Raw genomic sequence first — 57671 nt, 5'->3', positions numbered from 1 at the left:
CGGCTCCCGGCTGCTGCGGCCGCTGCGCGAGGAGTTCACGTCCTGGTACCACTCCCCGGACAACAACCGCGCCCCCGGCCGCACCTGCCTGGCCGCCTGCGAGCTGCTGGACAACGAACGCCTGCCCTGGACCCAGGCCAGCCAGATCGGCTCCAAGGGCTGCGGCGCCAACATGCGCGTCGCGCCGGTCGGACTCGTACCGGGGCTGAGCGAAGAACAGCGGGCGGGCGCGGCGCAGTTGCAGTCCGCCCTCACCCACGGCCATCCGACCGCCCTGGCGGCGAGCGACCTCACGGCGCGTGCGGTGTACCTGCTGGCGCAGGGGGCCGAGCCGATGGGACTGGTGGGCCGGCTGCGCTCGTACGCCTACGACAACCGCGCCCGTTACCACCACAACTGGCTCGGCAACCTGTGGACCTACTCCCATGACCCGTCGCCCGAGGCATTCATCGCACGCGGCTGGGACGAGTGCCTGCGGATGCTGGAGCGGCTCGCCGCGGCCCTGCGCTCGCCCGAGCCGGAGCTGGACCCGTGCCTGGCCACCGGGGACGGCTGGATCGCCGAGGAGGCTCTCGCCACGGGTCTGCTGTGCTTCCTGATGTTCCCCGAGGAGCCGGTGGCGGCCCTGCGCCGGGCGGCCTGCACCAAGGGCGACTCCGACTCGATCGCCTGCCTCGCGGGCGCGTTCGCGGGGGCACACCTGGGGGCGGGGGCGTGGCCCAAGGAGTGGGCGGAGCGGATCGAGTACCGCAGCGATCTTCTGTCGCTGGGCGCCCTCTGGGACTCTTGATCCATGACTGATCCACTGGACATGGACCTGGGCCCCGTCGTCGCCGGGCAGCCCGATCCTCCCCCTACGTCCTGGGGGGCATGGGGGGACCCCCAGCTGTTCGTCACCGTGTCCGGGGCACATCTGTACGGATTCCCGTCCCGGGACTCGGATGTGGACCTGCGGGGCGTCCATCTGCTGTCCGTCGAGGCACTGTTGGGCCTGAGCGAGCCGGACGAGACCCGGACGCGGATGTGGGACCGGGACGGTGTCGAGATGGACCTCGTCACGCATGACCTGCGCAAGTTCGTACGCCTGATGCTTCGGCGCAACGGCTACGTCCTGGAGCAGCTCCTGTCGCCGCTGGTGGTGCACACGACGGACGCGCACGCCGAGCTCGTGGCGCTCGCACCGTCCGTGGTGACCAGCCACCACGCCCACCACTACCGCGGGTTCGCGAACACGCAGTGGAGGCTGTTCGAGAAGACCGGCGAGCTCAAACCGCTGCTGTACACCTTCCGGGCGCTGCTCACCGGCATCCATCTGATGCGGGCGGGCGAGGTGCAGGCGCATCTGCCGACGCTGCTCGGGCAGGTGGACGCCCCGAAGTACCTGTCCGACCTGATCGTGCACAAGGCGGAGGCCGAGCACGGCCCGGCCGGAGTGGACCCGGAGCGGATACGCCCGGACGTCGACAAGCTGTACGCCGTCCTGGACGACGCACGCACGACGGCCCCGCTGCCGGCCGAGCCCGCTCCCGGGGCGTACGAGGAGCTGAACCGCTTCGTGGTCCGGGCGCGCCTCGGGTGAGGGACGCGGGGAGCATCTGCCGGGCGGCTTCAGTCGGGCCGAACGCCGTCCCACCGCGCCGACGCCCGCCGCGTGCGCACGAGGAAGTCCTCCACCCGTGCCCGGTCCGGTTCGGCCGGAAGCGGGGAGCGGTGTGCCGCGGCATCGGCCTCCTCGGCGAGGCGGGTCATCCACGACTCGACCCGCGGCCACGCCACCTCACCCCGTTTGACCTCGAGAAGCCGCTCCCGGTCCGCGCCGACGTCGATCACCAGCTCGCCGGTGCGCAGCAGATCGCGGCAACTGCCCAGCAGCCGCAGCAGATGCATCGCATGCTTCCAGCGCGGCGCGCCATGCCGGCGCACGTCCGCCTCCAGCTTCCTGCGCCGGCCCTCGGCATAGCGCGTGAACGTCCGGTGCGCCTGGCGCGAGAGGAACGCGCCGCGCAGCGAGAGCAGCTCCTGGCCGGTGTCGTCGATGCGCTCGACGAAGGGGGAGTACAGGCACTCCAGGACGCTCGGGTTGGCGCGCAGCGCGAGTTCGAGAAAGCGCTCCAGTTCCCAGGAGAACTGCTCCTGTGCCGGGCCCTCGACATGTGTGGGAGGCTTGTCGAGGCGCCAGTACAGCGCGGTGGGCACCAGGAACACCCCGCGCCGGTCGGTGTCGCTCCCCTCGGTGGCGAGCCCGAACGCACGCGACCCCATGACGCAGGAATAGATCGTTCGCTCTCGCACCAGGTCGGCATGTGCTTCGGGGGTCATGCGCGAGAGCGTACGGGAGGGGTTCGGGGCTCCCGCGGCTACGTCAGGCTGATCGTCTCCCCGGACACGCTGATCTGCTTCGACGGCAGCGGCTTCGTGGCCGGACCCCTGACGACCGAGCCATCGGTGATGCGGAACTCGCTGTCGTGACAGGGACAGTCGATGGTCCCGTCGGCGATCGTCTTGACCAGGCAGCCCTGGTGGGTGCAGACCGCGGAGAAGGCCTTGAAGTCACCGGCCTTCGGCTGGGTCACCACCACCTTCCGCTCCTTGAAGACCTTGCCGCCGCCCACCGGGATCTCCGACGTCCGGGCGAGCTCCTCACCGGCCGGTCGCGGTGACCCGGCCGCCTCGTCGGACTCGGCGGCCGCGGGGGCGCTCGTCTCCGGTTGCGTCGTGGTGGCGCTGTCACCGCCCCCGCCCCCGCATCCCGCCACCAGCGCGGCGGCGCCCGCCGCGCCCCCCGCCAGGACCGTCCTCCGGCGCGTGTCCATGACAGTCTCCTCAGTTCGTGGCCCCGACCCGCTCGGGGGCACGAGCATCCTGGCTTCGAATGCGCCGCAGGTGAAGCAACCGGGCAGGGCGTGCCCCCAATGCGGGAGAGTTGTCCGTCCGTCGGCCCAGTGTGCTCCTGACTCCTGTCGGCACCAGGGTCAGATCCATGGGGTGAGCTCCCGCGCACGACCGTCCGCGTCACGGCGCACCGCAAGCACCGCGCCGACGGCGTCGCGCTCGATCGGTCCGTACACATGCGGGAAGAGCATGTCCGTGGATCCCTCCCAGCAGACCTCGGCGCCGAGTGCGGACTCGTCGATCTGCAGGACCAGCAGTTCGGGCACATCGCGAAGAGGGCCGTCCGCGATCGCGAGCGCTGCGTGCCGGTCGGCCGAACAGTGCACAAAGCCTTCGACGGCGAGCGAGGCGGGGGCGTACGGGCGCTCGACCTCGGCGGTCCACTCGTCGACGGACACGACGTGAAAGATCATGCGGCAGTTGTAGCGCAGGCGGCGGGGGAGCGGCCTGCCGAGTGGCACTGCGAGGGTGAACGGGTGACATTGACCGTGCTCGCCCGCCTCTGCGCCGGCACCCCGGCCGAAGACCTCATCAGGCATCAGCGCCTTTTGACCGGCCCGTCTCGGGGAGCGGTCACGGCGGCCGCGGGCCCGCGTCCTGACTACGCTGAACGGAGCACTCGCACAGGTGAAGGAGCACGACGTGGCGGTACGAGCGGTCCGAGGAGCCGTCCAGTTGGAACGGGACGAGGCCCGGCACATGGACGAGCAGGTCAGCGAGCTGCTCACCGCCATCCTGGAGCGCAACGGACTCGCCGCCGACGATCTGATCAGCATCTGGTTCACGGCCACGCCCGATCTGCACAGCGACTTCCCCGCAGCCGCTGCGCGAGGGCTCGGCATCATCGACGTACCGCTGATCTGCGCGCAGGAGCTCGACATCGCCGGCGCCATGCCGAGGGTCGTACGGGTACTCGCGCACTGCGAGTCCGACCTGCCCAAGTCGCGCATCGCGCACGTCTACCTCGGCGCCGCCGCCGCACTCCGCAAGGACATCGCCCAGTGAGAACCGCCGTTGTGATCGGGACCGGACTGATCGGCACGTCCGCCGCGCTCGCCCTCGCGGGACGCGGCGTCGCCGTGCATCTCGTCGACCACGACCCGGCCAGGGCCCGTACCGCGGCCGCGCTCGGCGCGGGCACCGACGAGCCGCCCGAGGGCCGCGTCGACCTCGCGGTCGTCGCCGTACCGCCCGCACATGTCGCCACCACGCTCACCGAGGCGATGAACGCCGGTGTCGCCCGCGGCTATCTCGACGTGGCCAGTGTCAAGGGCGGACCGCGCCGTGAGCTGGAGGCGCTCGGCGCGGACCTGACCGGCTACATCGGCACGCACCCCATGGCGGGCAAGGAGCAGTCCGGCCCGCTCGCCGCCACCGCCGACCTCTTCGAAGGCCGCCCCTGGGTGCTCACGCCGACCCGCGACACCGACACCGAGGTGCTCAACCTGGCCCTCGAGCTGGTCGCCCTGTGCCGGGCTGTCCCCGTCGTCATGGACGCCGACGCGCACGACCGGGCGGTCGCACTCGTCTCCCACACCCCGCAGCTGATCTCCTCGATGGTCGCGGCGCGCCTGGAGGAGGCGGACGACACCGCGGTGCGGCTCTGCGGGCAGGGCATCCGGGATGTGACACGCATCGCGGCGTCCGACCCCCGGATGTGGCTCGAGATCCTCTCCGCCAACCCCGGACCGGTGGCCGATGTGCTCGCCGGGGTGGCCGCGGACCTGGACGAGACGGTGCAGGCGCTGCGCGCCCTGCAGTCCGGCGACGAGTCCAAGCGCCGCGGCGGCGCCGACGGCATCGAGGACGTGCTGCGCCGCGGCAACGCCGGCCGCGAGCGCGTCCCGGGCAAGCATGGCGCCGCCCCGGCGACGTACGACGTCGTGGCGGTGCTCATCAGCGACCAGCCCGGCGAACTGGCCCGGATCTTCGCCGACGCCGGCCGGGCGGGCGTGAATGTCGAGGACGTACGCATCGAGCACGCGACGGGCCAGCAGGCCGGCCTGGTGCAACTGATGGTGGAACCGGCGGCGGCACCAGTGCTGTCCGCGGCGCTGCGGGAGCGGGGCTGGGCGCTGCGGCAGTAGCCGGCGGACGGGGTGCGGGCCGGGGGCCCTGCACCGCGTCCGGGACTGCCGTGGCAACGCGAGGAGGGGCCCGCCCCGGAGGGTCCGGCTGCTCGCATCCCACAGGGGTGCACAGGTGGTGTCCGGCACTCGGTAACCTTGTTCGGGGCACCCCGGCATTTCCGCCTGCCCTCTCCCACGAACCAGGAAGGTGTCCGACACCGTGGAATCCGTGATCGTCGCCATTGATGGACCCTCCGGCACGGGCAAGTCGAGCACCTCCAAGGCCGTCGCCACGCAGCTGGGGCTGAGCTACCTCGACACCGGCGCCCAGTACCGGGCGATCACCTGGTGGATGATCACCAACGGCATCGATCTGCAGGACCCCGCCGCGATCGCGACCGCCGCCGAGAAGCCCTCCATCGTCTCCGGGACCGACGCCACCGCCCCGACGATCACCGTCGACGGTCTCGACGCGTCCGGTCCGATCCGTACCCAGGAGGTCACCTCCCAGGTCAGTGCGGTCAGCGCCGTGCCCGAGGTGCGCACCCGGATCACCGAGCTGCAGCGTTCCATCGCCGCGGCCGCCGAGAAGGGCATAGTCGTCGAGGGCCGCGACATCGGGACCACGGTGCTCCCGGACGCCGATCTGAAGATCTTTCTGACCGCCTCGCCCGAGGCCCGTGCGGCCCGTCGCAGCGGTGAGCTGAAGGGCTCGGACGTCGCCGCCACCAGGGAAGCGCTCATCAAGCGGGACGCGGCCGACTCCAGCCGTAAGGCCTCCCCGCTCGCCAAGGCGGACGACGCGGTCGAGGTCGACACCACCGACCTCACCCTCCAGCAGGTCATCGAGTGTGTCGTGACGCTGGTCGAGGAGAAGCGGGCGGGCAAGTGACCGTTGCCTCTCCCAAGGGCGCGGCCGTCGGCCGCGGCATCGGCGTAGGGCTGATGTACGGGCTGTGGAGACCCCGCGTCCTCGGCGCATGGCGGGTGCCCGCGGCCGGCCCGGTGATCCTCGCGGTGAACCACGCACACAACCTCGACGGGCCGATGCTCATGGGCACCGCCCCCCGTCCCGTGCACTTTTTGATCAAGAAGGAGGCGTTCGTCGGCCCCCTCGACCCGTTCCTGACGGCGATCGGTCAGCTGAAGGTGGACCGCGACGCCGCCGACCGCACCGCCATCACCAATGCGCTCGGCGTGCTGGAGAAGGGCGGGGTCCTCGGGATCTTCCCCGAGGGCACCAGGGGCGAGGGCGACTTCGCCTCGCTCCGCTCCGGGCTCGCGTACTTCGCCGTACGCAGCGGGGCGCCGATCGTCCCGGTGGCGGTGCTGGGAAGCACCGAGCGCCGCGGACGGTTGATACATGCGCTGCCGCCGCTGCGCAGCCGCGTCGACGTCGTCTTCGGCGACGCCTTCGAGGCGGGTGACGGCAGCGGACGGCGCACCCGCAAGGCGCTCGACGACGCCACCGTGCGCATCCAGGAACGGCTGGCAGCCCACCTGGAAAACGCCAAGCGCCTCACCGGGCGCTAGGCGAGACTGAACGTGAGTAGTGGGCCGCGGCTGCGGTCCATCGATGATGCAACGTAACGAGGTAAGCACTTCATGAACGACCAGATCCACTCCGGCGACGAGCACGGGGAGCTTGGCGACGCCGAGTACGCGGAGTTCATGGAGCTCGCCGCGGAAGAGGGCTTCGACGCCGACGCGGTGGAGGAGGCCATCGGCGAGGCCGGTCATGGCCCGCTGCCCGTCCTGGCCGTCGTCGGCCGCCCCAATGTCGGCAAGTCGACCTTGGTGAACCGCATCATCGGCCGCCGCGAGGCCGTCGTCGAGGACAAGCCGGGCGTCACCCGCGACCGCGTCACCTACGAGGCCGAGTGGGCGGGCCGCCGCTTCAAGCTCGTCGACACCGGTGGCTGGGAGCAGGACGTGCTCGGCATCGACGCCTCGGTCGCCGCGCAGGCCGAGTACGCGATCGAGGCCGCCGACGCGGTCGTCTTCGTCGTCGACTCCACCGTCGGCGCGACCGACACCGACGAGGCCGTCGTCAAGCTGCTGCGCCGGGCCGGCAAGCCCGTCGTGCTGTGCGCCAACAAGGTCGACGGACCCAGCGGCGAGGCGGACGCGACCGCCCTGTGGTCGCTGGGCCTCGGCGAGCCGCACCCGGTCTCCTCACTGCACGGCCGCGGTACGGGCGACATGCTCGACGCCGTCCTGGAGGCCCTGCCCGACGCCCCGGCCCAGACCTTCGGCACCGCGGTCGGCGGCCCGCGCCGCATCGCCCTGATCGGCCGCCCGAACGTCGGCAAGTCCTCGCTGCTCAACAAGGTGGCGAACGAGGAGCGCGTCGTCGTCAACGAGCTGGCCGGCACCACCCGCGACCCGGTCGACGAGCTGATCGAACTCGGCGGCGTCACCTGGAAGTTCGTGGACACGGCAGGTATCCGCCGCCGGGTCCATCTGCAGGAGGGCGCGGACTACTACGCTTCGCTGCGCACCGCAGCCGCCGTCGAGAAGGCGGAGGTCGCGGTCGTCCTCATCGACGCGAGCGAGTCCATCAGCGTCCAGGACCAGCGGATCATCACCATGGCTGTCGAGGCCGGACGTGCCATGGTCGTCGCCTACAACAAGTGGGACACGCTCGACGAGGAGCGCCGCTACTACCTGGAGCGGGAGATCGAGACCGAGCTCGCCCAGGTCGCCTGGGCGCCGCGGGTCAATGTCTCCGCCACCACCGGCCGCCACATGGAGAAGCTCGTTCCGGCGATCGAGACCGCGCTGGCGGGCTGGGAGACCCGCGTCCCGACCGGCCGGCTCAACGCCTTCCTGGGCGAGATCGTTGCCTCCCACCCGCACCCGATCCGCGGCGGCAAGCAGCCCCGCATCCTCTTCGGTACGCAAGCAGGCACCAAGCCGCCGCGGTTCGTGCTCTTCGCCTCGGGCTTCCTGGAGCACGGCTACCGGCGATTCGTCGAGCGCCGGCTGCGCGAGGAGTTCGGCTTCGCGGGCACGCCGATCCACATCTCGGTGCGCGTGCGCGAGAAGCGCGGCCGCAAGAAGTGACCACCCCCGCACGGCAGCTGCCCCCGTACCGGTCCACTCGGTACGGGGGCAGCTTGCTGTGTACGGGCCCGGGGGCGGTCACAGCTCCCTGCGGGGCGCCGGGGGCAGTGCCGCGGGCTGGTGCGGGCTGTGCGGCCGACCGGCCTGGTAGGGGACCCAGTTGCCCTGGGTCGAATGACCCGTATGGCTGCCGTGGCCGAACGATCCGACCCGGCTGCCGTGCGGCCCCGCCCCGAAGGCCTTGAAGCCGAGATGCTCTTCGCCGCTGCGGTCGCCCGGCAGCGCCCTGAACGCCCTGCGGTACTCGGAGTACAACGCGTCGTAGATCGGCGTGGCCGACTGGCCTGCCGACCCGTCGCGCGCGGGGCGCATCGAGGGGATCTGGCTCTGGTACGGCTGGCGGGAGGGGTCGTATGAGTGCACGTACCTGCAACGACCCCGCGGCCCGGCGGATGCGGGCTCGGCCGAGCTCATTTCCCGCGGGTAAGGCACCGCGGCCGGGGGACACGCGAGAACGCACGCCGGGGTGCGGCGGCACACCCCCGGCGTACGTCGTGCTCAGCACGCCGGTCGGCAGACGTGCGTCGAAGCGGCGTCCTGCATGCGCGGCGAGCGCGGTGCCGGAGCCTAGAGTGCCCGGCGCGGGCAGCCGACTCGGACGCCCGGTCGGGTGCCCGGCCCGGCTGCCCGGCTCAGGTGCCCGCAAGCGGCATCGCGGCGGCCACCAGCCGGCCATTGGCCGCCGCCTTCTCCAAGGCGTCGCGCAGCAGGTCCTCGCGCGGCTGCTGGCCGATGGAGCCGACCGGGGCGGCGAAGACCAGGACCATGTGCGACTTGTTGGCGGCGGTGCGCCAGCCCTCGGTGACCTGAAGCGGCTGATGGGCCTGCCACCAGGCAACGGGGCTGCCGCCGCCGGTGCCGGGCTGCAGCACCGCGTGCAGCTGTCCCATGGCGACGAGGACGGACCAGCCAGGCAGCTGGGCGGGGAGCCGGTTGACGTCGGTGACCGGCAGGAAACCCTGCTCGATCAGCAGCGGGAGGAAGTCGTCGCCGCCGATGCCGGTCGTGCCGGGGCGGGCGATCGGGGCGGTCGGTTCGACGACCAGGGCCGGGTGCACGTCGCCGTTGATCAGCACGAGACCGCTGGTCACGCCGAGCACGGCCTGCTGGGGCGCGGCGCCCGGGATCCGCGGCTCCTCGCCGGTGATGGAACGGACGGCGCCCTGGAGCTGGTCCTCGGCGACCTGGACGACCTGGGACGGGATGCAGGTGGCATGGGCGAAGGCGAGAACGGCGGTCTCCTCGCCCACGAACAGCACGGTGCTCGTGCGTTCCTGCTCGGAGTCGCCGGGAGTGCGGCAGGAGGTGCAGTCGTAGCTGCCCGGGGCGTTCTCCCCGGCGAGCAGCCGGTCGGCTTCTTCGTCGCCGATCTCGGCGCGTACGTCCTCGCTGACGTCGAGCATGCGCGGCACGGGTGGCTCCTCGGACTTGGTGCGGAGTTGATCATGCGAGCCGGGCGGGTCCCGGCTCATAAAGAGCTCAACGGGTGATCTGCGGCGAGGGTCACGCGTGAACGGGGACGGAAATCCGCGGACGCGTCCCGCCGTGAGCCGGGGTTGCGCACCGGTCCCCTGGCGGGGGTGGGCGCGGGCAGCGGCGCGACCCGCGCGGTGGCGCCGCCTGTACGCTTCCCGGCCCTGGCCCGCGTACTGCCGACGGGGCCCTCCGGCCGCGGTGTCCGTCGATCTCCCGGGTGGATATCCACGGTGATACGTCTGCGCAGATATGACACGCGGTACACCTCTGAATGCACTATGCCCCGAACCGTCAGACGCTGGTCCCGACCCCCGGTGGTGAGCGAGATGCGCCGTGCAACGCCTGCCCGGACCGCGGCATGGGCGGCTGCCGCGAGCCTCGTACTCGCCTCCGCTGCCGCGGGATGCTCCGAGAGCGGCGGGGGCGAGTCCTCTTCCCCCGCGCCCAGCGTTACGGCCCCCTCCGTCCCCTCCGGTCCCGCCGACCCGGCCGCCGCCGAGCAGGAGATCAGGACCAACTGGTCCACGTTCTTCGACCCCGGTTCCTCGGCCGACCAGAGGGTCCGGGTGCTGGAGAACGGCGAGTCCTTGCGCCCGGCCCTCGAGTCGTTCGGCAAGGACTCGAACGCCGCCCAGGCCACCGCCGAGGTCAAGACCGTGCAGTTCATCTCGCCCACCGAGGCGAACGTCACCTTCGACGTGCTGGTCAACGGCACACCGGTGCTGCCCGGCACGAAGGGCTCCGCCGTGCTCCAGGAGGACATCTGGAAGGTGTCCCGGAAGACCCTGTGCACCCTCGTCCGGCTCAGCGGAAGTGCGGAGTTGCCGGGCTGCTGAAGCGCGGCACGACACGGAACTGCTACAGGGCGCGCCTATCTCCTATCGGCCTTAGGAGAGCAGATAGAGTCTCTTGTTGTATAGACCATCAACAGGGGGATGCGGCGACGCATGCGTATTTCTTTTCTGCTCCACAATGCCTATGGCATCGGCGGGACCATCCGGACGACGTTCAACCTCGCCCGGACGCTGGCCGAGCAGCACGACATCGAGATCGTCTCGGTTTTCCGTCACCGCGACGAACCCGCCATGGGCGCACCCGCCGGCGTCGCCATGAGACATCTGGTCGACCTGCGCAAGAACAGCGACGGTTACGCCGGCGACGACCCGCTGGCCAGACTCCCGGCCAAGGTGTTCCCGCGCGGCGACGGCCGGCACAAGCAGTACAGCCGCCTCACCGACGCCCGGATCGCCGCCCACCTGGCCTCCGTGGACGCCGACGTCGTCGTCGGCACCCGGCCCGGCCTCAACGTCCATATCGCCCGTCAGACCCGGCGCGGTCCGATCCGGATCGGCCAGGAGCATCTGACACTGGACGGCCACGGCTACCGGCTGCGCCGCGAGATCGGCCACCGCTACCGGCTCCTCGACGCGGTCACCACGGTCACCGAGGCCGACGCCCGGTCCTACCGCGAGCGCCTGAAGCTGCCCGGCGTACGGATCGAGGCCATTCCCAACAGCGTGCCCGCGCCCGGCGTCGCGGCCGCCGACTCCACCGCCAAATGGGTGGTCGCGGCCGGCCGGCTCACCAAGGTCAAGCACTACGACCTGCTGATCGAGGCGTTCTCCAAGGTCGTTGCCGCCCGCCCCGACTGGCGGCTGCGGATCTACGGCAGCGGAGACGCGACCGGCAACGAGAAGAACGCGCTGCGCACGCTCATCGAGGAGCGCGGACTGCACAACCATGTCTTCCTGATGGGCTCCGCGAACCCACTGGAGCCCGAGTGGGTCAAGGGATCGATCGGCGCCGTCACCTCCAGCCTGGAGTCCTTCGGCATGACCATCGTGGAGGCCATGCGCTGCGGCCTCCCGGTCGTGTCCACCGACTGCCCGCACGGCCCGGGCGAGATCATCGAGGACGGTGTGGACGGCAGGCTCGTGCCGGTCGGTGACGTGGACGCGGTCGCGGACGCTCTGCTCGGTCTGATCACCGACGACGATCTGCGCCGCCGCACGGGGGAGGCCGCGCTGGTGGCCTCCGCGCGCTTCGATCCGGCCCGGATCGCCGAACGCCACCAGGCACTTTTCACCGAGCTCGTCGCGGGCGGCAGGAACGGCCGCTCCCGCAGCGCCGTACGTGACGCGCTCCACACGTGCCGAAGCGCACTCTATGACGGGGCCTACTCCCTGCGTTATGTTGCCGCGGATGTGATCCGTAAAGGGAAGAAGAGCTCATGACCACGTCCACCCAGCGGCACACGCCGCGCGCCGACTGCATCGCCGATGCTGCCGGTGGCATCACGTTCGACGTGGTGGGAGCCGACGCACCGCAGGCGGTGCTCGTACTGAAGCGGCGTGGTGGCAAGGCCCCCGCGGACGAGCTGCGCCTGCCCCTGACCCCCTCCGGCGACGGCGTCTCGCGCGCCGTTCTGCCCAGCACCGTCGAACTCGCCGAAGGCCGCTGGGACGCCTACACGGACGGCGGCGTCGCCGTGGAGCCCGGCATCCGGGATCTGCGGGCCATCGTCGACCAGTCTCCCGGGACCGGGACCGGCCGGATCAACGTACGTGTCCCGTACCCGACGGCCGACGGCCGGCTCGCGGTGCGCTGCTGGGTGCGTGCCCCGCACGCCGAGGCCGGTGCGATCGGTCTTGTGCCGGAGCAGGGTGCGATGTCGGTGGAGGGGCTGCTGTACGGGACCGAGCTGGGCGAGGGAGCCGTGGCCGAGGCCCGGCTCCGCTCCGGCGACCGGGTGCACGAGGTACCGGTGACCGGCGAGGGCCGGGTGTTCGGGTTCACGCTGCCGTATGCGCCGATCGCCGACACGCCGCCGGGCAAGGAGCAGCTGTGGGAGCTGTGGCTGCGCCCGGCCAAGGACGCCGCCGGGATACGGATCTCCCGCATCCTCGACGACGTCTGGGACAAGAAGGGCATCTTCGTCTACCCGAAGCAGACGGCGGCCGGCTACCGGGCCGCTCCCTGCTACACCGGGGACAACGATCTGTGCGTACGCCTCACGGCAGTGGGCTGAGGAACGCCCTGACGTCGCCGGCCGGCGCGGCGATGTGCCCGCCCCGGCCGGCTCCGGTCGGGCACACGACGTCATCGGTGTCCCGCCGCGGCGCCGGACGGTGACGTCCTGCGCGATGTTCACCGCGCCCCGGGCACTTCGCGGCGTCGGGCCGACGTTCTGCACTGCGGGCCGGTGTCCGTCGATGTCCCGCTGAGGGCAGCACAACTTGAGGACAGCCTGTGTCCTCAAGTCCTGGCAGACTCGCCCGCATGTTGGAAACCTCGGCACGACTGCTGCGCCTGCTGTCGCTCCTGCAGGCCCACCGCGAATGGTCCGGTGCCGCACTCGCCGACCGGCTCGGCGTCACCCCGCGCACCGTGCGGCGCGACGTCGACCGGCTGCGCGAGCTCGGATACCCCGTCAACGCCAGCCCCGGCACGGGCGGCGGCTATCAGCTCGGCGTGGGGGCCGAGCTGCCGCCGCTGCTGCTCGACGACGAGGAGGCGGTCGCAGTCGCCGTCGGCCTGCGCACCGCCGCCGGACAGGGCATCGAGGGCATCGGCGAGACCTCCGTACGCGCCCTCGCCAAACTGGAGCAGGTCCTGCCGCACCGGCTGCGCCGCAGGGTGAGCGCTCTCAACACCTTCACCGTGCCCATGCTCCGTACGCCCCGGGCGCAGCTCGACGCATCCGTCCTGACCGATCTCGCCAATGCCTGCCGCGACAGCGAGCAGCTGCGCTTCGACTACCAGGACCACGGCGGGGCCACCACCCGCCGGGTCGTCGAACCGCACCGGCTGGTGTGCACCGAACGCCGCTGGTACCTCGTCGCCTGGGACGTGAACCGCCGCGACTGGCGTACGTTCCGGGCGGACCGGATCACCCCGAAGCCCCCGCACGGCCCGCGGTTCACGCCGCGGACCCCGCCCGCCGACGACCTCGCGGCCTATGTCTCCAAGGGAGTGTCCACCCGTACGTACGCGGCCCAGGCCGTGATCCGGCTGCACACGTCCGCCGAGGAGGCCGGGCGGATCATCGGCCCGTCCGACGGAGTCCTGGAGGCCGTCGACGAGACGCACTGCCTGCTGCGCACCGGGGCCGCGAGCCTGGACGTCCTGGTGATCCATGTGATGCTCATGGGCGTCGACTTCGAGGTGATCGAGCCGCAGGAGCTGACCGAGCGCATCAGGACGGCCCGGGACCGGCTGTCCCGGGCTCTGGCTTCCGCCGGCTGATGTCGCCCCGCGGTCCACGTCCCGGATTCTTCGATTCGGGGGGATTGTGTAAGGGGGCCGTGAATTCACTGTGGTGCTTCAATTCGTCCTCCGCCCCGTGTCGGAGACAATTGCATACAAGTAATTCCGGCCGGTGCGCACACCTTGGCGAATTACTGTACGAACAGCACTGAACTGCCCGTTCGGGTGAACAGGTTCAGGTTGAACATGTGTCGAGATCCTGTGACAAAAGCGTGACCGCTGGGGTACTTGAGGCTGCTGGGCCTGCCGAGGCAGTGGCTTCCGTCACCGTCCGCTGCCGCCTACGGTAGGTGTCATGGCACCTACACCCACACCCCCCGCAGAGCCCGAGGACGCCCCCGACTCATATGTCGGCCTCGGGACGCAGGCCGCCGAGATGCTGGCCCGGCAGCGTGGCTGGACGAGCGTCAGATCGGTGCCCAAGGGCGCGATCATCACCATGGAGTACATGGTGGGCCGGCTCAACTTCGAGGTGGAGGACGGCACGGTGATCCGGTGCTGGAAGGGCTGACCGCTCCCCGCCGCGTGAACGGCCCCGGCACATCGTGCCGGGGCCGTTCACGTACAGCGGGGTCGTAGGGCCGGATCAGCCGCCCCCGACCGGCCGCGAATGCGGCGGCCGGCGACTGCCCGAGGGAGTGACGGGTGTGCGCTCCGAGCGCACCGGATGCGGCCGTGGCTGGGTGAGCTGGCTGTTGGGTCTGGTCGTGGACCCGGGCCGGGTGTGGCCGACCGCGGCCACCGGCTCGCGGGACGGATCGCCGCTGCGGGGCCCGCGCTGGGGGAATATCGCGGGCTGCAGATTACCCGCGGCAACGGGCAGGGACGGGGCGAGCCGACGGCGTGCCCGCCACTGCTCGCGCAGCGACAGGATCCAGGCCTCCGCACGGCCGATGACCGGTTCGCACCACGGCAGAGCGAGCAGGATCAGCAGACCGGCGGCCCAGCCGAGCAGCACATCGCTCAGCCAGTGCGTACCGAGGTACACCGTGGTCAGACCGACGCCGAGCGAGACCACGGCCGACAGGGCCGACAGATACCGCCGGGCCCGCGGGGTGGTGGCCAGGTACGCCAGGATTCCCCAGGTCACCACCGCGTTGGCGGTGTGCCCGGACGGAAATATATCGCCGCCGGCGAAGAGCTCGGCAGAGCCGATCTGCGTCGCGTAGTGGGGGCCGAGCCGCCCAAGACCGATCTTGACCGCGCCAACGGTCGCATTCAGCAGCAACAGGGCCGCGCCGAGTGCCAGCAACGGCCGCAGCGTGTGCTGGCGCCAGGAGCGCCAGCCCAGCCAGGCCGCCACCATCACGGCGGTCGGGCCGCGCTGGCCGAGCACCACGAAGTAGTCGAGAAAGGCGTGCAGCTCGGGCCACTGCTGGTACGGCCGGAAGAGCATGACCTTCCAGTCGAGAGCCACCAGCCAGGTCGAGGCCAGTACGGCGACGACGATGGCGAGATAGAACGCCGACGTCCCGCCGAAGAGGGCGAGACGGGTGCGGCTCATCCGCGGGATCTCTATCTTCGGCGGTTCCGGCTCCCGGTCCAGCCGGGCAAAGATGTCGGTACGCACCTAATCGACGTTACAGCGAGTGAGTGACCGGACCGGCCGATCCACATGCTTTGTGATGCCGATGTGATGTGGAGTAGGTCTCAGATCCGGATCTATTCACGGGCCGTCAGGAAAAACTGGTGACCTTGTTCCCTATTTATCGGACGGTCTTCCCGGAGGGATTTTTATCCCCGGATCGAAATGGTTCACCGGTACACTGCGGGGAATTTCCCCGTCGTTCAGGCGCCGCCAAGATCCTCTTCGCCGCGCCGGGAGTGGCGTACGCCACACCCGGGCATCCGCCGAGGTGAGAGATCGACCACGCACCACCGGCCGGAACTCGCGTACGCTGGCGGTTCGCTCGCCCGTCGATGCCGGGCCGCACAGGGGGACGACCAGAAAAACCGTCCCCGGCTGGCCCGCCGAGTGCGAGGGACTCACTGGGAGGTACGTACATGTCCGTGACGACCACGGCCGGAGCACGCCTGCGTGCCGCCGGCGGCGGTGCCAACCGCTGGGTCGTCCTCTTCGTCCTCTGTATCAGCCTGCTGCTGGTCGCCCTCGACGCGACCGTGCTGCACGTCGCCGTCCCCGCGGTCACGGAAGATCTGCGGCCGAACGGTGTCGAGCTGCTGTGGATCGTGGACGCCTATCCGCTGATCTGCGCCTCCCTGCTGATCCTCTTCGGCACGCTCGGTGACCGGGTCGGACGCCGGCGGGTGCTGCTGATCGGCTATGGCCTCTTCGGTCTGGCCTCCGCGGTCGCCGCGTTCGCCCCCACCCCCGAGGTACTGATCGGGGCGCGCGCCCTGCTCGGCATCGGCGGCGCGATGATCATGCCCGCGACACTCTCGATACTGCGCGACGTCTTCCCGGACCGCCGCGAGCGGGCGACGGCCATCGGTATCTGGACCGCGGTCGCCGCGGTCGGCGCCGCCACCGGCCCGGTCCTCGGCGGCTTCCTCGTCGAGCACTTCTGGTGGGGCTCGGTCTTTCTGATCAACATTCCGCTGATGGCGCTGATCCTTCCTGTGGGCCGCTGGCTGCTGCCCGAGTCCAAGGGCGCCGTCGACGGGCCGTGGGACGTGCTCGGCGCACTGATGGCCGCGGCCGGTGTGCTCGGAGTCGTACTCGGTGTGAAGCGGCTGGGTGCAGGCGACCGGGTGCTCGACATCAGCACGCTCGGGCCGCTGCTGGTCGGAGCGGCGCTGCTGGTGGTGTTCGTACAGCGGCAGCGGCGTCGCGTGCACCCGCTGATCGACATGCGCATGTTCGCCAGGGCCGCGTTCTCCACCTCGGTCGGCTGCATCGTCCTCGCGATGCTCGCGCTGGTCGGTCTGGAGCTGATCGCCGTCCAGTACCTCCAGCTGGTCCTCGGGCTCAGCCCGCTCGAGACCGGCCTGCGGCTGCTGCCGCTCACGTTCGCCGCCATGGCCGCCGGCGCCACCGGCTCGCACACCCTGCACCGAATAGGCCCGCGCAGGATGGTCGGCTGGGGTTTCGTACTGACCGCGGCCGCCGTTCTGCTGCTGACCCTGATGGGTCAGCACGACCGGCCGTGGCTGCTCGCCTCGGCCTTCGTCCTGCTCGGCTTCGGACTGCAGACCACGCTGTTCGGTGCGTACGAATCCATGCTCAGCGAGGCCCCGGCGGACCAGGCCGGTGGCGCGGCCGCGATCGGCGAGACCTCGTACCAGCTCGGGGCGGGCATGGGCATCGCCCTGCTCGGCAGCGTCATGAACGCGGCCTACACGCCCGCGGTGACCTCCCTGGCCGGTGTCCCGGACCGGTTGAGCTCCGCCGCCGCGCACTCCCTCGGCGAGGCCTATCAGATCGCCGACACGCTGGACGGCCCGACCGGTGAGGCACTGCGGACCACAGCCCGTCACTCCTTCGTCCACGGTCTGCATGTCACGCTGCTGGTCAGCGCGGGGCTGCTGCTCGTCGGCGCGCTGGCCGCGCTGCGGCTGCCGCGCGTGATGGAGTCCTCGGCTCCCGAGAAGTGCCCCAGGCCGAGGCTCTCCGAGGTCCCCGCCCAGGCCGGACGTGAACCCGCCGAGGCGGCCGGGTCTGGACGCACGGCACACTGAGCCGTAACGTCGGCCCGTAATTAGCACTGCTAGTTTCTTCTCTGCCGTGTGTTCGTGTTCCCCTGTGTGAGAGCCGCCGGAGGCCAGACCATGTCCGCACCCTCGAAGCTGCCGCCCTTCGACCCCAGCGATCCGCTCGGCATCGACGATCTCCTCGACGCCGAAGACCTCGCGATCCGCGACACCGTCCGCACCTGGGCCACCGACCGCGTCCTGCCGCACATCGCCGACTGGTACGAGCGCGGCGAGCTCCCAGGCATCCGGGAACTGGCCCGCGAGCTCGGCTCGATCGGCGCGCTCGGCATGTCGCTGGAGGGCTACGGCTGCGCCGGGGCCACCGCCGTCCAGTACGGACTGGCCTGCCTGGAGCTGGAGGCCGCGGACTCCGGCATCCGTTCCCTGGTCTCCGTGCAGGGCTCGCTCGCCATGTACGCGATCCACCGCTTCGGCTCCGAGGAGCAGAAGCAGCGTTGGCTGCCCGGTATGGCGGCCGGCGAGATCATCGGCTGCTTCGGCCTGACCGAGCCCGACCACGGGTCCGACCCGGCCGGTATGCGCACCTACGCCAAGCGCGACGGTGGTGACTGGGTGCTCACCGGCCGCAAGATGTGGATCACCAACGGTTCGGTGGCCGGGGTCGCCGTCGTCTGGGCCCAGACCGACGACGGCATCCGCGGATTCGTGGTGCCCACCGACAGCCCCGGCTTCTCTGCCCCAGAGATCAAGCACAAGTGGTCGCTGCGGGCCAGTGTCACCAGCGAACTCGTCCTGGACGAGGTGCGGCTGCCCCTCGACGCGGTGCTGCCGGAGGTCACCGGACTGCGCGGGCCGCTGAGCTGTCTCAGTCACGCACGCTACGGAATCGTGTGGGGATCGATGGGCGCCGCACGCTCCAGCTTCGAGGCGGCGGTGTCGTACGCGCAGACGCGTGAGCAGTTCGGCAGGCCCATCGGCGGCTTCCAGCTCACCCAGGCCAAGCTCGCCGACATGGCGGTCGAGCTGCACAAGGGCATCCTGCTCGCCCATCACCTCGGCAGGCGGATGGACGCCGGGAAGCTGCGGCCGGAGCAGGTCTCGTTCGGCAAGCTGAACAATGTGCGGGAGGCGATCGAGATCTGCCGCACCTCGCGCACCATCCTCGGTGCGAACGGGATCTCCCTCGAATACCCCGTCATGAGGCACGCCACCAACCTCGAGTCGGTGCTCACCTACGAGGGCACGGTCGAGATGCACCAGCTGGTGCTGGGCAAGGCGCTCACCGGCCTGGACGCCTTCCGGTAGACCCGGTTCGGCCGGCGAGCTCCCCCAGCAACCGCTGGGTGGGGGTGCCCCCGGACGGAGTCCGGGGGAGTGCCACCATTCTCAGCTCTGGTTGAAGAAACCGTCCTGCGAACGGCCCGCCGACTCCCCGCTCACGATCTGGGTGTCGGCGGGGGTCAGCAGGAACACCCGGGTGGCCACGCGCTCGATCGAGCCGCGCAGTCCGAAGGCCAGCCCCGCGGCGAAGTCGACCACGCGCTTCGCGTCGGCCGCCTCCATCGAGGTCAGGTTCACGATGACCGGCACGCCGTCCCGGAACAGTTCACCGATGCCACGCGCGTCCCGGAAGCCGTCCGGGGAGATGGTGGCGATCCGGCGGCCCTGTTCCTGGGCGGATTCGGAGGCCACGCGCACCCGGGGGTCGGTGACCCACGCGTCACCGGGGTCAGCACCCTCGGCGTACTCGTCGTCGTAGTAAGGCCCGTCGTTGTCCTCGACGAGTCCCAGCCAGGCGCTCGCCTTGCGTACCGAACCCATGGACGCCTCCTTCCGCTGCTGCAGTGGTCTCACTGCGGTCTCTGTCGTTCCGCACCCCTATGGTCGTCCATAATGCGGATCGCGCGCCAAGTGGATAGTCGGCGCGCAGGGGATTCGTGACGGTACTGGTGCAGAACATGTGGCGATTCGTCAAGGTACTTCCTGTGCAGGGCGCATGAGGGGAACAAAATATAAAAGTCGCGCCGGACGGGTGAGCTTGGGGACGTATGGGTGAACGGATCACTCGATACGATGCCCCCGAACTGTCGATCGACTCTCGGGGGATGTCGTGTTCGGAATCGTCAGGCCCTGCTCGCACCGGCTGGGCGAGGGGCTGAAGACCGAGTGGATGGCCCATCTGTGCGGGCTCTGCCTGGCACTTCGCGCCGACCACGGCCAGCTCTCCAGGATCGTCACCAACTACGACGGCCTGATCGTCTCGGTTCTGACGGAGGCTCAGACCGAACGCACCCCCGCGCAGCGGCGCACCGCCGGGCCCTGTCCGCTGCGGGCCATGCGTACCGCGCCCGTCGCCCTCGGCGAAGGCGCGCGCCTCGCGGCAGCCGTTTCGCTGGTGCTGGCATCGGCGAAGGTGCGGGACCACGTCGCGGACCGGGACGGCGTGTTGGCCCGCAGGCCCGTGGCCGCGGCCGCCCGCCGGATCGCGTCGGGCTGGGACCGGGCCGGGGCGCGCACCGGCGCGGAGCTCGGCTTCGACACGGCGGTACTCGTCGACGCGGTCGACCGGCAGACCGGGATCGAGGCGCTGGCCGGACCGGGCACCTCACTGCTGACGGTCACCGAGCCGACCGAGACGGCGACCGCGGCGGCCTTCGCCCACACCGCCGTGCTCGCCGGGCGCCCCCAGAACGTGGCTCCGCTCGCCGAGGCCGGAAGGCTCTTCGGGCGGCTCGCGCATCTGCTGGATGCCGTGGAGGACCGGACAACTGACGCCGCGTCGGGAACGTGGAACCCGCTCACGGCGACCGGCACCTCGCTCGGCGAGGCACGCCGGCTCGCCGACGACGCGGTGCACGGGATCAGGCTGGCGCTGCGGGACGCGGAGTTCGTTGACGGCAAGCTGGCGCATGTGCTGCTCGCCCACGAGCTGCGGACCGCGGTGAACCGCACGTTCGGTACGACGACGTGCTCGCACCAGGGGTACGGCACGCCGCAGGGGCCGCAGGGCCCCTATCAGGGCGGCGGTTACGGGCCGTACGGCGGCAACCCCTACGGCGGTGGCAACCCCGGCGGGCATGGTGGGCCCGGCGGCCCGGGTGGGCTGCCGCCGCGGTTCGGTGGTGAGCCGCCGAGGCCCCGGCGACGCGGCTTTCTGGCCGGTTGCATGGTCTTCACCGGGCTCTTCTGCACCTGCCAGATCTGCTGTGCGAAGGAGTACGAGGGCCCCTGGTCCCGCAAGAAGCGCGAGGGCTGCTGCCGCGACTGCGACTGCCCGGACTGCTGCGACTGCTGAGGGGACGGCTCTCGGGGCCGCCGTCGGCCGGGTGCTGACCCATCGTCAGCCGACCAGGCGTCGGCCCACCCCGGCCCGCTGTCGGCTGGTTCTCATGGACGGCGGCCTGATCGTCGGGGCGGGCCCGCCCGCCGAGGTGCTCGACAGCCCCCGCCAGGAACGCACTCGCGCCTTCCTCTCCAACGTTCCGTGACTCCCCTTCCCCGCCCGGCTCGGCGACCACTCGGAAGGGCGAATTCGGGCCGTCCCCGGAACATGGACGAAGGACGGTGACGAGGTAGTGCTGAGCGCCACCGCCGAGGAAGGCCCGACCGTCGACGGCAACGCGCTCACCGGGCAGATCCTCTCACCGCCGACCAAGCCCCGATCCCCGGCTCCCGGGTCGAACACGGGCGCGGCGACCGGTCGTGCCGCGAGCGCACGCCCGAGGTCGCGGTCGAGTCCGGCGGCTCGCTGTGGGCGGTCGCCGCCGGCGCGACCGGCGGGGAGACCACTTCACTTCCGGTTCCTGCGGCTGCCGAACCCGCGGCGGACGGCTCGGTGAGCGTCGACTTCAACCGCTCGCTGCTGCCGCCCTGCGGCGGCGCCGATCACTTCGTCCGCCCCCTGCCCGCCTCCGGGCAACACCCTTCCGGTCGCCGTTCCTTCCGGCGAACGGAACCTTGTGCGTCACCGACCCGTCCCAGAGGACGGACGAGTACGCAGCTACGCTGCACAGCCCCGGGGACACCAAGCCCCGGGGCCATACGGCGTGCATGTGCCGAGCGGCCGAAAAGGGCCCTTGCGTGGGTAGTTGACGCCGCGAATACTCCCGAACAGCGCTTTTCAGGGGCCGCGTCCTGTCCGGAAACCGAACCCTCCGGACCGGGTACCGACCCCTGGCTGCGCCTCACGGGCCCCGACCCCACGAACAGGCCCCCATTCCCCTCGGGAGGAACGAAAAGTGAGGATCAAGCGCACCATCCCCAGGACCGGCACCGCCAGACGCACCCGTCTGCTTGCCGTGTCGACCGGCCTGATCGCCGCCGCGGCACTGGCCGTCCCCACCGCCACCGCCAACGCCGACTCGGCACAGACGTTCAGCGCCAACCAGCTCGCAGCCGCGAGCCACGCCGTCCTCGAAGCCGATGTCGCGGGCACCGCCTGGCACATCGACAAGGCCACCAACACCCTGGTCGTCACGGCGGACAGCACCGTGTCCCAGGCCGAGATCGCCAGGATCAGGCGCGAGGCCGGAAGCAACGCGGGCGCCGTCCGCATCGAGCGCACACCGGGCACCTTCTCCAAGCTCATATCCGGCGGCGACGCCATCTACGCCACCAGTTGGCGCTGCTCCCTCGGCTTCAACGTCCGCAGCGGAAGCACCTACTACTTCCTGACCGCCGGCCACTGCACCGACGGCAACCCGCCCTGGTACACCAACTCCTCGCGGACCACGAGCATCGGACCGACGGCCGGATCAAGCTTCCCGGGCAACGACTACGGAATCGTCCGCTACTCCAACACCTCGCTGTCCCACCCGGGCACCGTCGGCAGCGTGGACATCACCAGCGCGGCCAACGCCACCGTCGGTATGTCCGTCACCCGCCGCGGCTCCACCACCGGCACCCACAGCGGCACCGTCACGGGCCTGAACGCAACCGTCAACTACGGTGGCGGGGACGTTGTCTACGGCATGATCCGCACCAACGTCTGCGCCGAGCCGGGCGACAGCGGTGGCCCGCTCTACTCCGGCAGCCGGGCCATCGGTCTGACCTCCGGGGGCAGCGGCAACTGCTCCTCCGGCGGTACGACGTTCTTCCAGCCGGTCACCGAGGCCTTGAGCGCCTATGGAGTCAGCGTCTACTGACGCACCCGGCCAAAAACCGTCACATCAGTGGAGCCCTCGTCCGTATGCGGGACGGGGGCTTCGACGTTCCGCCCCTGTTTGAGAGGATGTCACTACGTTCGGGCGTCGCAGTGACGGGGGTTGGCAACGTCGTGAAACGCATTGGAGTGACCGGCCACCGAGGTATCCCGCTCGAGGCGCTGGCCCATGTCCGGGCCACCATGCAGGCCGTGCTCTGCGGCCATCAGGCTTCGCTGGAGGCCCTGTCCAGTCTCGCGGTCGGCGCCGATCAGCTCTTCGCGGACGTCGCGCTCGCCTGTGGTGCGGAGCTGACCGTGGTCATTCCCAGCGGCGACTACGAGCAGGGCTTCGCCGAACCGGACGAACTCGCCCACTACCGGCGGCTGAAGAGCCTGGCCACCCGGGAGATCCGGCTCTCCTTCCCGTACTCGACCGACGAGGCGTACTACGCCGCCGGCGCCTATATCGCCGACCACTGCGACCGGCTGCTCGCTGTCTGGGACGGCCGGCCCGCCCGTGGTCGCGGCGGCACCGGGGACATCGTCCGCTACGCCCGCGACCTCGGCAAACCGGTGACCGTCATCTGGCGCGAGGGGCTCGAGCGCGATTGAGTCGTCGTCCGGGCGGGCCTCAACTGCGGTGCCTGACAAGCCAGTCCGTGTGCTGCGGGGAGACGATGCGCTCGGTCTCGTAGACCGCCGAGGGCCACTGCGCGTCGGTGACCGTGGTCTCCATCGCCGTGTGCATCGCCGCCAGGTCCTCCTCCACCAGCGAGTGTGCGGCGATGAGCGGCTGATGACGGCGGATCTCGCTCCAGGCCAGGCACGCGGCCGCCGCGGCCGACAACACACCCGTCGCCTCCAGGGAATCGCCGACCGAGAAGGTCCGGAGGGTGGCGAAGAACAGTGCGAAGAGCGTGAGCAGGGCGATCGAGGCTGACCAGAGCGCGGTGGCGCGGCGGGATATCTCGGTGCGCCGGTGGTACCAGTTGCGCTGCTCGATCACCCGGTCCCTGACGTAGGTCTCCTTGCGGACACTGAACGCCTTGGCCCGCAGCCGCCGCATCGGCGTGGTGATCAGATCCGCTGCCGCCGCACTTTCGTCGGTGGTCCGCGGATCCTCCCAGCCGACCTTGGCCAACTCCCGTAACCCTTCCTCCAGCCGTGCGGTGAACACCGCGTCGGCGTCGGCATCGGATGCCCCGGAGCCGAAAGGGGCGCCGTGGACGGCATAGCGCCAGCACATGGATTTGATGAACTCCGCTGCGGAGCGGTTGAGTTGCCAATGCGACTTTGCCCGCCGTCGGGAGGAGCGGTAGCCGAGGGCCAGCACTCCGGCGTACGCCAACACACCGAGGGCGCCGACGGGTTGGAAGTCGCCCACCCTCAGGGAGGGGGAGAGCGCGCCGAGGGCGGCGCCCAGGACCAGCAGGAGCAGCTGGTGGCGGGTGGCGGCGACGGCTTCCCGCTGGCGGGCGATCGCGACGGCGTCGGTGTGATGAAACAGGGTCGGCAGATCGGTGTTACGGAACACCATGCTTTCCAACGCGCTGGAATAAGCGCTCATACGCACCCCCGTCTGCTGTTTTGCTTCACCCTTTAGGCGGAATAGCTCGTTCCGTACTGCCCTGCGAGAATGCGGCGCAACTCTTTTGTCGCTTATCCACGTGCTGAGTTGCTGCGAGTGGCCATGAGAGTAAAGTCATGCCCCCGGCATCGCAACGGTGCGTGGTACCTGTGCTGGATACAGCTTTGAGCTGGACACAACATCAAGGACGGCCCCCTCATGACGCTTCACTCCTCCGCCTCCTTCGCTGCTGCGAAGAAGAATCGGGTCCCGCTGGCACAGATCGACGTGCGTGGCGCGGACGCCGCGAAGAAACTGGCACGCGTGCTCCCCTCGTCCGGCGACCGTACTCTGCGTGCATCCACCTTCAACTCTGCGCTCTAGACTGGCGGAATGACAGGACCCCTGGTCCCATTCCGTGAGATCGTCCTGAAGGTCCACAGCAGATGCGATCTCGCATGTGACCACTGCTACATCTACGAACACGCTGATCAGAGCTGGCGAACCCGCCCGAAGGCGATCTCTGACGAAGCGATTTCCTGGACAGCTCTGCGACTGGCCGAGCATGCCAAGAGCCATGCCCTGCCCTCCGTGTCAGTGATCCTGCACGGAGGGGAGCCTCTGCTGGCAGGCCCCGCACGCCTGCGGCGGATCTGCGAGGAGCTCACCGCAGCCCTCGGCGAGGACACCGCCCTCGATCTGCGGATCCATACGAACGGGCTGCAGCTCAGCAGCCGATACCTCGACCTCTTCGACGAATTCGACGTCAAGGTGGGTATCTCCCTCGACGGCGACCGCACCGCGAACGACCGCCACCGCCGCTTCGCCGACGGCCGCACCAGTCACCCCCTGGTGCTGCGAGCCGTGGAACTGCTCCGCCAGGACCGCTACCGCCATCTCTACCTCGGGCTGCTGTGCACCGTCGACGTGGCCAACGACCCCCTCGCCGTCTACGACGCCCTCGCCGAGCTGGCCCCGCCCCGGATCGACTTCCTGCTGCCGCACGCCACCTGGGACGCACCCCCGGCCCGCCCCGATGCCTCGCCCACCGCCTACGCCGACTGGATCCTCGCCGTCTTCGACCGCTGGGACGCCCTCGGCAGGCCCGTTCCCGTACGGCTCTTCGAATCCGTGCTCTCCACCCTCGGCGGCGGCCCCAGCCTCACCGAATCCCTGGGACTGGCCCCCACCGATCTCGTCGTCGTCGAGACCGACGGCACCCTGGAACAGGTCGACTCCCTCAAGAGCGCCTACGACGGCGCGGCCGCCACCGGATTCGACGTCTTCACCCATACCCTCGACGAGGTTGCCGCCCACCCGGGCGTCCGCGCCCGCCAACTCGGCCTCGCCGGCGTGAGCCGGACATGCCGTCAGTGCCCCGTCGTCCGCTCCTGCGGCGGCGGCCTGTACACCCACCGGTACGCAGCCCGCTCCGGCTTCGACAACCCCTCGGTGTACTGCGCCGACCTCGAAGCCCTGATCCGCGGCATCGAGCAGCGCACGGCCGCCGCGACCGAGTCCCCGGCCGTGACCGACCCCGAAGCGCTGCTCATCCTCCAGCAGGACCTGACCCGCCACCTGCTCGCCGACCTCCATGAACGCCTCGACGGCCGGGGCGGCGGGCGATGGTCGACGGCGTGGCGGCTGGCGTCCACCGTCGAGCAGCTGTCGCACGGGATGGACGAGATCTACGCCCACCCCTACACCCGCAGCTGGCTGCTCTCGTGCCTGGACGCCCTGCGCGAGCAGCGGCCGGAGGCCCTCGGGCTCGCCCTGCGGCTGGACTCGTATGTCGCGGCGGCGGCCGTACGGGGCGGGCTGGACCTCCCCGTAGAGGTGGCCTGTCCGGGCGGCACGCTCACCCTGCCCACCCTGGGCGAGCTGCGGCCGACCGGAAGCGGAGAGCGGCGTACGGATCTGTTGGCCGAAGTGCGCGGCAGCGTCCGTGAGCTGTGGGTACGGGTCCCCGGGCGCGAGGCGTTACGCGTACGCACACCAGAAGCCACCGACCGCTGGCGGCCCGTGCACCGGCCCCGGCTCGAGGGCTGGCCCGACCTCGTGATCGATGACCTCGACCCGTACCGGGACTGCTTCGATGACCCCGTGCACCGCTTCGAGGGCCCCGCGCTCCTCACCGAGGCGTGGGCGCTGCTGCGCCGGGCCGTTCCGCGGCAGGCGGCCGAGCTCGCGGCCTCCCTCACCACACTGACACCGCTTCGGCGCGGCGGGCCGTCCGTGGGGCGCCACGGTTACGGCGCCCTGGGTCTCCACCTGCACGGCACCCCCGCCGAGCTGGCGGCAGCGCTGCTGCGGGGCTTTCGCCGGGCCAAGCTCCAAGCACTCACGGAGGTCACGGATCTCTACACCCAGGACGGCTGGTGGCACCACCCGGCCCCCTGGCAGGACGAGCCGGTGCCGGTGTCCCGGCTGCTGGCCGGTGCGTACGAACGCGTGGGCCTCGCGGCCCTGGACCCGGTGGCGGCCGGACCGGCCGGGCCGGCCCTGCGCACCCTGGAGCACACCGCCGAACTGACCGTCAGCGGCAAGCGCCTGGTGGCAGCCCTGCAGGAGGAGGCCGCCCGTGGCTGACCCGGGGGGCGGCCGCGGCCTTGCGCAGCTGCTGCGGGAGGCGGGTGTACGCAGCGGCATGACCCTGCTCGTCCATGCGTCCCTGCGCGGCACCGGGCTCGGCGCCCGGGCCCTGCGCGACGCCCTGGTGGATGTACTGGGCCCCGACGGCACCCTGGTGGTGCCCGCCTTCACCGAGGAGAACTCCGACACGTCCACCGCTCATCTGGGCCGGGTGCGCGGCATGACACCCGAGCAGGTGGCGGCCTTCCGGGCGCACATGCCGGCCTTCGACGCGGCCACCACCCCCAGCCAGGGCATGGGCCGGTTGGCCGAGTCCGTACGCACCGCCGCGGGAGCCGTGCGCAGCGCCCATCCGCAGACCTCGTTCGCGGCGATCGGGCGGCGCGCGGCGCAGCTGCTCGCCGACCATCCGCTGAACTGCCACCTCGGCGAGCGGTCACCGCTCGGTGCGCTCTACCGCGCCGATGCGCGCGTACTGATGATCAATGTGGATTACCGGGTGTGCACCGCATTCCATCTCGCCGAATACCGCACCAAAGAGTCCGTGCGCACCTACCGTTGTGTGGTGCACCGGCCCGGTGGCGGCCGGATATGGACCGAGTACACCGATGTCGTACTGGACGCCAGCGATTTCGATGTCATCGGCGCCGCCTTCTCCTGGGGGGTGGAGCGGAAGGGACAACTGGGGGGAACGGGCACAAGGTTGTTCTCGATCAAGGAAGCGGTGGATCACGCGGAGAGGTGGATGACCGAAAAGCGGCGTTGATTGACTGAACGTCGGGGGGATGGAGTGGGCCCTGCTCCGGAATGATTGATTCGCTCGCTCGTATCTTTCATCGAGGGTGGGTGTCAGGTCGGGCTGCACACAGGACGGGGGTCGTGTGTCGGATTCTGCGCAGCGACTGGCTGATCATCGGCCGTACTTCTTCTTGAGTTATGCGCACACACCGCGCTACGGGGCGGGAGGTCCGGACCCCGACATGTGGGTCGAGCGGCTCTTCCGCGATCTGTGCGGCCATGTGATGGCCATGACCGATCTGCCGGCCGGGGCGCCCGCCGGCTTCATGGACCGGGAGATACGGTCGGGGGAGGGCTGGTCCGAGCGGCTGGGTGAAGTTCTCGCCACCTGCCGGGTGTTCGTCCCGCTCTTCTCCCCCCGCTACTTCGCCAGCGAGATGTGTGGCAAGGAGTGGTACGCCTTCGCCCAGCGGGCCATCTACCACCAGGCCAAGAGCAACCGGCCCGCCGATGCGATCGTCCCGGCCCTGTGGGTGCCGATGCCTCCCGAGCAACTGCCCGGCCCCGCCGAGCGGCTGCAGTTCAACCACCGTGCGTTCGGCGACCGTTATGTGACCGACGGGCTCTACGGACTGATCAAACTGCGGATATTCGCCGAGGAGTACGAGGCGGCCGTCTACGAACTGGCCAAACGCATCGTCAGCGTCGCGGACACCACCCGCGTCGCCTCCGGCAGTCCCGTCGACTACCGCCAGGCACCCAGCGCGTTCGGCAAACCGGCCGGCGGCCCGCGGCCCATGCATGTCACGGTCGCAGCGCCCACCCAGCACGACCTCCCCGACGGCCGTGCCCCCGACTACTACGGCAAACAGTCCCAGGACTGGAACCCCTACCACCCGGACTCCGCACGACCGCTGGCGTATGTCGCCCAGGACCTGGTGCGCTCCCTCAACTACCACGCCACCGTCTCGTCGTTCGACCACGAGACACCCCCCGATGCCGGCCAGCCGCCCACCCGGCCCGAGATCCTGCTCGTCGACCGCTGGGCGCTGGAGGACGAGGAACGCCGGGCGCGGCTCGCCGCCTTCGACGCCGAGCCCCGCCCCTGGGTGAGCGTCGTCGTCCCGTGGAACCGCGACGACCCGCAGAGCCGCGCCTCGGAGGCCGAGCTCATCGAGAAGCTGGAGCGCACCATGCCGCATCAGATGCGCCAGGGCCGTACCGCCTGCCGTGCCGCCGCCAAGGGCGTTTTCAGCATGGAGGCGTTCGGCCAGCTCCTGCCCCAGGTGGTGGAATCGGCGGCCCAGGAGTACCTGCGGCACGCCGAGGTCTTCCCCCCGGCGCCGCCGGGCGGTGGAAGCCGCACCGAACGGCCCCGGCTGCGCGGCCCGATGGCGGCCGAGTACAGCACCACGCACTACGTCCCGAACATGCGTGACATCGCCCCTGATGCGGAGGACACGGATGACAGCCAGTCGTGACGGGCGCATCGTCACCTTCTACTCGTACAAGGGAGGTACGGGCCGCACGATGGCCCTGGCCAATGTGGCCTGGATCCTCGCCGCGAACGGCAAGCGGGTCCTGGCGGTCGACTGGGACCTGGAAGCGCCCGGCCTGCACCGGTTCTTCCACCCCTTCCTGGACCCGTCCACGCTCGGAGCGACCACCGGTGTCATCGATCTGATCACCGAGTACGCCTGGGCCGCCACCAACCCCGGACCGCGCCGCGACGACTGGCACTTCGACTACGCGCGTATCCAGCCGCACGCCGTCTCCCTCACCCCGGAGAGCCTCGGCTGGCAGTTCCCCGAGGGCGGCACCCTCGACTTCGTCTCGGCCGGCAAGCAGAACCGCGAGTACTCCGCGACCGTGTCCACCTTCGACTGGGACAACTTCTACGACCGGCTCGGCGGAGGGCACTTCTTCGACGCGCTGCGCGACGACATGAAGGCCAACTACGACTACGTACTGATCGACAGCCGTACCGGTCTCAGCGACATCGCCGACATCTGCACCGTCCATCTCCCCGACCTCCTCGTCGACTGCTTCACCCTCTCCGACCAGTCCATCGACGGCGCGGCTGCCGTCGCCCGGCAGATCGACGAGCGCTACGGCGGCCGCGGCATCAGGATCTTCCCGGTGCCGATGCGCATCGACGAGGGCGAGAAGGAGAAGGCGGACGCCGGACGCGCCCTCGCCCGGCTCAAGTTCGACCGCTTCCCCACCGGGCTCACCGGGGACGAACTCACCGCCTACTGGGGCGCGGTGGAGATCCCCTACCGGCCGTACTACGCCTACGAGGAGACGCTGGCCACCTTCGGCGACGAAGCCGCGCTGACGAGTTCGCTGCTCTCCGCCTTCGAGCGGCTCACCGCCGTCGTCACCGATCAGCAGATCACCGCGATGCCGCCGGTCGGCGAAGAGGCCAGGCTGCGCATCAGGGACGCCTTCACCCGGCGCCGCCCCGCCCTGCCCGCCGACCTCTTCCTCAGCTATGTGGCCGAGAACCGCATGTGGGCCGACTGGGTCGAACATGTCCTGACCCGCGCGGGCTTCAGGGTCGTACCGCGCGATGTGTCGGCCGAACGTGAACCCGTAGAGGTCGACGCGCTCGCCGCGGAGAACGCCGCGCGCACGGTGGTGCTCCTGTCGCCCGCGTATCTCAAGTCGGCCCGCGCGGTGGAGGTCCTCTCCCGCGCCGCCGCCGAGGACCCGGGGGGCGGCCGCCGTCATCTGCTCCAGGTCCGGGTCGGCGATGTGCGCCTGACCACCCCGAGCATCGACCGCAACCCCGTGGACCTGTTCCGGCTCGACGAAGTACAGGCCACCGGTGCGCTGTTGCGCTCCCTGGACCGGCCGGTGCAGCTGCGCGAGGCGGCGTCGGCCGGGCCGCGCTTCCCCGGCACCGTACCCAAGATCTGGAACGCGCCCCCGCGCAACCCCGGGTTCACCGGCCGCTCGATGGTCCTGGAGCGGATGCGCGACCAGCTCGGCGGCGGCATGGCCGTGGCCGCGGTGCTCCCGCAGCCGCAGACCCTGTACGGACTCGGCGGCGTCGGCAAGACCCAGGTGGCGCTGGAGTACGTCCACCGCTTCATGGCCGACTACGACCTCGTCTGGTGGATCTCTTCCGAACAGCCCGACGACGTGGTCGCAGGCCTCGCCGAACTCGCCGTCCGTCTCGGTGCCCAGGGCGGCGAGGACATGGCCGCCGCCTCGCAGGAGGCGATCGACCTGCTGCGGCGCGGGGTGCCGTCCTCCCGCTGGCTGCTCGTGTTCGACAACGCCGACGACCCCGAGCAGATCAAGCGGTACTTCCCCGCCGGCGGACCCGGACACGTCCTGGTCACCTCCAGGAACCAGACCTGGTCGCAGTACGGGGACGCGCTGCCCGTCGACGTCTTTCTGCGCGAGGAGTCCATCGAGCACATCCAGCGGCGCGCCCGCGGGCTCAGCGTCGAGGACGCCGACCAGGTCGCCACCGCCGTCGGCGATCTGCCGCTCGCCGTCGAACAGGCCGCCGCCTGGATCGCCGAGACCGCCACCCCGGTCGCCGCCTACCTGGAGCAGCTCAGGGAACAGGCCACCAGTGTCCTCGCGCTCAACCAGCCCGCCGGCTACCCCGAACCGGTCGCCGCGACCTGGAACGTGTCCATCGAGCAGCTCCAGGAACGCTCACCCGCGGCCGTACGCCTCCTCCAGCTCTGCGCCTTCTTCGCACCCGAGCCGATCTCCGCGAATCTCCTCTACAGCAAGGAGATGATCGACGAACTCAAGCCCTACGACGCCTCGCTCCAGGAGAAGCTGGTCCTCGGCCGGGTCATCCGCGAGATCGGCCGGTTCGCCCTCGCCAAGGTGGACCAGGTCTCCAACAGCATCCAGGTGCACCGGCTGGTGCAGGCGGTCATCCGGGCCCAGCTGGGCGAACAGGAGCAGATGGAGGCCCGGCACGCTGTCCACCGCATCCTCGCCGGGGCGCGCCCCGATGACGACGAGCCGATCGACAACCCCGAGACCTGGCCCCGGTTCGCCACCATCTGGCCGCACCTCGGCCCGTCGGAGGCCAGGTACTGCAAGGAGCCGGAGACCCGCCGACTGCTGATCGACCGGGTGCGCTATCTGTGGAAGCGCGGCGACTGGAACGCGGCCTCCACCCTCGGCAACGATCTGCGCGACGCCTGGAAGGACATGCTCGGCAACGACGACCTGCAGTATCTGTACCTGCGCTTCCACCTCTCCAACATCCTTCGCTCACAAGGGCGTTACGTGGAGGCCAAGGAGCTCGACGAGGTGACCCTGGAGCGGCAGGTCGACGTGCTCGGACAGTCCCATCCGCATACGTACATGACCACCAGCGGACTCGCGATGGACCTGGGCACGCTCGGTGAGTACGGCAGAGCGATGGAGCTGGCGAAGAAGGCGCACGACGGATTCAGCCAGATCTTCCACGAGTCCCATCCGCGGACGCTCGCCGCCGCCAACAACCTGGCACTGAATCTGCGCATGGTCGGGCAGTACGCCAAGGCGCTCGAGCTCGACCAGGACGTCTTCGACCGGCGCACCCAGGTGCTCGGCCCGGAGCACCCGTACACCCTGTCCTCCGCGATGAACCTCGCACGGGACATGAGGGAGATCGGGCGGTACGAGGACTCCGTGTCGCTGCTCTCCCGCACCTACGACCTCTACAAGGAGCAGCTCGGGCGGGCCTTCCCGGGCACACTGGCGGCGGCCAAGAGCCTCGCGGTCTCGCTGCGCAGGGCCGGCCGGCTCGAGGACGCGCGGCGGCTGACCACCGCGACCCGCATCCGCTACCGCGCCAAGTACACCTCGGCCAATCCGGACCTGCTGGCCTGCGACCTGAATCTGGCGGCCGACCTGTTCGCGGCCGGCGAGCCGGTGGCGGCGCGGGACCTGGCGCGGGAGGTCGTCGACCAGTACACGCAGGTGCCGGGGGAACGGCACCCGTACACGCTGGCCGCCATCAACAACCTCGGGATCTACGAGTGGGGGTGCGGGGCGCCGGAGGCCGCGGCGCAGCGGCTGCGGAACGTCTCCGACGTGATGCGCCAGGTGCTCGGTGAGAATCATCCGCACGCCCTGTACAGCACCATCAACCTCGCCAACGCCCTTGCGGATCTGGGAAGTCTGGAGGAGGCACTGGAGATAGAGCAGCGGGCCGTGACCCGGCTGCGCAAGGTGCTCGACGCGCACCACCCCGAGGTGCTGGGCATCGCTTCCAACATGTCCGTCACGCTCGGACTGCTGGGCCGCAAGGACGAGGCGTCGCAGCTGCGGGCGGACACGGTGGAGGCGCTGCAGCGGCAGCTCGGCGACGACCATGCGCTGACCCGGATCGCCCGCGACGAGCGCAGGGCGCACCGGGACCTGGAGCCGCTGGCGGTGTAGGCGGGGTCGGCGGCCCCGGACGGCAGACGCGGTCGGTGGCCGCGGCCGGCGGTCCCGGTCCGCCGGCCGGAGTCAGTGGCCGAGCGGCCGGGTTCAGTGGTCGAGCAGCCAGGTGAGGATCCTGGGCAGCGCGTGCAGCGCGTCGAAGTGTGCGGCGGCCGGCTCCAGGACGGCCGTCGCGCCCGGGATGCGCTGCGCCAGCCAGCGGGAGTGGCCGACCGGGGAGAAGACGTCCTTCTCGCCGTGCCACAGCATCACCGGGCCCTTGATGTCGGCGGGATCGAAGCCCCACGGGCCGCAGAACGCGAGCGCGTCGTCGATCCAGCCGTACGCCGAAGTGCGCAGCGCCTCCTGGTAGTTGCGCAGCAGCATGGATCTGACTCCGGCGTCGGAGACCACCATGCGGTCGGAGTCGGTCAGCTCCCGGCGCAGATCGTCGAGGAGCTTGACCGGGTCCTTCCTGATCTCGGCGGAGCGCATGATGAACCGCTCGGTCAGACCGGCCGGATCCATTGACGCGGTGGTGTACTCCAGCACGTTGGAGGCGGCCATACCCTCGAACCAGTCGAGGCCGACCGCGTCCCTGGGCGCCAGCGTCACCAGCGCGGCGGTGCGGGTGACCCGGTCGGGCATCAGGGCGGCGCAGGCCAGCGCATGCGGTGCGCCGCCGGAGCGGCCCACCACGGCGAAGCGCTCCAGACCCAGCTCGTCGGCGATCGCCCGTACGTCCTGGGCCACATCCGCGACGCTGCGCCCCGCCAGCCGGTCCGAACCGCCGTAGCCGGGACGGTCGTACGCGATGAGCTGGGTGCCGCGCTGGTACAGCACCATGCCGCGTGGCGCGGGGCCCAGCCTGCTGCCCGGAGTGCCGTGCAGCAGGAAGACCGGTCTGCCGCGCGGATCGCCCAGCCGCTCCACCATCAGATGCCGCCCGTCCGCCGCGTGCACCCGACGTCGCACCCGAATGCCCCCTTCGTCGTACATGTCTTGTGCGGACATCATGAGCCTGAAATTCCCCCCGCGGTGGGTGATTACCCATCAGCGTGCCGGCCGCCACCGGATTCCGGACCTGTGAAGACGCTGTGAACGCAACCGTGTTGTCGTGTGTCCGTCCTTGGATCGACCTTGTGTGCGAGTGCGACGGCTCGGAATAGTGGGCGGCTCATCCTCCGCGTCCGGACACCCCACTTGTCCGGTCGCGGCCCCCACAGGAGGTTCGAAGTTGAAGCACCGACGCATACCCAAGCGGAAAGCGGCGATCGCCGGCGGCGCGGTCGCCGCCCTGGTCGCCGCGGGCGTCACGTTCCAGAGTGCGAACGCCAGTGACAACACCGAGCAGTTCGAGGTCAAGGCGCTGTCGGCGTCGGCGGCCGGAAACCTCGCCGTCACGCTCAGCGCGGACCTGGGTGCCGACGAGGCGGGCGCGTACTACGACACCAAGGCCAAGGTCCTTGTGGTGAACGTGGTGGACGAGGCCGCCGCGCAGACCGTGCGCGAGGCGGGCGGCAAGGCCAGAATCGTCGAGAACACCCTCGCCGAGCTGACGGGCGCCCGGGAGACCCTCACGGACAAGGCGACGATCCCCGGAACCTCCTGGGCCACCGACCCGGTCACCAACAAGGTGGTCGTCACGGCCGACCGTACGGTCAGCGGCGCGGAGTGGACCAAGCTGGAGCAGGTCGTGAAGGGGCTCGGCGGCAAGGTCGAACTCAAGAAGACCGCAGGGGAGTTCAAGCCGTTCATCGCGGGCGGCGACGCGATCCACTCCGGCGGCGGACGCTGCTCGCTGGGCTTCAACGTGGTCAAGGGCGGCGAGCCGCACTTCATCACCGCGGGCCACTGCGGTCAGACCGGCAGCGAGTGGTCCGACTCCGCGGGCGGCGCGCCGATCGGCTCGATGGTCGACTCGCAGTTCCCGGGCAACGACTTCGCGCTGGTGAAGTACAGCGGCAGCACCGAGCACCCGAGCGAGGTCAACCTCTACAACGGCAGCGCGCAGGCCATCACCAAGGCGGGCGAGGCGACCGTCGGTCTGAAGGTGCAGCGCAGCGGCTCCACCACGCAGGTCCACGACGGCGAGGTCACCGGGCTCGACGCGACCGTGAACTACGGCAACGGCGACGTCGTCGAGGGCCTCATCCAGACCAACGTCTGCGCCGAGCCGGGCGACAGCGGCGGCTCGCTCTTCGCGGGCGACACCGCCATCGGGCTGACCTCGGGCGGCAGCGGCGACTGCACCGCGGGTGGCGAGACCTTCTTCCAGCCGGTGACGGAGGCGCTCAGCACCTTGGGCGCCGAGATCGGCTGACCGAAGGCCGCGTGCGGATGTCGGCGCCCCTCCCCGGATCTGACCCGGAGTGGGGCGCCGACGTGTGGGCGACCCACGGGTCGGCGACCCGTCAGGGTTGATCGCCGGTGGCCCGCGCCGGGCGGCCGGCCTCCGCCGGCTTCGCCGGCCCGGGGGCGCGTGCCCGGCGCAGCGCCTGGTGAACCGCCCAGATGACCGACACCAGCGGTACGGCCACCACCGCGCCCAGCACCCCCGCCGCGATGGCTCCGCCGATGACCGTGAGCGCGACCACCACCGGGTGCAGCCGGACGGCCCAGCTCATCACGATCGGGTGCAGCAGATGCCCCTCGATCTGGCCGATCACCACGATCAGTGCGACGACGACGGCCGCGATGACCGGTCCCTCGGACGCCAGCGCCACCACTGCCGCGACGGCCAGCGCGATGGGCGAGCCGATCAGCGGGATGAAGGCGGCGAAGAACTCGAGCAGCGCCAAAGGCACGGCCAGCGGCACGCCGAGGGCGAAGAGGGCCACGCCGACCAGTACGGCGTTGGTGGCCGCCACCAGCACGATGCCGCGCGTGTATCCGGTGAACGTGCCCCAGCCGACCCGGCCCGCCAGTGCCACGCGGTCCTGGACCGACGGCGGCAGCTGCGCGCAGAACCAGCCCCACTGCCGGTCGCCCGCGTGCAGGAAGAACACCGAGCAGAACAGCGCGAGCGCGAGGACCGTCAGTACCTCCACCAGCCGACGGGTGCCGCTGAGCGCGGTACTGAGGAGCGTGGAGCGATGGCTGGACAGGAATTTCCCGATCCGGGACTGGACGTCGGTGAGGGCCTCCGGGTTGAGCCGGAACGGCGGCTCCTCCAGCCACCGTTCGATTCTGCCGATGCCGGCGCCGAACTCCCGCTGCAGTGTGGCCCGCTCCCCGGCGATCGCCTCGCCGACCAGGGCCAGGATGCCGAGTACGACGACAATGCTGCCGACCAGGGTCAGGGCAACGGCGAGCGGCCGCGGCAGGACGCGGGCCAGCAGATCGGTCACCGGCCGGAGCAGCGCGGTGATGACCAGACCGAGAAAGACGGCCACGGCGATTTCGTGGAAGCGCCCCAGCATCGAGAAGACGGCGTACACGAGGGCGCCCACCACCAGCAGCCGCCAGGCGTACGCGGCAGCGGTCCGCAGGAGCGGTGCCACCGGTGGCTCGCCGCCCGAGGCCGCCCCGTCGGTGCGCCCGACAGGCGGCCTCGGGCCCCAGCGGGCGGCCGTGCGGACCGGACCGCGCGGGGCGCGGCGCGCAGCGCGGATCCTCGGTCGCGGCTGTTCGGATGACCCGCCGAAGGAAGGGCTCCCGGGTGCCGGGCCGCCTCCGGGGTGGGGGCCGCCCTTCATGTGCGAGGTGCCCTCGGTGTGCGGATCGCTCCCGTGGTGCGGATCACCGCTGTGCTGCGGATCGGTGTGTCCGGTCATCGGCCGTCGCGCTCGGCCGTCGGATCCGTCGCGGCGGTGCCGGCCGGGCGGCGTCCTCCCCGTAGCAGTGCGCACACCAGCGTGACCAGAGCCCCGCCCACCGCCCATGCGGCGAGCACCAGCATCGGTCCCGCCGCGCCGTTGCCCTTGAAGTACGCGATCGAACGGGCCGCGAACGTCCCCGCACCCGGTGGCAGTGCCGGTCCGATGGCCCGCCAGAACGGCGGCAGCAGCGGATACGGGTAGGGGCCGCCCGCGCTCGGGTTGCCGAGTACGACCACCAGCAGGATCGCCAGTCCGATTCCGACGATGCCCGCCAGCCCCTGGAAGGCGAGCGTGAGCGCGCCCACCGCGAAGACCACCAGTGTGCCCAGTCCCCACAGGGCCCAGATGCTGCCGGGCAGCGCATCCAGGACCGGGCCCGCGATCACCGAGCCCAGCAGGCCCGCGGCGATCGAGTACAGCAGCAGCGCACCGAGCCTGATCAGGGCCCTCTCGGTGTTGGCGGGCCGGGCGCCCGAACTGATCGCCAGGATCGCCGCGCACAGATAACCGCCCACGCACCACCCCACCACCAGGTAGAACGCGGAGAGCCCGCGCGCATCGCCCCTGGCGCCCGGGACCACGTCCACCACTCGCACGGTGCGCCCCTGCGCCTCCTCGACGAGCCCGACGACCTCGATGAGCGCCTGGGCCAGCGAGGCCCCGGAGGCGCTCGCGACCAGCAGCCGGTCGGCGGTTCCCCGCGGGTCGATGATCAGCGCGCCGTCGACGTCCCGGTTCATGACCTTCTCGCGGGCGGCCGCTTCGTCGCCGACGGCACGCGGATCGAGTGGATCGCCGGGCAGCGCGGCCAGCTGCTGTACGGCCTGATCGGTGATCCGAGCCGTGGGTGTGACGACGGCCAGCGGGATCTCGTGCGGCCTCGGCTGGTGGAAGGCGCCGATGTACGACGTGATGAATCCGAGCTGGAGCGCCAGCACGCCGAGGATCAGGGCCGCGGTTCGCACGCTCACCGCGTCCTTCAGCTCGCCGAGGAGGCCTCGGCGAGGTGGGTCGTGTGTCTGCGCCATGGGCCCAAGGCTCGATGGCGCCCGGTGTTCCCGCAGGTGGGACGGGGCCGAATGGCGGATGGGTGAAGGGGCGCGGACCTGCTGGGGCCCGGCGGGTATGCCCTCGCCATGTGTCGCACGAATGTTCGAAATTTGGTCTATGGTGGAACCGGGGAGGTGAGACGGTCTGATCCAGGAGGTGCGGGTGCCCGGGTTCACGCATCTGCACACCGTTTCCGGGTTCTCCCTGCGGTACGGGGCCTCCCACCCGGAGCGGCTTGCCGAGCGCGCCGCCGAGCGGGGCATGGACGCCCTCGCGCTGACCGACCGCGACACCCTCGCGGGCGCGGTCCGCTTCGCCAAGGCGTGTGCGACGGAGGGCGTCGGGGTGCGGCCGCTGTTCGGGGTGGACCTCGCGGTGGGGGAGCGCTCGTACCAGGAGGGGCCCGCCGAGCGGCGGCGTACCCCGGTGCGCGGCGGGGCGTTCATCGACGAGTCCGCGCCCCGTACGATCTTCCTCGCCCGCTCCCGTCAGGGCTGGGGCGAGCTGTGCCGGATGGTCACCGCCGCCCACGCGGCGGACGACGGCAGCCCGCTGCTGCCCTGGTCCGACAACCACGGCGACGGGCTGACCGTACTGCTCGGCCCGTCCTCCGAGGTCGGCCGGGCGCTGACCGCGGGCCGTCCCGACCGGGCGGCGAAGCTGCTCGCACCCTGGCGCGAGAGGTACGGCGACCGGCTGTGCCTGGAGGTCGTGCACCACGGCCGCAGCGGCACCGGCCCCGGCTCGCTGCGGCATGCCGCCCGTACCCTCGGCCTCGCCGCCGAACAGGGTGTACGGGCCGTTCTGACCAATGCAGTCCGGTATGCCGACCCGGGGCAGGGTCCGGTCGCCGATGTCCTCGACGCGGCCCGCCGCCTTGTCCCGATCGACCCGCGCAAGGGCCTCGACAGCGGGGAACGCTGGCTCAAGGACCCTGCCGCGATGGCCGGCCTCGCCGACCGGGTCGCCCAGGCCGCGGGCTTCAGGAGCGACACCGCGCACCGGCTGCTCGCCATGACGGAGGAGACGGCCGCCGCATGCCTGGTCGATCCCGAGGACGACCTCGGGATCGGCACCGTCCACTTCCCGGAGCCGTACCTCGTCGGCGCGGACCGCCGCAGCGCCCAGCGGGTGCTGGCATCCCGGGCCGCCGCCGCGATGGTGCTGCGCGGCTACGACGGCCGGCGTGCCTACTGGGAGCGGATGCACCACGAACTGGACATCATCGCCCACCACGGTTTCGCCTCCTACTTCCTGACGGTCGCCCAAGTCGTCGACGACACCCGGAGAATGGGCATCCGGGTCGCGGCACGCGGCTCCGGGGCGGGATCCCTGGTCAACCATCTCCTCGGTATCGCGCACGCCGACCCCGTCGAGCACGGGCTGCTGATGGAACGCTTCCTGTCCAAGCGGCGGCGGGTGCTGCCCGACATCGACATCGATGTGGAGTCCGCCCGTCGGCTCGAGGTCTACCGCGCGATCATCGGCCGCTTCGGCGAGGAGCGGGTGGCGACCGTCGCCATGCCCGAGACCTACCGGGTGCGCCACGCGGTACGGGACGTGGGCGCGGCGCTGTCCATGGACCCCGCCGAGATCGACAGGATCGCCAAGTCCTTCCCGCACATCCGGGCCCGCGACGCCCGCGCCGCGCTGGAGGAACTGCCCGAACTGCGGTCCGTGGCGAAGGAGATGGAGCGTTACGGCCGGCTGTGGGAGCTGGTCGAGTCACTGGACGCGCTGCCCCGCGGCGTCGCCATGCACCCGTGCGGAGTGCTGCTCTCCGACGCCTCGCTCCTCACCCGTACACCGGTGATGCCCACCAGCGGCGAGAGCCTGCCCATGTCGCAGTTCGACAAGGACGACGTGGAGGAGCTCGGGCTGCTCAAGCTGGACGTCCTGGGGGTGCGGATGCAGTCGGCGATGGCGCACGCGGTCGCCGAGATACGGCGCGCGACGGGCCGGGAGGTGGACCTCGACGACCCGGGTCAGGTGCCGCCGGGTGATCCGGAGACCTACCGGCTCATCAAGTCCGCCGAGACGCTGGGCTGTTTCCAGATCGAGTCGCCGGGCCAGCGTGACCTGGTCGGGCGGCTGCAGCCGGAGACCTTCCACGATCTGGTCGTCGACATCTCGCTGTTCAGGCCGGGTCCGGTCGCGGCCGACATGGTGCGCCCGTTCATCGAGGCCCGCCACGGCCGCGCGCCCGTCCGCTTCCCGCACCCGGATCTGGAGGGGCCGCTGAAGGAGACGTACGGAGTCGTCGTCTTCCATGAACAGATCATCGAGATGGTGGACATCATGACCGGCTGCGGCCGGGACGAGGCCGACCGGGTGCGGCGCGGGCTCTCCGACCCCGGGTCGCAGGGGAAGATCAAGGTCTGGTTCGCGCAGCATGCGGAGGCGAAGGGATACGCGCCCGAAGTGGTCGGCCGCGCCTGGGAGATCATCGCGGCCTTCGGATCGTACGGATTCTGCAAGGCACACGCGGTCGCCTTCGCCGTACCCACCTATCAGTCGGCGTGGCTCAAGGCGCACCACCCGGCGGCCTTCTACGCCGGACTGCTCACTCACGACCCCGGGATGTACCCCAAGCGGCTGCTGCTGGCGGACGCGCGGCGGCGCGGGGTGCCGGTGCTGCCGTTGGATGTGAACCGGTCGGCGGTCGCCCATAGAATCGAACTGGTGTCTGATGATGGCGGGCGGGACGCCTGGGGGCTGCGGCTCGCGCTCGCGGACGTCCATGGCATCAGCGAGGCCGAGACCGCGCGGATCGAGGCCGGGCAGCCCTACTCCTCGCTGCTGGACTTCTGGCAGCGCGCCCACCCCGGCCGGCCGGTCGCCGAACGGCTCGCCCAGGTCGGCGCGCTCGACGCCTTCGGCGCGAACCGCCGCGATCTGCTGCTGCACCTGGCCGAACTCCACCGCGGACAGCGGGGATCGGGGAGGTACGGCAGTCAACTCCCCCTGGGCGACGGGCGCAGGACGGCTTCGATCGGGCTGCCCGACCTGGGGGACGCGGAGCGCCTCAGCGCCGAGCTGGGCGTACTGGGCATGGACGCCTCCCGTCATCTGATGGGAGATCACCACGCTTTTCTCGCCGAACTGGGGGTGGTCTCCGCCCAGCGGCTGCGAGCCGCCCCGCACGGGCAGACGGTGCTGGTCGCAGGCGCGAAGGCGGCCACCCAGACGCCGCCGATCCGGTCCGGCAAACGGGTCATCTTCACCACGCTCGACGACGGCACGGGCCTGGTCGACCTCGCCTTCTTCGACGACAGCCATGCCGCGTGCGCCCACACCGTCTTCCACTCCTGGCTGCTGCTGGTACGCGGAGTGGTGCAGCGGCGCGGACCGCGCAGCCTCAGCGTGGTCGGCGCGGCGGCTTGGAACCTGGCGGAGCTGGTGGAGCTGCGGCGTACGGGCGGCCTCGACGCGGTCGCGTCACGGCTGGCAGCTCCCGTGGAGACGGCGGACGAGGACCAGGAGGAGACTCCCGCTGACAGCGGCCGGCGGATCGAACTGCCCACGGGCTTTTCCCTGAACCCCTGGGCGGACCTTCAGCCGCCGGGTGAGAAGGCCGCCACCGGACGGAAGTTGTGGCACCAGAGCCCGGGGAGCGCCGGATGATCCTCTATGTACGCTTCCTGCTCCCGCCCGCACTCGAGACGGACGGGGTCGAGAGGGGCGCGTCGCTCGAGACGGGCGGGGTGGCGGCGGGAGGGGTCGAGGCGGCGCTGCCCGCGCTGCTCGGACTGGCCGAGGGCATCAGCCCCGTCGTGCAGGCGCTGCCGCCCGACGCCGTGCTCATCGATGTCCGGGGCGCCGAACGGTACTTCGGGCGGGACGCCACCCGGCTCGCCTCGCTGCTGCGGGTCCGGGCACTCGCACACTGCGGCGTGGACTGCGTGGTCGGGGTCGGCCCCGGGCCGATGCTGGCCAGGATGGTGGCCCGGGCGGCCGGACCCGGGACGACCCTGGTGGTGACGCAGGACGAGGCCGCCCGGTTCCTGGCCGACAAGCCGGTCGCCGCCCTGGACGGAGTGGGGCCGGCGACGGCCCGCACCCTGTGTGCGTACGGCCTCGACTCCATCGGCCGCATCGCCGCCGCGCCGCTCGCCGTGCTTCAGCGGATCATCGGTGCGCGGGCCGGGCGCGAGCTGTGGGAGCGGGCGCGCGGCATCGACCGTACGGCGGTCGTCCCGAACGCGGTCGCGCGCTCGATCGCGACCGAACGGGCCTTCCCGCGCGATGAGTTGGACCGGACGCAGCACCGCAGGGCACTGCTCTCGCTCGCCGAGGAACTGGGTGCCCGGATGCGTGGCGAACGCCAGGTGTGCCGGTCGCTGACCCTCACCGTGCGCTACGCCGACCGGTCCACGACCACCCGTACCCGCACGCTGCGCGAGCCGACCGCCCACTCCGCGGCGCTCACCGGCACGGCGTACGCGCTCCATGAGTCGCTCGGCCTGCAGCGCGCCCGGGTGCGGAGCCTTGCGCTGCGCGCCGAGGATCTGGCGCCCGCCGAACGGGCCGCGCGGCAGCTGACGTTCGACCCGGCCGACGAGCGGGCGCGCCGGATCGAGGCGGTGGCGGACCGGGCGCGGGCGCGCTTCGGCCCGCGGGCGATCGTGCCGGGGTCGCTCGCCGCGTAGGGGAGTGGGCGGGTCGGGGTTCCGGCTCCGGGGACGGACCGTCTCGGGTCGACACCCCGTCCCCTTCCGTTCCTGTCTGTCCCTTCCGTTCCATCCGCCCCGTCTTGTATCCGACCCGCCCCCTTGCTATTGACGAGAAGTCAATTCTTTACCGACGCGTAACTTCCCTGTTCGGGTTACCCGTGCGTAAGTTGACGTGAGCACAGCAAATCTATGTGCGGATCCAGCCATCGCAACTCCCCTTGAGCCGCAAGGAGACCGATCGATGCTGCCCTGGAAACGTGCGCTCAGGCCCTTGTCAGCCCTCGTGCTGACTGTTGTCCTCGCCTTCGCGCCTGCTGCCACCGCCACCGCCGATTCAGCCGCGGCCGCCCCCAGCCGCGGTTGGAACGACTATTCCTGCAAGCCCTCCACCGCCCACCCCCGCCCCGTCGTTCTTGTACACGGAACGCTCGGGAACTCCATCGACAACTGGCTCGTCCTGGCTCCGTATCTGGTGAAACGCGGCTATTGCGTGTTCTCCCTCGATTACGGCCAGCTCCCCGACGTGCCCTTCTTCCACGGACTCGGTCCTATCGACAAGTCGGCCGAGCAGCTCGATGTCTTCGTCGACAAGGTGCTCGCCTCGACCGGCGCATCCAAGGTCGATGTCGTCGGCCACTCCCAGGGCGGCATGATGCCGCGCTACTACCTCAAGTTCCTGGGGGGCGCGGCCAAGGTGAACGCCCTGGTCGGACTTGCTCCCGACAACCACGGCACCACCCTGAACGGGCTCACCGAACTGCTGCCGTACTTCCCCGGTGCGGCCGACCTGCTCAGCGAACGCACCCCGGGACTGGCCGACCAGATGACCGGCTCCGCCTTCCTGGCCAAACTCAACGCGGGCGGCGACACCGTGCCCGGCGTGCAGTACACCGTCATCGCCACCCGCTACGACGAGGTGGTCACCCCGTACCGCTCGGGGTATCTGGAAGGGGCGAACGTCCGTAACGTCCTGCTCCAGGACCTCTGTCCGGTCGACCTGTCCGAGCATCTGGCGATCGGAGTGTTCGACCTGATCGCCTACCACGAGGTGGCCAACGCACTCGACCCGGCGCACGCCACCCGCACCACCTGCGCATCGGTCTTCGGCTGACCAGGACCACCGGGGCAACCCGCTGAAGTACGCGACTGCCGTCCGCCCCTCCTCGGCGCGGACGGCAGTCCCTTCTGTGCGGCTGCCCGGTCAGCGGCTGTGCCGGCCCCGGCCCGCTGTCGCGGGCCTGCGGCGGGCGGCACCGAAGGTCGCGGCAGCGCCGACCGCCAGGGCGGCCGCGCCGCCGATCGCGAGGTACGGCGTATTGCTGTCGCCGCCCGTCCGGGCGAGGTTCTCGCTGCCGGCCTCAGGGGTGGCGTCGGCGCCGGAGCCCGCGTCACCGGCCACGGTGGGCTCGGCGGCGGTGTTCGCCTCGGGCGCGTTCTCGGCAGCCTCCCCGGCCGGAGCGGTCCCGTCCTTCTCGCTGCCGCTGCCGGCCTCTTCGCCGCCGTCGCCACCGTGGCCGTTGTGGTCGACCGTGGACTTGTCGGCGCCGTCCGCGATCTCCTCCTCGGAGGGCGCGGAGGCGGTCGGGGTGGACGTACCACCACCGTTGTCCTTGCCGAACACCACGTCGGAGCAGGTGTAGAAGGCCTCGGGGGAGTCCGAGCGCTGCCAGATGGAGTAGATCAGGTGCCGGCCGGACTTGCTGGGCACGACGCCGTTGAAGACATAAGCCCCGTTCTCCAGCTTCGGGTTGGTGACCTTCGCGAACGGCTTCGCCTCCAGATCCGACCACTTCAGGGGCTGGGTCGGGTCGTAGCCGTCCTTGGTGAGGTACAGCTCGAAGGAGCCCTTGTGCGGCGCGGTCGCCTTGTAGCTGAAGGTGCGGTTCCCGGGCGTCATCGCCGAGGACGGCCAGTCGGCACGGGGCAGATCGAGCCCCTTGTACTTGTCGCGCCCGGCGCTGCACAGCTTGCCGTCCGGGATCAACTGCTGGTGCTTGCCCGCGGCGTTGGCGATGTTGACTTCGTTCCAGTCGTAGAAGGCCTGCGTACCGCTGGCCGCGATCGCCGCCTTGCATGCCGCCGACTTCGGGTTCTCCGGCCCCTCGGCGAAACAGGCGGACACGCGGCTGACGGGATCCGTCATCGAACCGTGCGCGGACGCCGGGGCAGCGGCCAGCCCGGCCATCGCGAGCGGCGCGATGCCGAGTGCGGCGACCGTGAGGGCCTTACGGCGAGCGGTCATGGTGACGTTCTCCTTCAAAGCGGCAGAGACTGAGGAACACGAGGCCCGGTTCGAACGGCCGACGCGGCCCCCCGTAGGACTACGGCGCCGACTGCCCGAACCGGCCCCGGCGAGGAGCAAGCTAGCCGTTCCCCGAGGCGAAATCGCTGGCTGGGAGGGTGTGAAGCCGATCCTTATGGTCCCTTTAAGGCGGCAGTAAGGAGGGGCTCAGGAACACTGCGGAGCGCACGCGCCTGACCACGTGGTTCGGGGCTCCATCGTCCGCAGTCGTCCATCGGGAGCTGCCTCGTGTCGCCGCGTTTGGCTCCCTGTTTGGCTCCCTGTTTGGCTCCCCACAGGAGAGGTGGCCGGACGTCGGCACCACCCGTGGCGAAGCACTGAACGGTCGCGCGCCTCTCGTGCCTGAGAGGTTGGGTCTGCATGGGGGTCTCGGCCCAGTCCGCCGGCACGAGGACAGCCTTGTTCAACTCCACGCACCAGGCGTCGTGTCCTCAAGCACCCACGACTTCTTCGTCCCGAACGCGATCACGCGGCGCCGGGCGGCAGAGCTCGACCTGCGTATTCGAGGGCTGGTTGTCCGTTGCCGTCCACACCGGTCCACGTGTGCTCTCCGCGCTTGGCCCCCTGTTTGGCCAAGCACTGGCCCACAGAGTTGTCGGACGACGTCTGCCAGACCCAGGCATTACGAGTTGTCCGATCTTGCTCCGGTGACGTCCGCGGGCGTCCACCGTGAAGGGGACGCACCTGGTCAGAGCCCCAGTGTCGGATGTTCTGTGGACGACCGCGGTTCGTCTGGCTGGCGGCCACCCCCCGCGGCCACGCGCCTAGCTGCGGCAGGCGCATGCCGTGACTGCTGCCCCATTGGAAGTCCCGACCTGCGTCTTCTTAGTCCGCCACCCTTCGCCAGCTATCGCCGTACTTACGCGCCACCCCCAGATCGCTCTGGCCTGCAGAAAATCGCGTCGGAGCACAAAATTCGCCATGTGCCGCCATGGGGCCGCAGAGGAATCGCGCCACCCTGTGACCTGGAGAAACGTCATTTGCGCCAGCCGGGCTAGCTCGGCTGGTCTGTAAGGTAAGGGCAACGGCAAACGCTCGGTTGTGAGCAAGTCTGCGACCGTGCGCCTGAGATGCCCGTGCGCACACGAGTACCCGACTCCGGCGGTATCCGGAATCGGGCCTCGCGCGCGGGAACCGTGAGCCCGGCCGACTAGGGCGTGTTGCGAAAGTGGATCAGGAGTCGTGGTCGGCTCGGGCGGCCGTCTGGTCTGACCAGCCCCGCGACAGGGTGAGACGGCCGGATCGGAGCGCGTCGCGCTGTTCGGTCACCCATTGCTCAACCTGATCTACGGATTCCGCGACGGGTCGGTCCGTGGTGTTGAGCAGGTGGGTGGACCATCGCCGGTCGTCGGCAGTCCACCCGGTCCAGCGGTGCCAGGCCATCTCGGGCCAGCTGTTGTCGATGATGACGTCGGGTCGGTATCGGGGATCCTCGGCGTGCTTGCGGTGCCAGGCAGCCCAGCCGAGGAAGGCGTCAACCGCCGGAGCGTCCCATCGGCCCGAGTCGCGCATGGTGAGCCTGCCGCGCCGGACCTCGTCGGACACGTCGACCAGACACACCGCGATTCCATCCAGCAACGGGGCGGAGGGGCTGGCCAGGACCTCTCCCAGCGGGGACTGCCCGGTCAGTAGGAGGTCGACTCCACGCACCTGGTACTCCAGCGCACGACGCACCCACATCTCGGTCATGCGGTTACGCCACCAGCGATCGGCTCCTTCCGGTACGCCGAGCTCGTCGAAGTCGTGCACGGCGAGCCGCCCCAGCCGCTTGCCCACGGAGTAAGCGAGCGTGGTCTTGCCCGAACAGCTGGAGCCGGTCAGTTTGAGCAGCATCTCACCAGGGTGGCAGGTCAGTGGTGGTGTCCTCGAAAGGTTTTCCCGGGACTTTCCGCCCCCCGCTCCGCTAGTCACAGCCACTCGTTGATGGCAGCGACCAGTACGGTCGCTTCGTAGCGGACGGCCAGCTTGTCGTATCTCGTCGCCACCGCACGGTGCCTCTTCAGCCGGTTGATCCCGCACTCCACTGCGTGTCGCTCGCGATAGTCGACCTTGTCGAACTTTGGCGGTCGGCCGCCACGGGAGCCGAGCTTCTTGCGGTTGCGGACCTGGTCGGCTTTCTCCGGGATCGTGCAGCCGATGCCACGTCTGCGCATGTAAGCGCGGTTCGCTCGGGAGCCATAAGCCTTATCGGCCCGCACCTTGTCCGGCCGGGTGGGCGGCCGGCCCAGGCCCATCCGGGGCACCCGGATGGCCTCCAGCACCGGCTGGAACTGCGGGCTGTCATGCCGGTGCCCGGCGGTGACGATGAGCGAGAGCGGCTTCTGACCCTGCTCTACCGCCAGGTGCAACTTGGTGGTCAGTCCGCCGCGTGAACGCCCGAGGCCGTGGTCGCCGGGCTCGGTGTCGACGCCGCCAGGAGACTCCTTTTGCTCTGCCCCTTTTTACGCGCCCCGGCGGCGTGCTGGTGCGCCCGGGCGATGGTGGAGTCCACGCTGACGTCCCATGTGATGAGGCCCTTCGCGTCGGCTTCGGCCTGGAGCTGCTCGAAGATCCGCTTCCAGGTGCCGTTGCGCTGCCAGCGGCGGAACAGGTCGTAGGCCCGGTCCCACGGCCCGTACCGTTCCGGAACGTCCCGCCACGGCGCACCGGTCCTGGTCCGCCAGCGTATGCCGTCGATCAACTGCCGACGCGTCCACGTCGGCGGCCGCCCCGGCTTCTTGCCCAGCGGCAGCAACGGCTCCAACCGAGCCCACTGGCCATTCGTCAGATCTCCGCGCCCCACGGCGCTTGATCATCCACGACCTTGATCAACTTTCGCAACAGACCCTAGTAGACGGCCGGGCTCACCTTGCCCGACCAATCGTCCGGATCATGAGCGGTTCACCCCTGGTCAGTGGATGAACCGCTCGACACATCCCGCGATGGCCGTAACCGCGGTGAGGACCGCAACGGAAACCTGAAGCCACCATGACCGCTGGTGACATCGGTACCGGGACCTCGACTTCTTCGGTCGCACCATCAGGTTCAACTCTCCTCTCTCATCACCCGAACCAGGTCGGGTCCCTGCTCACATCGATCAGGGAGCTCAGGGAGAGCCAGAGTCGAACTCCACGCAACTTACCTCGCCTCCACCAACGAAAACTGGGGCGGCGGCCAACCGCCAGGGGCCGCCATAAGGAGAGCCACTGGTTCGTGCCCACCGGGCCTCGGCCCGACGGACTCAGCTCCCGAGCGCCCTGAGCAGCGCGCTCCAGCGACACATCAGAGCCCCAGGACCTCTTCGTCCCGAATAAGGTCCGAGGTTGATCTGTAACAGTGGGTCGAGGAGTTGTCGCAGGTCAGCCCGTCGGTACCCGTTGGCATGGCATGGTGCGTGCGTGGCAGTGCTGGTGAGAAGTTCTTCTCCCAGATTTCTCCCATGACGTCAGGGCGTCGGCGGGTACCACGGCTGAGGCAAGCCCAGCCCGGGCGGCAGAAGCTGTCCGCCTGAAGGCACCAGACCAGACGGCGCGACCCCGCGCGCGGTGGCGAAGTTGACCGTGCCGCCGGAGAACTCCGCGTCGTCGAACCCGACCGTGCCGCCGGAGAACTCCGCGAAGCGGAAGGGGACCGTGCCGCCGGAGAACTCCGCGTCGTCGAACCTGACCGTGCCGCTGAACGCCGCGCTGCTGAAGACCACCGTGCCGCCAGAGAACGCCGCACCGGAAAAGTCTCCGCCGTCGAAGAGGACGCCGGTGAAGTCCAGGTCGTGGCCCTGCCAGGTGTGGGGGTGCTCGGGGGCGAGGCGGAGGTGGTCGCGGATGAGGCGGATGACCGTGTGCCGGACCTCCCGCACGGCCAGGTATGCGTGCCGAGCATCCGCGTCGCCCGACGGTAAGTCGGCTTCGGCGGTGTACGGCAGGCGGAGGTAGGCGCATAGGACGTCGATGCAGGTCTGGCGGAGGTCGCGGGTGGGGGCGTCGTTAGCGAGGCCGGCGAGGGCGTGCACGCCGCCCAGGCGTACTGCGGCGGATTCCTCGCCGAGCTGGGAGAGCTCGGCCAACGTCGCGTGGGGCAGTTGATGGCGCAGGCAGATCAGGGTGAGCAACAGCCGGTCACTGAACACCAGTTTCGGCTTGCGCCCGGCTCCGGCCGCCCTGTGCGTTCGCCTCCGCGGCGCTCGGCACGGTCGGACTCCCGGGCGGCCTCCCAGCGCGGCGCCAGCTCGAAGACGAGCTCGGCAAAGTGGTGGCGTGTCACGCCCGTGAAGGCAGGATGGGCCAGGGCAGCACGAATCAGGGCACGAGTCACGTCTCCCGATCGTGCCGCCCGCCACTGACATCCCGTCAGCCTCGCTCAAGTGCCCCAAGGTCGTAAGCGGGCATCGCTGGGCGATGCGCATCTTCCAGGAAGTGAGGCACGCATGGCGCCGTACGACGTCAAGCGAGAGCGGAAAGAGTTCTACGCGCCCAAGAACACGGCGTGGGCCATCGTGGACGTTCCCGAACATCAGTTCATCGCCATCGACGGTACGGGGAACCCCAACACGGCGCCCGTCTACGCCAGCACGGTCGAGGCCCTCTACGCGGTTGCCTACACCCTCAAGTTCGCCAGCAAGCGCACGGCGGGCGGCGATTTCGTCGTCGCTCCGCTGGAAGGGCTGTGGTGGGCGGACCGGCCCGAAGCCTTCACCAGCGGAGCCAAGGACACCTGGAACTGGACCATGCTCATCAACATGCCCCCCTGGATCACCAAAGAGATGATCGAGGACGCCAAGCAGACCGCCCTGTCCAAGAAGAAGCTCCCCACGATCTCCCAGCTCCGACACTTCACCCTGCACGAAGGCTCCAGCGCCCAGGTGCTGCACATCGGCTCCTACGACGACGAGGCACCCGTGCTGCACGAACTCCACCACACCTACCTCGCCGCCAACGGCCTGCGGCCATCGGGCCTGCATCACGAGATCTACCTCAGCGACCCCCGCAAGACCGCCCCCGAGAAGCTGAAGACCATCCTGCGTCAGCCGGCCGAACGCCTCGACAGGTAGCTACCAGCCTGCCCTCAACTCAATTGCCCCCAAGGTCGTAACCACGGCGGCCGGGACGGTCGAGGTGAGGGCCCCGCGGGTGAACGACAAACGCGTCGACGAAGCAACCGGTGAGCGCAAGCGGTTCTCCTCGGCGATCCTGCCGCCCTGGGCACGGAAGTCTCCGAAGATCAGCGAGGTACTGCCGCTGCTCTGTCTGCATGGCCTGTCCTCCGGTGACTTCGTTCCCGCGATGGAGCAGTTCCTGGGCTCCTCGGCGGGCCTCTCGCCCGCGACGGTGACCCGGCTGACCGCCCCAGTGGCAGGCCGACCACTCGGCGTTCATGGACCGCGAGCTGTCCGCCACCGACTACGTCTACGTCTGGGCCGACGGCGTGCATCTGCGTATCCGTCTAGAGGACGCGAAGGCCGCCGTTCTGGTGCTGATGGGAGTGCGGGCGGACGGCACGAAGGAACTGATCGCGATGAAGGACGGCTACCGCGAATCGTCCGAGGCATGGGCAGGGCTGCTGCGGGACTGCGCCCGCCGGGGCAGGCGGGCCCCGCACCTGGCCGTGGGAACGGCGCACTCGGTTTCTGGAACGCGCTGAACGAAGTCTTCCCCGACGCCCGCCACCAGCGGTGCTGGGTGCACAAGACCGCCAATGTCTTGGACGCACTGCCGAAGTCGGCGCAGCCTGCCGCCAAGCGTGCGATCCAGGAGATCTACAACGCCGAGGACAAAGAGCACGCGGCCAAGGCGGTCGCCACGTTCGCCAAGCAGTACGGGGCCAAGTACCCCAAGGTCGTCAAGCGGATCACCGACGACGAGGACGAGCTGCTGGCGTTCTTCGACTACCCCGCTGAGCACTGGATCCATCTGCGGACCACGAACCCCATCGAGTCGACCTTCGCCACCGTGCGGCTGCGCACCAAGGTCACCAAGGGCGCCGGCAGTCGGGCCGCCGCGCTGAGTATGGTGTTCAAGCTGATCGAATCCGCGCAGGCCCGCTGGCGCGCGGTCAGCGCGCCCCACCTGGTTGCCCTGGTCCGGGCGGGAGCCCGCGTCGAGCGCGGCCAGCTGGTTGAGCGGCCGGAAGGGATCGCGGCATGATCAGCCCCCACCTCGACGAGGAGCCCGCCGAGCATCGGCGGTTCGCCCGCTATCTGGAGGGTCTGGAGGCCGTCGCCGAGGCGGACGAGGCCGACTTGGTGGCCGCCGTCCTGCGCGACCAGGACGCGACGATGGCGGACAGTGCGGTGGGACGCCATCTGGACCGCCGGGCCGCCGACTTGCTGACCGGCCCCAGGTTCGCGGCCTGGGCCCAGACCATGACCGAGGTGATCGCGGATCGCGACTTCCTCACCCTCCGCCTGCGCGAGTGGACGCTGCTCAGAACCGTTGCCCTGGGCAACCCATGGACCGCCGAGGAGCTCACCGGAGCAACCGACTGGTTCCAGCGTATGGCCGCAACCACGCAGATCGTGACCTCACCCAAGGCCCTCAGGCTGCTGGCAGAACGCGGACGAACCCGCCGTGTCCGAAACGCAGCGAGCCGTCAGCTGCGACACCGGGACCAGCCCAACTGACCTGATCCACAGGTCTTGACGATTCCTCCGACGAACCTTGGCGCTGCCACAGCAATTGGTCCCGGTTCTCACGGCGCACCGCATCGCCCAGCAACGCCAGCGAGAGACGCTCGGCCTCACCTGGAAAGAAGACGAGTCGGAGGTGCGCCGCCGGAGCGATTTCGGGTCGCTGTGGTGCTGCAGATAATCAAGTTATGTCTGTGGCAGATGGGAAAGCACGTTCTGATGGCCGAGTAGATAACCCGGAATGCCTTCAGGCCTATTGTGTCAGCATGTCCTGACCGGTACTCTTGCAGCTTGCCCAACAGGTCATTCCCGGGGGATGAATGCGGATTAAGCAAAATGTGCTACTTCGTGGCGCCGAAAAAACGTTGTCGCTTGAAGAGGCGCTCGCATGGAAGGGGGTTTTTTCTCTCCAGGGTATCGAGTTGCCAGAGTTCGATGCGAGGACCAATCTCTGTTCCGTATCGGAGCAGCAGCTGAAGGATATCCATCGCCTCTACGGGCCGGGTGGGTTATATAGGCTTTACTATCTGGCGCACTCTCACGCTGTTGGCGAGTTCCGTCATTTCTTCCGGCTTATTTCTGAGGAAATTAAATTTGGCCGGTCAGGCGCCTTAGACTCGCTGGCTAAAATTCTTGCGGAGTTGGTCCCGGGCGCCCCGGCTTGGATGTCACAAGGAGGGGGTAATGCCGTCTGGGATAATCAAATTCTGCCACAAAGTCGAGAGCTTGACAGGTTCAATTCGCATATTCTGCAGCCTTCACTTTCAAGGAAGCTATATAATCCAGGTGTCCATCCAGGATATTTGGTTCATGGGCTGGGAGGGCCGAAGATCCTTATCTCGCACCCATTTAGGGGGGTGAATGGGGAGCTCTATGATGTCTTCACTAATTGCGTAGATGTGGTCACCAGCTTGTGGGCGCGAGGTTACTTCGGCACCTTTCTTTTCTTGGATAATCTAGTCGGCCTTAATTTCGAAATGGAGGGAGTGCCGGCCTGGCTTCTGTGGTTTTCCATGATTGCCTCTCACTCTGATGCGGTATTCTTCATTAAGGAGTTCGAAGAAGGGTTCACGGGTTCCCAAGAAAGGGAGATCGGCTTTACTCCCGATAGGGTGCAGAAGAAGATCATTGAGATACCTAAAGGTGAACTAATCTGGGCAAAGGAGTACGAGTCCGCTTCAGTGGATTTCTACGTTGCTGAAGGGGTTAGCCTTACCCGTGAGGAGGCTTTTGAGCGGGAGGCTGAACATGCCAGGCTGTTGCTCAGAGGCTATTCAATGCCCGGCATTCCGAAGGATAGAATCGTACGGATGGAGGAGAATGGTAATGCTTCGCATTATCCATTGAACTTCCCTATCTACGGCCCGTCCGTCGACTGATCAGTGGGACCCGGACCGGGGAGGCAGCTGATCACGCGCAGGGTGAGAGCGGTCATCACGGGCAGTGCAGTGCGGCGGCCGCGTTGCTGCCATTTCGCCAGCCGGTCAGCGGAGCGGCGGTCGGTGATCCAGGTGAGGTGGGTGCCGTCGGGCAGCGGGCGAATCACCGGCAGCAGGCGTCCGGCCTGCACCCGCCACAGCAGGTCGGCTCCGGTGGCGGCGGCCTCTCTCAGCGCTTCGAAGCCGTCATAGCCGCGGTCGGCCAGCAGCAGCATCCCAGGCCCCAAGGACGCCAGCAGGCACCGGGCCTGCGGCAGTCCTGCCCCGCTGGGCTGAGGTGCTTGCTTTCGGGGCCGCGGCGTGAGGATCGTCCCGTGCTGGGGCATCGGCAGCAGATCTCGGTTGGCTCCCCGTTGGGCTCCCCACAGGAGAGGTGGCCGGACGTCGGCACCACGCGTGGCGAAGCACTGAGCGTCCGCGCGAATCTCGTGCCTGAGAGAGGTTCTCTGCGTCGAGGGTCTCGACCCAGGCCGCCGGCGCGAGGGCGGCTGGGTCGCGGGAGCCACCTGCCCCAAGCGCGGCTTGACCAGTGTCTGGCCCCGCGAGATCTCCATCAGCGTCCGGGAACGTCCACGCTCGGTCGCCCCGGTTGGCCCCCGGTTTGGTCCCCGACGGCAGGGCTTGCTAGAGCCCGGTCCGGTGGCTGTAGGACACGACGGTCAGGCTTTCATCGTCGATGAGCCACGGCGAAGTGCAGTGCACGTGCCCCCGCTGGCAATCGGTGGGGTGACGCTGCGATCGAGCGTGATCGAGTGAACGACCAAGCGCGCGTTGTGCGGTGCAAGCTGACGCTGCTGCTCGACTTCAGAACGAGTCAGGATCACCTGGGAACCTTCGGAAGTCGTTCCCTTGACCTCGACATGCAGCCTGTCGGTACCTCGGCGCAGGTGCAGGTCGGACTCCCCTGGCTCACGAGGCCATTTATGGATCTGGCGGGGGAAACGTCCCTGGCTGGCGGGCGTGAGGCGGCTTCGGCCCTCCCTGGGCCGTTCATTGGCGGTTTGAGTTCGCCTGTGTCCCGACGGCGAGTGGCAGGACCACCTGCTCGACCGTGGAACCAGGTTCCACGTGGGGTATGAAGCTCGTGGGTGCAGGCAGAAGGACACGGTGGGGGGCATTGGTGCGTCGCGATCGATTATTGCTTCGCTTGTTGGTGGTGGCAGCTGGGAGTGCACTGGCAGGGCTCGCGGTGGCAGTGTGGGTCCCCGACGCGTGGGCAGGCTTGATCGGCACAGCAGTTACTGCTTCGGTCGGTGCAGCTGTTGTTGGAGTCCGATCGGAGTGGCAACAACGGGCCGAAGCAAGGCGGCGCCGGCCAGCAGCGCTGGTGATCTCTTCCCCCCGCGGGCGCGCCCCTACGGTAGGGGAGTTGTCGGATGCAGTGGCAGTCGGTGCTCATCCAGCCGAGGCACTAGAGGTCGACGGTGTATGGGACCGCGTGCCCGTGTATGTCACCAGGGATGCGGAACCGGCACTGCATGCCGCCATACGTCGTGGTGGTTTTGTGCTACTGGTCGGGGAGTCAACGGCAGGTAAGACGAGGGCGGCTTATGAGGCGATGCGGTTGCTTCTGCCCGCCTGGTTGTTCGTAGCGCCATCGTCACGCGACATGATGTTGGCCCTGCTGGACGATTGGGAAGCAGGTAGCGAGTACGTCGTGTGGCTTGATGATCTAGAGCGCTTCCTAGGGCCGGGGGGCCTAACTATCTCAGCGCTGCATCGGCTTTTAGCGCCGGGCCCAAGGGCCCTTGTGCTCGCCACAATGCGTACCCATGAATATGAACAGTTTCGTGATCGCGAAGAACGAGACTTCAGCGGGGACGAACGGGACGTCTGGCGGGAGGCGCGGGCGGTACTGCGCCAGGCCGACGTCATCCACTTGGAGCGTCGATGGACAGAACAGGAGCGGGCTCGGGCCGAGCAAATGAGTGCAGTTGAGCCCCGGCTGGCTCGTGCCGTTGCAGGCGACGATCGTTTCGGAATCGCCGAGATCCTCGCAGCAGGCCCCGAATTGGCCCAGGCCTGGCGCCACGCGTGGGCTCCTGGCCAGCACCCTCGGGGAGCGGCACTGGTCGCTGCGGCAGTTGATGCGCGCCGCGCGGGCTACCATCGCCCCCTGCCCGCACGGATTCTCCAAGAGCTTCACACACACTACCTAGCTCAGCGCGGGGGACCGGAACTGCGTCCCGAATCGCTTCATCAGGCATGGTCCTGGGCGACTGCTCCTACCGTTCCTGCCGGAGCGAACAGCCTGCTCATTGGCGATGACGACAGGGGATATCTTGCCTTCGATTACCTGATTGACCTTCCTGGGCAGCCACCCATTCCCGAGGTCTTGTGGTTGGCCATTCTGGACCATGCGCCCCTCTGTGACGCATATGACATTGCTCGTAACGCCTACGGTGAGGGTCATTTCGGAGAACGCTTCCTTGCCATCCTGGTTCGTGCCGCACAGGAAGGAATCGGAGACTCTGAAACATTACTTTGGGACTTGGGGATTCAACCGCGACCGCCTGAGGTGGCTTTGTTGGATCATGAACGCAGACTGACCGCTCTCAGGGAAATCCTCGGGGAGGATGATGAACAGTATCTGATTGCACAGCATGACGTGGGAATTTGCACTATGCACTGTGGACGCCATGAGGAGGCTCTTCGGATTTTTGAGGATGTGGTGTGCCGAGGGACTTCCATCCGGGGGTGTGACGACCTCCTAGTCCTGGCCGGAAGATTCTGTGCAGGACTGTGCGTTTTCGGGCGAGATGCCCAAGAAGGCATGGCGCTACTGGAATCGACTCTGCAGGACAGCGTGCGGGTCCTTGGGGCTCGCCATCCAGCCACGTTATGGCGGAGGCGAAAGGTCGCGGAGTTGTTATTTGATATGGGAGATACGTCTGGGGCGTGGGAGCGTGTCGCTCCTCTGCAGGATGATTGTGCGATCTTACCGCACGATCATCCTGTTGCGATTATGGTGCGGTCGCTTGTTCAGCGATTCTAGGGTAGTTCCTCACCGGCTCTTGACCGGTGTTCGGATGCGCGGGATCGTAGCCTCATGACGGACATGTCGAGTGCCCAGTGGTTCAAGAGCTCTCACTCTATGAGCGCCCAAACCTGCGTTGAGGTCGCTGCAATGGGACAGGGTATCTTTGTGCGTGACTCCAAAGATCCCGCCGGCCCCGTTCTGTCCTTTAGCTGCCGCAGCTGGCAGGAATTCGCCGATTGCGCGAACAGTGAAACGTCGGTTTCTGCATTGTCGGCATGAGTTCATGTCGGCAAATGCGCTGCGGATACTCCATCTCGTTCTCCCGAGCATGATAGGAGCTGTCTACAGTTCCTGGTATGCGTCCTTCGCTACCGGGCATGCGCATGTCCTCGATGGTCAGCTCACCGATTGGCTCACTCCGAAGAGCATGAGCGGTTACGACGAGGCGGGTCGCGTCGGCCGGAGGGGCAGGCCAGCAGTCGCGCTCAAGCTCTTCCAGGGAGCGGGCACGGTCTACGGTTCGGGTCACCGGTCGATTGTCTCGCGCGAGATCTCAAACGCGGTCTGACCCTTGCCCCTACCTTCTTCCGGAGCCGATCCCAGCGAGGCGGAGTGCGCCGAGCGGGTCCGGAAGAACGGTACGTACGCAGCCACGTTGACCAGGGGCCCGCTTTTGCATGCAAACCGACGAGGGACGCACGGCCTATCTGCGTACTGTGGTGGCCCCGAGTACAGGTACCGTCCGGCTCGAAGTGACCGTGTGGGAACTCCCGAGCTGACCTCTCCACACAGGGCTGATGCGTTCTCAGGCTGCGAGATGAAGCCGGTCGAGCGCGTGCTCGGGCCGTGACCGATAGTGGTCGGCGGCAGCGGTGAGGGTCACCCGTCCGGCTTGGCGAAACCACCCAGCAGCCGCCGGTCATGGGAGCGCGGTGGTGGTACGGCCACCTGTGACGCGAAGAAGGTCCAGTTTCCCCGCGTTGCCGCCTCCGGTCGCTGCCGTGTAGGTGACCATGCGCAGGTCTGCGCCAGGGACGATGAGGACGTCACAGTCGAGCAGGATGTCGCCGATCTCTGGATGCCGGATCGTCTTGCGGTCAGTCGTGTGCTGGGCAGCGGCCGTCTCCGTGGCCCAGTAATGAGCGAAGGCGTCAGATATTGCTCGCAGCTCCTGCACGAGGCGATCGAGCTGGACGTCCCTGGGATAACGGGACACTGCATCCTTGAGGTCGGCGACGATCGACGCCGCTAAGGAGTCTGGTCCGCGCTCGGCATGGACGGGAAGCATCGAGGCATGTGCGACGCCGTTGCCGAAGAGTGCACGGGCGAGGTTGCGTTCGGCGGTAGGGAGGACGGCGGGATCACCGTGCAGGGCAACCCACATGCTGTTCCAGCACACCAGGGTCCAGTCGGCGGTGAACACGCCGACCGGGACGTCGCCGAGGCGCGCGGCGAGCCGTTGGATCCCCGGGGGCACATGGGGGCTGACCGTCCCGTCCTGCGGCGGCAGGAGCCCGGCGCTTCGGTACAGCTGGTCGCGCTCGGCGCGGGAGAGCTGAAGGGCCCGGGCGAGGGCGCCGACGACCTGGGCTGAGGGGTTCTTCGCGCGTCCCTGTTCCAGGCGCAGGACGTAGTCGACGGAGAGCCCGGCCAGCTGAGCGAGCTCCTCGCGGCGCAGTCCCGGGGCCCGGCGGCCGGCCGTCACCGTGAAGCCGGCGTCGGCTGGGGAGAGGCGGTCGCGCCAGGCGCGCAGGAGTGCGGCGAAATCGGAGCGGGAGGAAGCCATGGGGGCATTCTTGCCGCGCGGCGCCGCATCAGCCTGGGTACTGCCGGTCCTAGGGCCTGTGTGGGGTTGTGATCAGTCGGCGGCCTTCAGGAGGTCGTCGATCCAGATCATTGAGGCGCGGAGGTGGAGGCCGGCGAGGTAGCT

General features: G+C 69.5%; 48 protein-coding genes and 2 pseudogenes (1 of these 50 running past the window's edge). 33 read left to right on the top strand and 17 right to left on the bottom strand.

Features of this window, described 5'->3' with window-relative positions:
• Both ACFYWI_RS34405 and ACFYWI_RS34400 read left to right on the top strand, forming a co-directional pair.
• On the top strand, window positions 1-790 hold the 3' portion of the coding sequence (locus ACFYWI_RS34405; RefSeq protein ID WP_389239713.1) for an ADP-ribosylglycohydrolase family protein. 245 nt of this gene lie to the left of the window's left edge; only the last 790 of its 1035 coding nucleotides appear in the window; the start codon falls outside the window, past its left edge; its stop codon occupies window positions 788-790.
• A 3-nt stretch (window positions 791-793) separates the two neighbouring features.
• Window positions 794-1579, top strand: coding sequence for a DNA polymerase beta superfamily protein (locus ACFYWI_RS34400; protein WP_389239712.1), 786 nt, complete (start codon window positions 794-796; stop codon window positions 1577-1579).
• A gap of 29 nt (window positions 1580-1608) precedes the next feature.
• On the opposite strand, the gene ACFYWI_RS34395 is transcribed toward ACFYWI_RS34400, so the two are convergent.
• The 3 genes from ACFYWI_RS34395 to ACFYWI_RS34385 all read right to left on the bottom strand — a co-directional run bounded on the left by ACFYWI_RS34395 (window position 1609) and on the right by ACFYWI_RS34385 (window position 3305).
• A complete protein-coding gene (locus tag ACFYWI_RS34395) occupies window positions 1609-2319 on the bottom strand; it encodes a DNA polymerase beta superfamily protein (protein WP_389239711.1) in 711 nt (236 codons plus the stop codon).
• Window positions 2320-2357: 38 nt separating this feature from the next.
• Window positions 2358-2813, bottom strand: coding sequence for a Rieske (2Fe-2S) protein (locus ACFYWI_RS34390; protein ID WP_389239710.1), 456 nt, complete (start codon window positions 2811-2813; stop codon window positions 2358-2360).
• 159 nt (window positions 2814-2972) lie between these two features.
• Entirely contained in the window at window positions 2973-3305 is a 333-nt protein-coding gene (locus ACFYWI_RS34385; protein WP_389239709.1) for a DUF952 domain-containing protein, read from the bottom strand.
• A 229-nt stretch (window positions 3306-3534) separates the two neighbouring features.
• Between ACFYWI_RS34385 and aroH the strand changes: the two genes are divergently transcribed.
• The 5 genes from aroH (at window position 3535) to der (ending at window position 8027) form a co-directional block, all read left to right on the top strand.
• Window positions 3535-3897, top strand: coding sequence for a chorismate mutase (gene aroH, locus ACFYWI_RS34380; RefSeq protein ID WP_389239708.1), 363 nt, complete (start codon window positions 3535-3537; stop codon window positions 3895-3897).
• Window positions 3894-4979 carry a prephenate dehydrogenase gene (locus ACFYWI_RS34375; protein ID WP_389239707.1) on the top strand — a complete coding sequence of 362 codons (1086 nt, stop codon included), beginning with the start codon at window positions 3894-3896 and terminating at the stop codon, window positions 4977-4979. The genes aroH and ACFYWI_RS34375 overlap by 4 nt, the downstream gene beginning before the upstream one ends.
• Window positions 4980-5169: 190 nt before the next feature.
• On the top strand, window positions 5170-5853 hold the full coding sequence (gene cmk / locus ACFYWI_RS34370) for a (d)CMP kinase (protein WP_389239706.1): 684 nt from the start codon (window positions 5170-5172) through the stop codon (window positions 5851-5853).
• Window positions 5854-5906: 53 nt separating this feature from the next.
• Window positions 5907-6494, top strand: coding sequence for a lysophospholipid acyltransferase family protein (locus ACFYWI_RS34365; protein WP_389239736.1), 588 nt, complete (start codon window positions 5907-5909; stop codon window positions 6492-6494).
• Between the two features lie 72 nt (window positions 6495-6566).
• Entirely contained in the window at window positions 6567-8027 is a 1461-nt protein-coding gene (gene der, locus ACFYWI_RS34360; protein ID WP_389239704.1) for a ribosome biogenesis GTPase Der, read from the top strand.
• 78 nt (window positions 8028-8105) lie between these two features.
• Here the strand turns inward: der and ACFYWI_RS34355 are convergent, their stop codons facing one another.
• Window positions 8106-8450 (bottom strand): hypothetical protein, encoded by a 345-nt coding sequence (locus ACFYWI_RS34355; RefSeq protein WP_389239703.1) that lies wholly within the window; start codon window positions 8448-8450, stop codon window positions 8106-8108.
• A gap of 269 nt (window positions 8451-8719) precedes the next feature.
• Entirely contained in the window at window positions 8720-9499 is a 780-nt protein-coding gene (locus ACFYWI_RS34350; protein ID WP_389239702.1) for a hypothetical protein, read from the bottom strand.
• A gap of 390 nt (window positions 9500-9889) precedes the next feature.
• Between ACFYWI_RS34350 and ACFYWI_RS34345 the strand changes: the two genes are divergently transcribed.
• The 5 genes from ACFYWI_RS34345 to ACFYWI_RS34325 all read left to right on the top strand — a co-directional run bounded on the left by ACFYWI_RS34345 (window position 9890) and on the right by ACFYWI_RS34325 (window position 14340).
• The gene (locus ACFYWI_RS34345) at window positions 9890-10399 is read left to right on the top strand and encodes a hypothetical protein (protein ID WP_389239701.1); all 510 of its coding nucleotides are present in this window, start codon (window positions 9890-9892) and stop codon (window positions 10397-10399) included.
• Window positions 10400-10510: 111 nt separating this feature from the next.
• Entirely contained in the window at window positions 10511-11797 is a 1287-nt protein-coding gene (locus ACFYWI_RS34340; RefSeq protein ID WP_389239700.1) for a glycosyltransferase family 4 protein, read from the top strand.
• Window positions 11794-12591, top strand: coding sequence for a hypothetical protein (locus ACFYWI_RS34335; RefSeq protein WP_389239699.1), 798 nt, complete (start codon window positions 11794-11796; stop codon window positions 12589-12591). The genes ACFYWI_RS34340 and ACFYWI_RS34335 overlap by 4 nt, the downstream gene beginning before the upstream one ends.
• 251 nt (window positions 12592-12842) lie before the next feature.
• The gene (locus ACFYWI_RS34330) at window positions 12843-13808 is read left to right on the top strand and encodes a helix-turn-helix transcriptional regulator (protein ID WP_389239698.1); all 966 of its coding nucleotides are present in this window, start codon (window positions 12843-12845) and stop codon (window positions 13806-13808) included.
• A 316-nt stretch (window positions 13809-14124) separates the two neighbouring features.
• On the top strand, window positions 14125-14340 hold the full coding sequence (locus ACFYWI_RS34325; RefSeq protein ID WP_389239697.1) for a proteinase inhibitor I78: 216 nt from the start codon (window positions 14125-14127) through the stop codon (window positions 14338-14340).
• Between the two features lie 75 nt (window positions 14341-14415).
• On the opposite strand, the gene ACFYWI_RS34320 is transcribed toward ACFYWI_RS34325, so the two are convergent.
• Window positions 14416-15399, bottom strand: a complete 984-nt coding sequence (locus tag ACFYWI_RS34320; RefSeq protein ID WP_389239696.1) for a phosphatase PAP2 family protein — start codon at window positions 15397-15399, stop codon at window positions 14416-14418.
• A 434-nt stretch (window positions 15400-15833) separates the two neighbouring features.
• On the opposite strand from ACFYWI_RS34320, the gene ACFYWI_RS34315 reads away from it, so the two are divergent.
• Both ACFYWI_RS34315 and ACFYWI_RS34310 read left to right on the top strand, forming a co-directional pair.
• A complete protein-coding gene (locus ACFYWI_RS34315; RefSeq protein ID WP_389239695.1) occupies window positions 15834-17468 on the top strand; it encodes an MFS transporter in 1635 nt (544 codons plus the stop codon).
• A 90-nt stretch (window positions 17469-17558) separates the two neighbouring features.
• Window positions 17559-18749: an acyl-CoA dehydrogenase family protein gene (locus ACFYWI_RS34310; RefSeq protein WP_389239694.1), complete on the top strand. Its 1191-nt coding sequence runs from the start codon at window positions 17559-17561 to the stop codon at window positions 18747-18749.
• An 81-nt stretch (window positions 18750-18830) separates the two neighbouring features.
• Here ACFYWI_RS34310 and ACFYWI_RS34305 read toward each other — a convergent pair whose 3' ends face one another.
• Entirely contained in the window at window positions 18831-19265 is a 435-nt protein-coding gene (locus ACFYWI_RS34305) for a cell division protein SepF (protein ID WP_389239693.1), read from the bottom strand.
• A 289-nt stretch (window positions 19266-19554) separates the two neighbouring features.
• Here ACFYWI_RS34305 and ACFYWI_RS34300 point away from each other — a divergent pair, with 289 nt between their 5' ends.
• The 4 genes and pseudogenes from ACFYWI_RS34300 to ACFYWI_RS34285 all read left to right on the top strand — a co-directional run bounded on the left by ACFYWI_RS34300 (window position 19555) and on the right by ACFYWI_RS34285 (window position 23199).
• Complete coding sequence (locus ACFYWI_RS34300) at window positions 19555-20739, top strand: DUF5685 family protein (protein ID WP_389239692.1); 1185 nt, start codon at window positions 19555-19557, stop codon at window positions 20737-20739.
• A gap of 211 nt (window positions 20740-20950) precedes the next feature.
• Window positions 20951-21406 (top strand): annotated as a pseudogene (locus ACFYWI_RS34295) (DUF1684 domain-containing protein); the annotation flags it as partial.
• A gap of 276 nt (window positions 21407-21682) precedes the next feature.
• On the top strand, window positions 21683-22588 hold the full coding sequence (locus tag ACFYWI_RS34290; RefSeq protein WP_389239691.1) for a S1 family peptidase: 906 nt from the start codon (window positions 21683-21685) through the stop codon (window positions 22586-22588).
• A gap of 131 nt (window positions 22589-22719) precedes the next feature.
• Window positions 22720-23199 carry a hypothetical protein gene (locus tag ACFYWI_RS34285; protein WP_389239690.1) on the top strand — a complete coding sequence of 160 codons (480 nt, stop codon included), beginning with the start codon at window positions 22720-22722 and terminating at the stop codon, window positions 23197-23199.
• A 19-nt stretch (window positions 23200-23218) separates the two neighbouring features.
• Here the strand turns inward: ACFYWI_RS34285 and ACFYWI_RS34280 are convergent, their stop codons facing one another.
• Complete coding sequence (locus ACFYWI_RS34280; RefSeq protein ID WP_389239735.1) at window positions 23219-24124, bottom strand: DUF4231 domain-containing protein; 906 nt, start codon at window positions 24122-24124, stop codon at window positions 23219-23221.
• A 249-nt stretch (window positions 24125-24373) separates the two neighbouring features.
• Between ACFYWI_RS34280 and fxsA the strand changes: the two genes are divergently transcribed.
• The 5 genes from fxsA to fxsT all read left to right on the top strand — a co-directional run bounded on the left by fxsA (window position 24374) and on the right by fxsT (window position 32890).
• The gene (gene fxsA, locus ACFYWI_RS34275; protein ID WP_389239689.1) at window positions 24374-24538 is read left to right on the top strand and encodes an FxSxx-COOH cyclophane-containing RiPP peptide; all 165 of its coding nucleotides are present in this window, start codon (window positions 24374-24376) and stop codon (window positions 24536-24538) included.
• Between the two features lie 9 nt (window positions 24539-24547).
• Window positions 24548-26743: a radical SAM/SPASM protein FxsBH, inactivated beta-hydroxylase extension form gene (gene fxsBH, locus ACFYWI_RS34270; protein ID WP_389239687.1), complete on the top strand. Its 2196-nt coding sequence runs from the start codon at window positions 24548-24550 to the stop codon at window positions 26741-26743.
• The gene (locus tag ACFYWI_RS34265; RefSeq protein WP_389239686.1) at window positions 26736-27512 is read left to right on the top strand and encodes an aminoglycoside N(3)-acetyltransferase; all 777 of its coding nucleotides are present in this window, start codon (window positions 26736-26738) and stop codon (window positions 27510-27512) included. The genes fxsBH and ACFYWI_RS34265 overlap by 8 nt, the downstream gene beginning before the upstream one ends.
• A gap of 115 nt (window positions 27513-27627) precedes the next feature.
• Window positions 27628-28965, top strand: a complete 1338-nt coding sequence (locus ACFYWI_RS34260) for a TIR-like protein FxsC (protein WP_389239685.1) — start codon at window positions 27628-27630, stop codon at window positions 28963-28965.
• Complete coding sequence (fxsT, locus tag ACFYWI_RS34255) at window positions 28949-32890, top strand: FxSxx-COOH system tetratricopeptide repeat protein (RefSeq protein WP_389239684.1); 3942 nt, start codon at window positions 28949-28951, stop codon at window positions 32888-32890. The genes ACFYWI_RS34260 and fxsT overlap by 17 nt, the downstream gene beginning before the upstream one ends.
• Before the next feature lie 93 nt (window positions 32891-32983).
• Here the strand turns inward: fxsT and ACFYWI_RS34250 are convergent, their stop codons facing one another.
• Window positions 32984-33892, bottom strand: a complete 909-nt coding sequence (locus ACFYWI_RS34250) for an alpha/beta fold hydrolase (protein WP_389239683.1) — start codon at window positions 33890-33892, stop codon at window positions 32984-32986.
• A 220-nt stretch (window positions 33893-34112) separates the two neighbouring features.
• Between ACFYWI_RS34250 and ACFYWI_RS34245 the strand changes: the two genes are divergently transcribed.
• The gene (locus tag ACFYWI_RS34245; RefSeq protein ID WP_389239682.1) at window positions 34113-35198 is read left to right on the top strand and encodes a S1 family peptidase; all 1086 of its coding nucleotides are present in this window, start codon (window positions 34113-34115) and stop codon (window positions 35196-35198) included.
• A 91-nt stretch (window positions 35199-35289) separates the two neighbouring features.
• Here the strand turns inward: ACFYWI_RS34245 and ACFYWI_RS34240 are convergent, their stop codons facing one another.
• Window positions 35290-36378, bottom strand: a complete 1089-nt coding sequence (locus tag ACFYWI_RS34240; RefSeq protein WP_389239681.1) for an AI-2E family transporter — start codon at window positions 36376-36378, stop codon at window positions 35290-35292.
• A gap of 269 nt (window positions 36379-36647) precedes the next feature.
• A complete protein-coding gene (locus ACFYWI_RS34235; RefSeq protein ID WP_389239680.1) occupies window positions 36648-37724 on the bottom strand; it encodes a DUF3533 domain-containing protein in 1077 nt (358 codons plus the stop codon).
• Between the two features lie 184 nt (window positions 37725-37908).
• On the opposite strand from ACFYWI_RS34235, the gene ACFYWI_RS34230 reads away from it, so the two are divergent.
• The 3 genes from ACFYWI_RS34230 to ACFYWI_RS34220 all read left to right on the top strand — a co-directional run bounded on the left by ACFYWI_RS34230 (window position 37909) and on the right by ACFYWI_RS34220 (window position 43530).
• Window positions 37909-41370, top strand: coding sequence for a DNA polymerase III subunit alpha (locus ACFYWI_RS34230; RefSeq protein ID WP_389239679.1), 3462 nt, complete (start codon window positions 37909-37911; stop codon window positions 41368-41370).
• Window positions 41367-42395 (top strand): hypothetical protein, encoded by a 1029-nt coding sequence (locus ACFYWI_RS34225; protein WP_389239678.1) that lies wholly within the window; start codon window positions 41367-41369, stop codon window positions 42393-42395. The genes ACFYWI_RS34230 and ACFYWI_RS34225 overlap by 4 nt, the downstream gene beginning before the upstream one ends.
• Window positions 42396-42660: 265 nt before the next feature.
• Window positions 42661-43530 carry an esterase/lipase family protein gene (locus ACFYWI_RS34220; protein ID WP_389239677.1) on the top strand — a complete coding sequence of 290 codons (870 nt, stop codon included), beginning with the start codon at window positions 42661-42663 and terminating at the stop codon, window positions 43528-43530.
• A 90-nt stretch (window positions 43531-43620) separates the two neighbouring features.
• Here ACFYWI_RS34220 and ACFYWI_RS34215 read toward each other — a convergent pair whose 3' ends face one another.
• From ACFYWI_RS34215 to ACFYWI_RS34200, 4 genes are all read right to left on the bottom strand, one after another.
• Entirely contained in the window at window positions 43621-44661 is a 1041-nt protein-coding gene (locus tag ACFYWI_RS34215) for a lytic polysaccharide monooxygenase (protein WP_389239676.1), read from the bottom strand.
• A 1233-nt stretch (window positions 44662-45894) separates the two neighbouring features.
• On the bottom strand, window positions 45895-46554 hold the full coding sequence (locus ACFYWI_RS34210) for a hypothetical protein (RefSeq protein ID WP_389239675.1): 660 nt from the start codon (window positions 46552-46554) through the stop codon (window positions 45895-45897).
• 74 nt (window positions 46555-46628) lie between these two features.
• Window positions 46629-47503, bottom strand: a protein-coding gene (locus ACFYWI_RS34205) for an IS5 family transposase (protein WP_389239674.1) whose coding sequence is annotated in 2 segments (ribosomal slippage) — window positions 46629-47110 and window positions 47110-47503 — 876 coding nt in all. Because the reading frame shifts where the segments join, the coding sequence is not laid out codon by codon here.
• A 642-nt stretch (window positions 47504-48145) separates the two neighbouring features.
• Window positions 48146-48826, bottom strand: a complete 681-nt coding sequence (locus ACFYWI_RS34200; protein WP_389239673.1) for a pentapeptide repeat-containing protein — start codon at window positions 48824-48826, stop codon at window positions 48146-48148.
• Window positions 48827-49123: 297 nt separating this feature from the next.
• Between ACFYWI_RS34200 and ACFYWI_RS34195 the strand changes: the two genes are divergently transcribed.
• From ACFYWI_RS34195 to ACFYWI_RS34180, 4 genes and pseudogenes are all read left to right on the top strand, one after another.
• Window positions 49124-49747 carry a GyrI-like domain-containing protein gene (locus tag ACFYWI_RS34195; protein ID WP_328688013.1) on the top strand — a complete coding sequence of 208 codons (624 nt, stop codon included), beginning with the start codon at window positions 49124-49126 and terminating at the stop codon, window positions 49745-49747.
• A 37-nt stretch (window positions 49748-49784) separates the two neighbouring features.
• Window positions 49785-50840, top strand: a pseudogene (locus ACFYWI_RS34190) (IS256 family transposase); the annotation flags it as partial.
• Window positions 50837-51316, top strand: a complete 480-nt coding sequence (locus tag ACFYWI_RS34185; protein ID WP_389239672.1) for a hypothetical protein — start codon at window positions 50837-50839, stop codon at window positions 51314-51316. The pseudogene ACFYWI_RS34190 and the gene ACFYWI_RS34185, both read left to right, overlap by 4 nt.
• Window positions 51317-51642: 326 nt before the next feature.
• Entirely contained in the window at window positions 51643-52701 is a 1059-nt protein-coding gene (locus tag ACFYWI_RS34180) for a hypothetical protein (RefSeq protein ID WP_389239671.1), read from the top strand.
• Here ACFYWI_RS34180 and ACFYWI_RS34175 read toward each other — a convergent pair.
• The gene (locus ACFYWI_RS34175; protein ID WP_389239670.1) at window positions 52680-52976 is read right to left on the bottom strand and encodes a hypothetical protein; all 297 of its coding nucleotides are present in this window, start codon (window positions 52974-52976) and stop codon (window positions 52680-52682) included. The two genes, ACFYWI_RS34180 and ACFYWI_RS34175, sit on opposite strands and share 22 nt — an antisense overlap.
• 1547 nt (window positions 52977-54523) lie before the next feature.
• Here ACFYWI_RS34175 and ACFYWI_RS34170 point away from each other — a divergent pair.
• Together ACFYWI_RS34170 and ACFYWI_RS34165 are read left to right on the top strand one after the other, a co-directional pair.
• Entirely contained in the window at window positions 54524-55756 is a 1233-nt protein-coding gene (locus ACFYWI_RS34170; RefSeq protein ID WP_389239669.1) for a hypothetical protein, read from the top strand.
• Between the two features lie 54 nt (window positions 55757-55810).
• Window positions 55811-56020 carry a DUF397 domain-containing protein gene (locus ACFYWI_RS34165; protein WP_389239668.1) on the top strand — a complete coding sequence of 70 codons (210 nt, stop codon included), beginning with the start codon at window positions 55811-55813 and terminating at the stop codon, window positions 56018-56020.
• Between the two features lie 640 nt (window positions 56021-56660).
• Here ACFYWI_RS34165 and ACFYWI_RS34160 read toward each other — a convergent pair.
• Window positions 56661-57527 carry a helix-turn-helix transcriptional regulator gene (locus tag ACFYWI_RS34160; protein WP_389239667.1) on the bottom strand — a complete coding sequence of 289 codons (867 nt, stop codon included), beginning with the start codon at window positions 57525-57527 and terminating at the stop codon, window positions 56661-56663.
• Window positions 57528-57671: the final 144 nt, after the last annotated feature.

The organism is Streptomyces sp. NPDC002889 (assembly GCF_042888425.1).
Classification (GTDB): domain Bacteria; phylum Actinomycetota; class Actinomycetes; order Streptomycetales; family Streptomycetaceae; genus Streptomyces.
This window is presented reverse-complemented; position numbering and strand designations above follow the sequence as displayed.

Bases quoted from the DNA above. Each gene is read 5' to 3' on its own strand.
- ACFYWI_RS34400 (WP_389239712.1), top strand. From the start codon at position 794: ATGACTGATCCACTGGACATGGACCTGGGCCCCGTCGTCGCCGGGCAG.
- ACFYWI_RS34395 (WP_389239711.1), bottom strand. From the start codon at position 2,319: ATGACCCCCGAAGCACATGCCGACCTGGTGCGAGAGCGAACGATCTAT.
- ACFYWI_RS34390 (WP_389239710.1), bottom strand. From the start codon at position 2,813: ATGGACACGCGCCGGAGGACGGTCCTGGCGGGGGGCGCGGCGGGCGCC.
- ACFYWI_RS34385 (WP_389239709.1), bottom strand. From the start codon at position 3,305: ATGATCTTTCACGTCGTGTCCGTCGACGAGTGGACCGCCGAGGTCGAG.
- ACFYWI_RS34365 (WP_389239736.1), top strand. From the start codon at position 5,907: ATGTACGGGCTGTGGAGACCCCGCGTCCTCGGCGCATGGCGGGTGCCC.
- der (WP_389239704.1), top strand. From the start codon at position 6,567: ATGAACGACCAGATCCACTCCGGCGACGAGCACGGGGAGCTTGGCGAC.
- ACFYWI_RS34345 (WP_389239701.1), top strand. From the start codon at position 9,890: ATGCGCCGTGCAACGCCTGCCCGGACCGCGGCATGGGCGGCTGCCGCG.
- ACFYWI_RS34340 (WP_389239700.1), top strand. From the start codon at position 10,511: ATGCGTATTTCTTTTCTGCTCCACAATGCCTATGGCATCGGCGGGACC.
- ACFYWI_RS34335 (WP_389239699.1), top strand. From the start codon at position 11,794: ATGACCACGTCCACCCAGCGGCACACGCCGCGCGCCGACTGCATCGCC.
- ACFYWI_RS34330 (WP_389239698.1), top strand. From the start codon at position 12,843: ATGTTGGAAACCTCGGCACGACTGCTGCGCCTGCTGTCGCTCCTGCAG.
- ACFYWI_RS34325 (WP_389239697.1), top strand. From the start codon at position 14,125: ATGGCACCTACACCCACACCCCCCGCAGAGCCCGAGGACGCCCCCGAC.
- ACFYWI_RS34315 (WP_389239695.1), top strand. From the start codon at position 15,834: ATGTCCGTGACGACCACGGCCGGAGCACGCCTGCGTGCCGCCGGCGGC.
- ACFYWI_RS34310 (WP_389239694.1), top strand. From the start codon at position 17,559: ATGTCCGCACCCTCGAAGCTGCCGCCCTTCGACCCCAGCGATCCGCTC.
- ACFYWI_RS34305 (WP_389239693.1), bottom strand. From the start codon at position 19,265: ATGGGTTCGGTACGCAAGGCGAGCGCCTGGCTGGGACTCGTCGAGGAC.
- ACFYWI_RS34280 (WP_389239735.1), bottom strand. From the start codon at position 24,124: ATGGTGTTCCGTAACACCGATCTGCCGACCCTGTTTCATCACACCGAC.
- fxsA (WP_389239689.1), top strand. From the start codon at position 24,374: ATGACGCTTCACTCCTCCGCCTCCTTCGCTGCTGCGAAGAAGAATCGG.
- fxsBH (WP_389239687.1), top strand. From the start codon at position 24,548: ATGACAGGACCCCTGGTCCCATTCCGTGAGATCGTCCTGAAGGTCCAC.
- fxsT (WP_389239684.1), top strand. From the start codon at position 28,949: ATGACAGCCAGTCGTGACGGGCGCATCGTCACCTTCTACTCGTACAAG.
- ACFYWI_RS34250 (WP_389239683.1), bottom strand. From the start codon at position 33,892: ATGATGTCCGCACAAGACATGTACGACGAAGGGGGCATTCGGGTGCGA.
- ACFYWI_RS34235 (WP_389239680.1), bottom strand. From the start codon at position 37,724: ATGGCGCAGACACACGACCCACCTCGCCGAGGCCTCCTCGGCGAGCTG.
- ACFYWI_RS34225 (WP_389239678.1), top strand. From the start codon at position 41,367: ATGATCCTCTATGTACGCTTCCTGCTCCCGCCCGCACTCGAGACGGAC.
- ACFYWI_RS34220 (WP_389239677.1), top strand. From the start codon at position 42,661: ATGCTGCCCTGGAAACGTGCGCTCAGGCCCTTGTCAGCCCTCGTGCTG.
- ACFYWI_RS34215 (WP_389239676.1), bottom strand. From the start codon at position 44,661: ATGACCGCTCGCCGTAAGGCCCTCACGGTCGCCGCACTCGGCATCGCG.
- ACFYWI_RS34210 (WP_389239675.1), bottom strand. From the start codon at position 46,554: ATGCTGCTCAAACTGACCGGCTCCAGCTGTTCGGGCAAGACCACGCTC.
- ACFYWI_RS34195 (WP_328688013.1), top strand. From the start codon at position 49,124: ATGGCGCCGTACGACGTCAAGCGAGAGCGGAAAGAGTTCTACGCGCCC.
- ACFYWI_RS34185 (WP_389239672.1), top strand. From the start codon at position 50,837: ATGATCAGCCCCCACCTCGACGAGGAGCCCGCCGAGCATCGGCGGTTC.
- ACFYWI_RS34180 (WP_389239671.1), top strand. From the start codon at position 51,643: ATGCGGATTAAGCAAAATGTGCTACTTCGTGGCGCCGAAAAAACGTTG.
- ACFYWI_RS34175 (WP_389239670.1), bottom strand. From the start codon at position 52,976: ATGCTGCTGCTGGCCGACCGCGGCTATGACGGCTTCGAAGCGCTGAGA.
- ACFYWI_RS34170 (WP_389239669.1), top strand. From the start codon at position 54,524: ATGCGTACCCATGAATATGAACAGTTTCGTGATCGCGAAGAACGAGAC.
- ACFYWI_RS34165 (WP_389239668.1), top strand. From the start codon at position 55,811: ATGACGGACATGTCGAGTGCCCAGTGGTTCAAGAGCTCTCACTCTATG.
- ACFYWI_RS34160 (WP_389239667.1), bottom strand. From the start codon at position 57,527: ATGGCTTCCTCCCGCTCCGATTTCGCCGCACTCCTGCGCGCCTGGCGC.